48 protein-coding genes (2 of these 48 cut by a window edge) are annotated in these 57,671 nt (G+C 66.0%); 19 read left to right on the forward strand and 29 right to left on the reverse strand.

The genetic code is table 11. The annotated features are described in order from the left end of the window. The 4 genes from eccD to AC5Y5C_RS21205 all read left to right on the forward strand — a co-directional run. On the forward strand, positions 1-1,097 hold the 3' portion of the coding sequence (eccD, locus tag AC5Y5C_RS21190; RefSeq protein ID WP_499976228.1) for a type VII secretion integral membrane protein EccD. It extends 289 nt beyond the left edge of the window; 1,097 of the gene's 1,386 nt are visible here — the last part of the coding sequence; its start codon lies off the left edge, out of view; it ends in the stop codon at positions 1,095-1,097. Further along, the gene (gene mycP / locus AC5Y5C_RS21195; RefSeq protein WP_499976231.1) at positions 1,094-2,452 is read left to right on the forward strand and encodes a type VII secretion-associated serine protease mycosin; all 1,359 of its coding nucleotides are present in this window, start codon (positions 1,094-1,096) and stop codon (positions 2,450-2,452) included. Before eccD ends, mycP begins: the two co-directional genes overlap by 4 nt. Positions 2,453-2,477: 25 nt before the next feature. Next, positions 2,478-3,431: a type VII secretion protein EccE gene (gene eccE, locus AC5Y5C_RS21200; protein ID WP_499976736.1), complete on the forward strand. Its 954-nt coding sequence runs from the start codon at positions 2,478-2,480 to the stop codon at positions 3,429-3,431. 134 nt (positions 3,432-3,565) lie between these two features. After that, a complete protein-coding gene (locus AC5Y5C_RS21205; RefSeq protein WP_499976738.1) occupies positions 3,566-5,422 on the forward strand; it encodes a CocE/NonD family hydrolase in 1,857 nt (618 codons plus the stop codon). Between the two features lie 10 nt (positions 5,423-5,432). Here AC5Y5C_RS21205 and AC5Y5C_RS21210 read toward each other — a convergent pair whose 3' ends face one another. Further along, positions 5,433-5,867 carry a pyridoxamine 5'-phosphate oxidase family protein gene (locus tag AC5Y5C_RS21210; protein ID WP_499976233.1) on the reverse strand — a complete coding sequence of 145 codons (435 nt, stop codon included), beginning with the start codon at positions 5,865-5,867 and terminating at the stop codon, positions 5,433-5,435. A 79-nt stretch (positions 5,868-5,946) separates the two neighbouring features. Between AC5Y5C_RS21210 and AC5Y5C_RS21215 the strand changes: the two genes are divergently transcribed. Further along, complete coding sequence (locus tag AC5Y5C_RS21215) at positions 5,947-6,834, forward strand: SCO6745 family protein (RefSeq protein WP_499976235.1); 888 nt, start codon at positions 5,947-5,949, stop codon at positions 6,832-6,834. Here the strand turns inward: AC5Y5C_RS21215 and AC5Y5C_RS21220 are convergent. The 5 genes from AC5Y5C_RS21220 to AC5Y5C_RS21240 all read right to left on the reverse strand — a co-directional run bounded on the left by AC5Y5C_RS21220 (position 6,831) and on the right by AC5Y5C_RS21240 (position 11,071). Then, a complete protein-coding gene (locus AC5Y5C_RS21220) occupies positions 6,831-7,928 on the reverse strand; it encodes an LLM class flavin-dependent oxidoreductase (protein WP_499976237.1) in 1,098 nt (365 codons plus the stop codon). The two genes, AC5Y5C_RS21215 and AC5Y5C_RS21220, sit on opposite strands and share 4 nt — an antisense overlap. 39 nt (positions 7,929-7,967) lie before the next feature. Then, positions 7,968-8,984: an ABC transporter substrate-binding protein gene (locus tag AC5Y5C_RS21225; protein WP_499976240.1), complete on the reverse strand. Its 1,017-nt coding sequence runs from the start codon at positions 8,982-8,984 to the stop codon at positions 7,968-7,970. A 15-nt stretch (positions 8,985-8,999) separates the two neighbouring features. Next, entirely contained in the window at positions 9,000-9,749 is a 750-nt protein-coding gene (locus tag AC5Y5C_RS21230; RefSeq protein ID WP_499976242.1) for an ABC transporter ATP-binding protein, read from the reverse strand. A 10-nt stretch (positions 9,750-9,759) separates the two neighbouring features. Beyond that, complete coding sequence (locus AC5Y5C_RS21235) at positions 9,760-10,593, reverse strand: ABC transporter permease (protein WP_499976244.1); 834 nt, start codon at positions 10,591-10,593, stop codon at positions 9,760-9,762. A 148-nt stretch (positions 10,594-10,741) separates the two neighbouring features. After that, positions 10,742-11,071 (reverse strand): hypothetical protein, encoded by a 330-nt coding sequence (locus tag AC5Y5C_RS21240; protein ID WP_499976246.1) that lies wholly within the window; start codon positions 11,069-11,071, stop codon positions 10,742-10,744. 275 nt (positions 11,072-11,346) lie between these two features. Here AC5Y5C_RS21240 and AC5Y5C_RS21245 point away from each other — a divergent pair, with 275 nt between their 5' ends. Further along, the gene (locus AC5Y5C_RS21245; protein ID WP_499976249.1) at positions 11,347-11,712 is read left to right on the forward strand and encodes a hypothetical protein; all 366 of its coding nucleotides are present in this window, start codon (positions 11,347-11,349) and stop codon (positions 11,710-11,712) included. Positions 11,713-11,732: 20 nt separating this feature from the next. Here the strand turns inward: AC5Y5C_RS21245 and AC5Y5C_RS21250 are convergent, their stop codons facing one another. Both AC5Y5C_RS21250 and AC5Y5C_RS21255 read right to left on the reverse strand, forming a co-directional pair. After that, complete coding sequence (locus AC5Y5C_RS21250) at positions 11,733-12,452, reverse strand: thioesterase II family protein (protein ID WP_499976739.1); 720 nt, start codon at positions 12,450-12,452, stop codon at positions 11,733-11,735. A gap of 84 nt (positions 12,453-12,536) precedes the next feature. Continuing rightward, positions 12,537-18,932, reverse strand: a complete 6,396-nt coding sequence (locus AC5Y5C_RS21255) for an SDR family NAD(P)-dependent oxidoreductase (RefSeq protein ID WP_499976250.1) — start codon at positions 18,930-18,932, stop codon at positions 12,537-12,539. 226 nt (positions 18,933-19,158) lie between these two features. Between AC5Y5C_RS21255 and AC5Y5C_RS21260 the strand changes: the two genes are divergently transcribed. The 5 genes from AC5Y5C_RS21260 to AC5Y5C_RS21280 all read left to right on the forward strand — a co-directional run bounded on the left by AC5Y5C_RS21260 (position 19,159) and on the right by AC5Y5C_RS21280 (position 24,835). Continuing rightward, positions 19,159-19,557: an MmpS family transport accessory protein gene (locus tag AC5Y5C_RS21260; RefSeq protein ID WP_499976741.1), complete on the forward strand. Its 399-nt coding sequence runs from the start codon at positions 19,159-19,161 to the stop codon at positions 19,555-19,557. Next, on the forward strand, positions 19,554-22,577 hold the full coding sequence (locus AC5Y5C_RS21265) for an MMPL/RND family transporter (protein ID WP_499976251.1): 3,024 nt from the start codon (positions 19,554-19,556) through the stop codon (positions 22,575-22,577). The genes AC5Y5C_RS21260 and AC5Y5C_RS21265 overlap by 4 nt, the downstream gene beginning before the upstream one ends. A 39-nt stretch (positions 22,578-22,616) precedes the next feature. Further along, complete coding sequence (locus AC5Y5C_RS21270) at positions 22,617-23,513, forward strand: class I SAM-dependent methyltransferase (protein ID WP_499976253.1); 897 nt, start codon at positions 22,617-22,619, stop codon at positions 23,511-23,513. A 200-nt stretch (positions 23,514-23,713) separates the two neighbouring features. Further along, positions 23,714-24,049 carry an RNA polymerase-binding protein RbpA gene (locus AC5Y5C_RS21275; protein WP_043079148.1) on the forward strand — a complete coding sequence of 112 codons (336 nt, stop codon included), beginning with the start codon at positions 23,714-23,716 and terminating at the stop codon, positions 24,047-24,049. Between the two features lie 24 nt (positions 24,050-24,073). Continuing rightward, positions 24,074-24,835 (forward strand): SDR family NAD(P)-dependent oxidoreductase, encoded by a 762-nt coding sequence (locus AC5Y5C_RS21280; protein ID WP_499976257.1) that lies wholly within the window; start codon positions 24,074-24,076, stop codon positions 24,833-24,835. Between the two features lie 13 nt (positions 24,836-24,848). Here the strand turns inward: AC5Y5C_RS21280 and AC5Y5C_RS21285 are convergent, their stop codons facing one another. The 7 genes from AC5Y5C_RS21285 to cobN form a co-directional block, all read right to left on the reverse strand. Then, positions 24,849-25,610 carry a polyprenol monophosphomannose synthase gene (locus AC5Y5C_RS21285; protein ID WP_499976259.1) on the reverse strand — a complete coding sequence of 254 codons (762 nt, stop codon included), beginning with the start codon at positions 25,608-25,610 and terminating at the stop codon, positions 24,849-24,851. Positions 25,611-25,615: 5 nt separating this feature from the next. Next, positions 25,616-27,421, reverse strand: a complete 1,806-nt coding sequence (lnt, locus tag AC5Y5C_RS21290; protein ID WP_499976260.1) for an apolipoprotein N-acyltransferase — start codon at positions 27,419-27,421, stop codon at positions 25,616-25,618. Continuing rightward, complete coding sequence (locus tag AC5Y5C_RS21295; protein ID WP_499976742.1) at positions 27,414-28,949, reverse strand: amidohydrolase; 1,536 nt, start codon at positions 28,947-28,949, stop codon at positions 27,414-27,416. The genes lnt and AC5Y5C_RS21295 overlap by 8 nt, the downstream gene beginning before the upstream one ends. A 92-nt stretch (positions 28,950-29,041) precedes the next feature. Then, on the reverse strand, positions 29,042-29,554 hold the full coding sequence (locus AC5Y5C_RS21300) for an FxsA family protein (RefSeq protein ID WP_499976262.1): 513 nt from the start codon (positions 29,552-29,554) through the stop codon (positions 29,042-29,044). Between the two features lie 51 nt (positions 29,555-29,605). Beyond that, entirely contained in the window at positions 29,606-30,007 is a 402-nt protein-coding gene (locus AC5Y5C_RS21305) for a PPOX class F420-dependent oxidoreductase (RefSeq protein WP_499976744.1), read from the reverse strand. A gap of 10 nt (positions 30,008-30,017) precedes the next feature. Beyond that, entirely contained in the window at positions 30,018-30,422 is a 405-nt protein-coding gene (locus AC5Y5C_RS21310) for a PPOX class F420-dependent oxidoreductase (protein WP_499976263.1), read from the reverse strand. Positions 30,423-30,431: 9 nt separating this feature from the next. Next, entirely contained in the window at positions 30,432-34,049 is a 3,618-nt protein-coding gene (gene cobN, locus AC5Y5C_RS21315) for a cobaltochelatase subunit CobN (RefSeq protein ID WP_499976265.1), read from the reverse strand. Between the two features lie 33 nt (positions 34,050-34,082). On the opposite strand from cobN, the gene cobG reads away from it, so the two are divergent. From cobG to AC5Y5C_RS21330, 3 genes are read left to right on the forward strand one after another with little or no spacing between them, the layout of a single operon-like run. Then, on the forward strand, positions 34,083-35,243 hold the full coding sequence (gene cobG, locus AC5Y5C_RS21320; protein WP_499976267.1) for a precorrin-3B synthase: 1,161 nt from the start codon (positions 34,083-34,085) through the stop codon (positions 35,241-35,243). A gap of 9 nt (positions 35,244-35,252) precedes the next feature. Continuing rightward, positions 35,253-35,879, forward strand: coding sequence for a precorrin-8X methylmutase (locus AC5Y5C_RS21325; RefSeq protein ID WP_499976269.1), 627 nt, complete (start codon positions 35,253-35,255; stop codon positions 35,877-35,879). Then, positions 35,876-37,378 (forward strand): precorrin-2 C(20)-methyltransferase, encoded by a 1,503-nt coding sequence (locus AC5Y5C_RS21330; RefSeq protein WP_499976271.1) that lies wholly within the window; start codon positions 35,876-35,878, stop codon positions 37,376-37,378. The genes AC5Y5C_RS21325 and AC5Y5C_RS21330 overlap by 4 nt, the downstream gene beginning before the upstream one ends. Here the strand turns inward: AC5Y5C_RS21330 and AC5Y5C_RS21335 are convergent. From AC5Y5C_RS21335 to dprE2, 4 genes are read right to left on the reverse strand one after another with little or no spacing between them, the layout of a single operon-like run. Then, positions 37,350-38,078, reverse strand: a complete 729-nt coding sequence (locus tag AC5Y5C_RS21335) for a cobalt-precorrin-6A reductase (protein WP_499976273.1) — start codon at positions 38,076-38,078, stop codon at positions 37,350-37,352. The genes AC5Y5C_RS21330 and AC5Y5C_RS21335 overlap by 29 nt on opposite strands. 20 nt (positions 38,079-38,098) lie before the next feature. Further along, the gene (cobM, locus tag AC5Y5C_RS21340) at positions 38,099-38,854 is read right to left on the reverse strand and encodes a precorrin-4 C(11)-methyltransferase (RefSeq protein WP_499976275.1); all 756 of its coding nucleotides are present in this window, start codon (positions 38,852-38,854) and stop codon (positions 38,099-38,101) included. After that, positions 38,851-40,035 (reverse strand): precorrin-6y C5,15-methyltransferase (decarboxylating) subunit CbiE, encoded by a 1,185-nt coding sequence (cbiE, locus tag AC5Y5C_RS21345; RefSeq protein ID WP_499976276.1) that lies wholly within the window; start codon positions 40,033-40,035, stop codon positions 38,851-38,853. Before cbiE ends, cobM begins: the two co-directional genes overlap by 4 nt. Before the next feature lie 34 nt (positions 40,036-40,069). Then, complete coding sequence (dprE2, locus tag AC5Y5C_RS21350) at positions 40,070-40,795, reverse strand: decaprenylphospho-beta-D-erythro-pentofuranosid-2-ulose 2-reductase (protein WP_499976746.1); 726 nt, start codon at positions 40,793-40,795, stop codon at positions 40,070-40,072. Positions 40,796-40,896: 101 nt separating this feature from the next. Here dprE2 and AC5Y5C_RS21355 point away from each other — a divergent pair, with 101 nt between their 5' ends. Then, the gene (locus AC5Y5C_RS21355) at positions 40,897-41,322 is read left to right on the forward strand and encodes a F420-dependent biliverdin reductase (RefSeq protein WP_499976278.1); all 426 of its coding nucleotides are present in this window, start codon (positions 40,897-40,899) and stop codon (positions 41,320-41,322) included. On the opposite strand, the gene AC5Y5C_RS21360 is transcribed toward AC5Y5C_RS21355, so the two are convergent. Next, positions 41,319-42,461 carry a M24 family metallopeptidase gene (locus AC5Y5C_RS21360; protein WP_499976279.1) on the reverse strand — a complete coding sequence of 381 codons (1,143 nt, stop codon included), beginning with the start codon at positions 42,459-42,461 and terminating at the stop codon, positions 41,319-41,321. The two genes, AC5Y5C_RS21355 and AC5Y5C_RS21360, sit on opposite strands and share 4 nt — an antisense overlap. A gap of 93 nt (positions 42,462-42,554) precedes the next feature. Here AC5Y5C_RS21360 and AC5Y5C_RS21365 point away from each other — a divergent pair, with 93 nt between their 5' ends. Beyond that, positions 42,555-43,490 carry a 5'-3' exonuclease gene (locus AC5Y5C_RS21365; protein ID WP_499976747.1) on the forward strand — a complete coding sequence of 312 codons (936 nt, stop codon included), beginning with the start codon at positions 42,555-42,557 and terminating at the stop codon, positions 43,488-43,490. Positions 43,491-43,547: 57 nt separating this feature from the next. Here the strand turns inward: AC5Y5C_RS21365 and AC5Y5C_RS21370 are convergent, their stop codons facing one another. From AC5Y5C_RS21370 to pafA, 7 genes are all read right to left on the reverse strand, one after another. Continuing rightward, positions 43,548-44,255: a DUF4333 domain-containing protein gene (locus AC5Y5C_RS21370; protein WP_499976281.1), complete on the reverse strand. Its 708-nt coding sequence runs from the start codon at positions 44,253-44,255 to the stop codon at positions 43,548-43,550. A 90-nt stretch (positions 44,256-44,345) separates the two neighbouring features. After that, positions 44,346-47,132, reverse strand: coding sequence for a DEAD/DEAH box helicase (locus AC5Y5C_RS21375; protein WP_499976282.1), 2,787 nt, complete (start codon positions 47,130-47,132; stop codon positions 44,346-44,348). After that, entirely contained in the window at positions 47,129-48,001 is an 873-nt protein-coding gene (gene tatC / locus AC5Y5C_RS21380) for a twin-arginine translocase subunit TatC (RefSeq protein WP_499976748.1), read from the reverse strand. The genes AC5Y5C_RS21375 and tatC overlap by 4 nt, the downstream gene beginning before the upstream one ends. Before the next feature lie 112 nt (positions 48,002-48,113). Beyond that, complete coding sequence (gene tatA / locus AC5Y5C_RS21385; protein WP_499976750.1) at positions 48,114-48,380, reverse strand: Sec-independent protein translocase subunit TatA; 267 nt, start codon at positions 48,378-48,380, stop codon at positions 48,114-48,116. 57 nt (positions 48,381-48,437) lie between these two features. Further along, positions 48,438-49,403, reverse strand: a complete 966-nt coding sequence (locus AC5Y5C_RS21390; RefSeq protein WP_499976284.1) for a helix-turn-helix transcriptional regulator — start codon at positions 49,401-49,403, stop codon at positions 48,438-48,440. Further along, positions 49,400-50,434, reverse strand: coding sequence for a helix-turn-helix transcriptional regulator (locus AC5Y5C_RS21395; protein ID WP_499976287.1), 1,035 nt, complete (start codon positions 50,432-50,434; stop codon positions 49,400-49,402). Before AC5Y5C_RS21395 ends, AC5Y5C_RS21390 begins: the two co-directional genes overlap by 4 nt. Before the next feature lie 105 nt (positions 50,435-50,539). After that, complete coding sequence (gene pafA, locus AC5Y5C_RS21400) at positions 50,540-51,898, reverse strand: Pup--protein ligase (protein WP_499976288.1); 1,359 nt, start codon at positions 51,896-51,898, stop codon at positions 50,540-50,542. Between the two features lie 166 nt (positions 51,899-52,064). Between pafA and AC5Y5C_RS21405 the strand changes: the two genes are divergently transcribed. The 3 genes from AC5Y5C_RS21405 (at position 52,065) to AC5Y5C_RS21415 (ending at position 56,182) form a co-directional block, all read left to right on the forward strand. Next, positions 52,065-53,309: a glycosyltransferase gene (locus AC5Y5C_RS21405; RefSeq protein ID WP_499976290.1), complete on the forward strand. Its 1,245-nt coding sequence runs from the start codon at positions 52,065-52,067 to the stop codon at positions 53,307-53,309. A gap of 27 nt (positions 53,310-53,336) precedes the next feature. Further along, on the forward strand, positions 53,337-54,812 hold the full coding sequence (locus AC5Y5C_RS21410; protein ID WP_499976292.1) for an amidase: 1,476 nt from the start codon (positions 53,337-53,339) through the stop codon (positions 54,810-54,812). Positions 54,813-54,955: 143 nt separating this feature from the next. Further along, positions 54,956-56,182, forward strand: a complete 1,227-nt coding sequence (locus AC5Y5C_RS21415; RefSeq protein WP_499976293.1) for an ankyrin repeat domain-containing protein — start codon at positions 54,956-54,958, stop codon at positions 56,180-56,182. On the opposite strand, the gene AC5Y5C_RS21420 is transcribed toward AC5Y5C_RS21415, so the two are convergent. Together AC5Y5C_RS21420 and AC5Y5C_RS21425 are read right to left on the reverse strand one after the other, a co-directional pair. Continuing rightward, positions 56,179-56,988, reverse strand: coding sequence for an ABC transporter ATP-binding protein (locus AC5Y5C_RS21420; RefSeq protein WP_499976295.1), 810 nt, complete (start codon positions 56,986-56,988; stop codon positions 56,179-56,181). The two genes, AC5Y5C_RS21415 and AC5Y5C_RS21420, sit on opposite strands and share 4 nt — an antisense overlap. Beyond that, a protein-coding gene (locus AC5Y5C_RS21425) for a taurine ABC transporter substrate-binding protein (protein ID WP_499976296.1) crosses the window boundary here: on the reverse strand, positions 56,972-57,671 show its 3' portion. 329 nt of this gene lie beyond the right edge of the window; the window shows 700 of its 1,029 coding nt (coding positions 330-1,029); its start codon lies beyond the right edge, outside the window — the gene reads right to left on this strand; the stop codon is at positions 56,972-56,974. Before AC5Y5C_RS21425 ends, AC5Y5C_RS21420 begins: the two co-directional genes overlap by 17 nt.

Below are 57,671 nucleotides of genomic sequence, written 5' to 3' on the forward strand. Positions count from 1 at the left end.
AGGACATCGCGGATGCCGCCGTCATCTTCTCTGAATCGCGTAAGCGCCCGTGGGGTGCCGAGCACATCGCCCGCGTCGCCCGTTTGGGTGTTCTCGGTTTGATCGCGGCGGCAACGATTCTGGCCATCGTGCACAACGTGCGTACCGGATCGGCGTTGAGCCTTGCCGGCCTGGCCGCGGTGGCGGTTGCCGCCTCGATCGGGGCGCTGGTGGCACACCTGCGCTCACCGCGTCTGGGCACGGAGCTGGCGATCACCGCCCTGGCTCCCATTGCCGGTGCACTTGCCCTTGCCATACCGGGAGACGGACTGGCCCCGCGCGCACTCCTGGGCGCCGCCGGAGTCGCCGCGTGGTCACTGATCTACTTGATCGTGGCGCGCCAGCAGACCGCCTTCTTCACCGCGACCACGGTGCTCTCCCTTGGTGTCGCCGGTGCCGCCGGTGCCCAGATCCTGTGGCACCCTTCCCTGCTGGCCGTGGGTTGCGGACTGATCGTGGTGGCGCTGCTGGTCACCGTACGTGCCGCACAGCTGTCGGCCTTCGCCGCTCGATTCCCACTGCCCACCATTCCCGCGCCGGGTGACCCGACCCCCTCGGCTCCGGCGATGTCGGTTCTCAAGGACCTCCCGCGCCGCGTCCAGCTGAGCGACTCACACCAAAGCGGGTTCATCGCGGGCGCTTCACTTCTGGCGATCCTGGGATCGCTGGCGCTGGTGGGCGGCTCGGCACCGGCTAGCCCCTGGGCCTGGTATCTGGTGGTCGCGGTGAGCGCGGGAGCGGCGCTGCGGGCACGTGTGTGGGATTCGGCGGTATGCAAGGCCTGGCTGCTGGCGGTGCCGTTCGTGGTGACGTCCACACTGCTGGTGATCTTTGCCTTCGCGGGACGTTACACCGGCGCGCTGGTGGCACTCGCAGTGCTGGCGTTCTTGGTCTCCGCGCTGGCTGTCGTGGTGTTCAACCCGAAGATCGCTGAGGCAGAAAGCTACTCGCTGCCCAGCCGGCGGCTCCTGGGATTCCTCGCCTCGGGCATCGACGCCTCACTGTTGCCGGTCATCGCATACCTTACGGGGCTGTTCACCTGGATCCTCAACCGATGATCCGATTCATGTCTGTGGGCGCCGTCGCCGCGATGCTGCTGGCGCTGTCTCCTATGACAGCTCCAACCGCATACGCGGTGCCGCCCCCCGAGGCTGATCCCGCTGCGCTGCCACGAGATTCGGCGCCCAGCGCTACCGCCGGCATGCAGTCCGCGGCGTGCAGCACCACCGTGTTGATGCCCGGTACGGGCACAAGCGGAAAGCCATCGCCGGAGTTCGAGGAGGCATGGCGCTTCTCTCGCGGCGAGGGTCAAAGCGTCGTCATCATCGACACCGGTGTGCAGCCAAGCCCACGGCTGCATGTCGAAGGCGGGGGCGACTACGTCCAGTCCACCAATGGACTCACCGACTGCGACGGGCACGGGACCATGGTCGCCGGGATCATCGGTGCCCAGCCCGGCCCTGACGGATTCTCCGGCATCGCACCAGCATCCAAGCTGATCTCGATTCGCCAGGAATCCTCGAAGTTCTCCCCGCGAATCACCGGTGGCGATCCCACCACCAACGGCGCCACCCACTTCGTCAGCACATTGGCCCGGTCCATCGTGCATGCCGCGAACCTCGGGGCGCGCGTGATCAACATTTCGTCGGTCGTCTGCGTTCCGGCGGCCAAGCCCGTCGACCAGGCCGCACTCGGTGCGGCACTGCGGTACGCCGTCGACGAGAAGGACGCTGTCGTCGTCGCGGCTGCCGGTAATAGCAGCGGCGGTGGCGCCAACTGTCAACCGAATCCGCTCAGCGGTTCCGGCGCCGACCCGAGGAACTGGACTGGAGTGGACTCTGTGTCGGTTCCCTCATGGTGGCAGCCGTACGTGCTGTCGGTGGGATCGGTGTCCGCCGACGGTGTTCCCTCGAAGTTCACGATGTCCGGCCCGTGGGTGGGCATCGCGGCAAATGGCGAGAACGTGACGTCGTTGTCCAACGACGAAGAGGGTGGGTTGGCCAACGGAATGGTCGGCCAGGACGGCAAGCCACACCCCCTCTTCGGAACCAGTTATGCGACTGCCTATGTGTCGGGGGTCGCGGCGCTGGTGCGCAGCCGGTTCCCCGATCTGACCGCACGCCAGGTTGTTTCGCGGCTGCAAAGGACGGCGCGTGATGCGGGCCGGTCTCCGTCAAATCTTGTGGGAACCGGAACCGTCGACCCGGTGGCCGCGCTCACCTGGGAGGTACCCGCGGACGGGAACGCGCCCGCCGGGCCCAGCGCCCGCGCCGTCGTCCCGCCGCCCCCTCCCACCCCCGAAAACCCCCTTCCCCGGCGGCTCGCCTTCCTTGGCGCCGGTGTATGTCTGATCGCGGTGATCGTCGTCGCCGGGCTCAGTGCACGTCGCAGACAGGAGAGCACGAGTGAGTAAAAACGTGAAGCTGTATCGCCCCCCGGTGCCGTGCACGCTGCGGCTGACCCTGGTGGCGACGCTGGTCGCCGCGGGCGCGTTCGCGCTCTACCGCCGGGACCCCGCCGACCGCTGGATCGCCATCACCGCGGGCGTGCTCGCACTGGTTCTGCTGGTGTGGTGGCGTGGCACCTTCCTCACCGATATTCTCGGACGATTCACGAAGATGCTGGCCCGCAGGATCTCTCGCCGGTCCCCCGCCGGCCCCGCACAGCTTGTCGCGGCGGGAGTCGACGCGCGCACCACGGTGGCACTGGAGCTCAAGGCGCCTGTACCCGGTGAGGAGGTCCCGGTCGGGCTGCTCGCCGGATACCTAGACCGCTACGGCATGCGCTGCTCATCGATCCGGGTCACCACCGCCGACATCGTCGGTGCCGAGGGCAAGACCTGGGTGAGCCTGACCCTGAGCGCCGCCGACAATCTCGCCGCACTGCAGGCACGCTCTCCGCGAATCCCTTTGCGCGAGAGTGCCGACATCGTGGGACGCCGACTCTCCGATCACCTGCGCGAGCTGGGCTGGCAGGTCAATGCCGTCGACACCCCGGACGCACCGCTGCCGACCGAGGTCAAGGAGGGGTCGCGGGCGGTCTCCGACGATCGCGGCTACCTGGCCGCCTATCGGACCACGGTGAACGGCGATCTGCCGAACATCCTCGGGAACATCTGGAATACCCCACTTCCGGAGCGCTGGACCGCTCTTGAGCTCACCGGCACCATCGAGGCGCCCCGGCTGACCGTGGTGTGCGCATTACGCACGCAGGAGAAGCCGGAGTCTCGCGCTCCCTGGGCCGGGCTGACACCGTGCTGGGGCGAGCACCTGCTCGTCCTGGAGGCGATGAACCCGCTGTCGTCCAACAGCTTCAGCGCAGCCGGCACCCCGGTGACCGAAGAATTCCTCGACAGCCTCACCCAGCAGGACGAGGCCCCGGCACTGGTCTGAGCACGAGGGCTAGCGCACGTGATGCGCTAGCCCGCCGGGTGCGGACACCCGGTCCGTCATTTCCGGAATCTCGAAGATTGAACCTCTCTCGGTACTCTTTCGGGATGACCGCAGGTTCGGCCAGACGTCTGGGAATGTTCGCCGCCACGCTGAGCCTCATACTCGCGGCGTGCGGCCACGAAAGCCCCGGCCTCACCCCGTGGCCGCCGGCCGGCGGCCACGGCCCGTGTGCGGTCGCGAAGAAGACCGATGTGCCGGCGACCATGCGTGACGGCACGATCCTGCGCGCCGATGTCTACCGTCCCAAACTCAAGGACCCGGTGCCGGTCATCCTGATGCGCACCCAGTACGGCAAGAGCAGCGCGCAGGTCCAGCCCTCGCGGTTCCGGACTCCCGGCTGGTTCGCCTCACACTGCTATCTGGTGGTGGTCCAAGACGTTCGGGGTCAAGGCAGCTCAGATGGGATATTCACCGAATTCGGCAATGACGGCAACGACGGTTACGACACCGTGGAATGGGCGGCTGGACTTCCCGGGTCCACCGGCAAGGTCGGCATGTATGGGTCCTCGTATGTCGGTGCGACACAATGGCTCGCTGCCACCACGACTCCTCCGCACCTGACCACCATCGTCCCGTCGAACACTGCCTCCGACTACTACGACGGGTGGACCTACGAGGGCGGCGCATTCCGGCTCGGCTTCGTGCTGCCGTGGGCGATCGAGACGATTGCCACCACCGCGGCGAAGAACCGGGGCGATGACGCGGCCGTCGAACAATTGGAGGCGGCGAACGAGGAACGCGATCGCTGGCTCAATTTCCTTCCTTACCAGGACCTTCCACCGATGCAGCCAGGAAATCCGCACGTCGCGCCGTGGTATTTCGAGTGGATCCGGCATGCAACCCGCGACGACTATTGGAAGCGGTGGAGCATCCGGGATCGGTACGAGAACGTGAAGGTGCCGGTGCTGCATTTCGAGGGTTGGTACGACGCCTTCCTGCGCGGGGGCCTGGAGAACTTCGCCGGCATGTCCACCCGCGGCGGATCACCAGAGGCGCGCCGACACCAGCGCATCGTCATCGGCCCGTGGGACCATCTCGCCTGGGGTCGTGAAACATCAAGTCCGTCAACACTGTTGAAGGGCCTGGGAACCGGCGCCAGCAGTCCCGTCAACGAGCTGCAACTGGCATGGTTCGACCACTTCCTCAAGGGCGCCGACAATGGTGTCGCCGACGGGTCACCCCGCGTCGACTACTACCTGATGGGCGCCAACCGATGGAAGAGCGCCCCTTCCTGGCCCCTACCGCAGACGAATTGGACCGTGTATCACCTGGCCGGTCCGGGCGCGACACACAACGGGAGGCTGAGTAACTCGGCCTCGCCCCATGATCCGCCCGACACCTACCTCTACGACCCCGCCCATCCGGTACCAAGCGCGGGTGGGCACTCCTGCTGTGCCGCGGATTCGGCTCCGGAAGGTCGCTACGACCAGGCCACCGTAGAACAGCGCCCCGATGTGCTGACCTATACCAGCGAGCCGCTCACCACCGACACCGAAGTCACCGGACCGATCAGCGTCGACCTATGGGCTGCATCTTCGGCCCCGGATACCGACTTCACCGCGAAACTCGTTGTCGTGCAAGCCGATGGTGCCGCAGTCAACCTCAACAACGGAATTGTCCGCACCTCACTGACGCAATCGCTGTCCGACCTGCGCCCTATCGCGGCGGCGCAGCCGCACAGGTACCGCATCGACGTATGGCCGGTGAGCTACCGGTTCCGCGCCGGGGAGCGCATCCGGCTGGAGATTTCCAGCAGCGACTTCCCGCAGTACGCGCCCAACCCGAATACGGGCGCACCATTCGGACAGAACTCCGAGTTGCGCACGGCCACGCAGACGATCCTGCACGATGCGGTGCACCCGTCCACGCTCACGCTGCCCGTCATACCCGCAGGCGACCCAGGAGCCGAACAGTTCCCGATGCCTCGGTAATACCGGACCGCTAGCCCCAGTTCTCCGGGCCGCCGAGGTCCGCCGAGAGCCAATGCTCCGGGGAAACATAGACCGCGATCTGCTCGCCATATCCCTCCGAATATTTGAGATACCCCTCGAGCAGCTCCTCCGGGATATAGCGGGCAGCCACCTGCCGATGCTGGTCGTGCTCCAGGGGCACGACCTTGGTCACCGGTCCCTCTACGCTCACGTACCGCACCGTCGGCTGCTCACGGTCGACCATGAGCGTCAGCCGACCCGCGGCCTCGATCAACTGGTGCTTACGCGATCCCTTGCCCGTCGGAACCCAGAGCTCACCACCCGGGGTGTAGAAGTACCAGATCGGTACGGTCAGCGGAGCGCGGTCCGCCCCAGCACTCACCGAGATTGCCGCCACATGGGGCTCGGCCAGAAATGCTTGTCGTTCTTCCAAACTCAATCCCATACGACCACCCTACGAGCCCACACCGACAACCGCACCGGACTCGGCAGTCCACCAGGGCGCCCCATGGTTCACTGGATCGATGGCACGTCCGCACGCCCTCGCCCGGCGCCTCTACGAACGTTTCGAACCGATACACGGCATCACGTACTTCGCCCCGGAAGCACGCGCGGCCGCCGACGAGCTCGGCTACCGCGGATTCTGGCGCGGATACTTCGCTACCCGATCCGCACCCCTGGGCAGGGTAAACCCGAGAGTCGTCCAGGCCGTCTTCTACAACTTCGCCGCATTCCGGGTCGCCAAATCACTCGACGGTGCCTGGGAAACTGTCAGCCCCGAGCAGGCACTGGCCGCGCGGCAGACCGGCGCCGTCGCGGCGTTGCGGCGCTACGGCCTCACCGATGACGAAAATCTGCGCACCGCAGCAGAATTACTCGGCAAGGCGGCCCGCAACGCCTCGCCGGCCGGGCGTCCCTTGTACGCGGCGCTCACCGCCGTTCGGTGGCCCGACGACCCCGTCGCGGCGCTATGGCATGCCGCCACCCTGCTTCGCGAGCAGCGTGGCGACGCCCATGTTGCCGCGCTGGTCGCCGCGGGGATCGACGGCCGTGAATCGAACGTGTTTCACGTTGCGGCAGGTCGGACCACCAAGGACGGCATCATGCGCAGCCGCGACTATGACGAGGGCGAGTGGACGTCCATCGAACAGGATCTGACCCGGCGCGGCCTGCTCGACGACGGCGGTGGACTGACGCCAGAGGGCCGGGCACTGAAGACCGATATCGAGAGCCGAACCGACCGGGTGTCACTGCCGGTACTCGATGCTCTGACCGACGCCGAGGTGGAGAGGCTCTTTCGTGCGCTCACTCCTATCACCCGACAGGTGATCGCGGGCGGTGATCTACCCGCGTCTACACCAATGGGGTTGCAGCGCAATGACCTCGATGACGACAGCGCGGGTCTGGGCTAGGCGGCCAGCGCGCCCCGCTTCTTGAGCAGCGGAAGCACACCCTCGGCAAACCAGTACGCCTCTTCCAGGTGCGGGTATCCGGACAGGATGAACTCGTCGAACCCGAGTTCGTGGTATTCGGAGATCAGATTGGCGACCTCTTCGTGGCTGCCCACCAATGCCGTGCCCGCGCCGCCACGCACCAATCCGACACCCGCCCACAGGTTCGGATAGATCTCCAGCTTGTCGAGCCGACCGCCGTGCAGCGCCGTCATGCGCCGCTGCCCCTCGGATTCGGAGGCCGAATGCAGCGCCGTCGCGGCGGCGATCTGATCGGGGGTCAGCTCGCCCACGAGAGAATTCGCCACGGCCCAGGCCGCCTCGGAGGTGTCGCGGCTGATCGTGTGCAAGCGGATGCCGAATCGGAGGTTGCGCCCGCGCTCCTTGGCCAGGGCACGCACCGTCTCGATCTTCGCGGCCGCGGCCGCGGGCGGCTCACCCCAGGTCAGGTACACGTCGACATGCTCGGCGGCGATGGGCAGTGCCGCCGGAGACGATCCTCCGAAATACAACTGCGGCAACGGTTTTGGAGGCTCTGACACTCGCGCGTCGGTCACCGTGTAGTGCTTTCCCGAGTAGTCGACGGGTGCGCCCTTCCAGATATCCCGGACGATCTGCAAGAACTCCCCGGTGCGCTCGTATCGCTCGTCGTGGGTGAGCCAATCGCCGAAACGGCGCTGCTCGGTATCGTCACCACCGCTGACGACATTCAGCAGCAGGCGCCCATCCGAGAACCGCTGAAATGTGGCCGCCTGCTGCGCGGCCAGTGTCGGCGGCACCAATCCCGGCCGAAAGGCCACCAGAAACTTCAGGCGTTCGGTCTGCTCCAGCAGCGCCGAAGCCGTAAGCCATGCATCCTCACACCAGGTACCGGTGGGAGTCAGCACACCCTCGAAACCCAACCGGTCGGCCGCACGGGCTATCTCACCGAGGTAGCGCAGGCTGGGCTCGCGGTACCCCACCGGGATGGTGTGATGCGATGACGCATGCGAGGCGCCCACGATGGAACGGCTGTCACCGTTGGTGGGCAGAAACCAGAAGAACTTGGCGGCCACGGGAATTGATCTCCTTATGTGGGGATGGGGACGTGAGGGTTATTGGGGTGTGGCGAAGAACTGCTTGAGGACCTCGTTGAAGCGATTGTCGACGAAATCGGAGAATGTGGGCTTACCCTGGATCTGGCCCGACTGCGCGAACAAGTCAGTCAGCTTCTGCTCCGAAGCGCTCACCTCGCCGTTGAGCGGTATGGATAGGCGCAGGCTGCGCGCCTGCGCCAAAGTCGCGGCGGCAGGATCGATTCCGATTGCTGCCGCGTACTTTCCATACCATTCCTGCGGGTGCGCCCGAGCCCAGCTGCTGGCCCGCGAGATGCGCTGCACCAGATCCGACAACGCGGTGTTGCGTTGGGCATCCCGCAGCGCCGCCTGCGAAGCGACGCCGAACCCGTAACCGTTGGAGACGTCACTCGCGGTCGCGAGGGTGCGAACCTTGAGCTGCTTTTCGGCGATCGCGGTGTACGGATCCCAGATCGCCCAGGCATCGGCCTGCCCCTGGCTCAGCGCCGTGAACGCATCGGCGGGCTGTAGGAACACCACCTGGATGTCCTTGACGGTGAGGCCGGCTTTCTGCAGCTGAAGCAGTAGATGGCCGTGCGCCGAGCTGCCCTTGCCGACCAGTACCTTCTTACCCCGCAGGTCCGCCACCGAATGAGTCGCGGAGTCGGCGGGCACCAGGATCTGATCTCCGGAGGCGTCGTTCGTGTACCCGGATACCACCTTGATCTTGGCCTTGGCGGCCGCGCCGAAGATCGGCGGCGTATTGCCGGTAACGGCGAAATCGATCTTGCCCGCGGTCGCCGCCTCGATCTGTGGTGGTCCGGACGTGAAGGTAGAGAAATCGATCTTGTACGGCACGTTGTCGAGCTCGCCCGCCGCGCGCAGAAGTGCCTCGGTGCCACCCTTCTGGTCACCCACGTGCAGGGTGAGGCTCGCCAGCTCCGAGAGCGGGACAAGCTGCGGCGCAGCGGCGTCGCCCTTGTCGTCACGACCGGAGGTGCACGCCGACAGCGCCAGCACGCTCATCGCCGCGATCGCAACGATCCGACCCCTCATCGCCGGCCCCTCTCGTCAAACACCAAGTTGCGCAAGGAGTTCACCTCGGTACTTCTCGGTCTCGTTGTCATGTTTGCCCTGCGGTTTGCGCGGGTTGCCAATGCGCAAGGTGTGCACCAGTCGGCCCTCATCGAGCACCACAATGGTGTCGGCCAGCGATATCGCCTCGTCCACGTCGTGGGTAACCAGCAGCACGCCGAACTCATGCTCTCGCCAGAGGCTCAACAGCAGTCGGTGCATCGAGAGCCTCGTCAGCGCATCGAGCGCGCCGAACGGCTCGTCGAGCAACAGCAACTGCGGCTCCGCGACAAGCGCACGCGCCAGAGACACGCGCTGCGCCTGTCCGCCCGAGAGCGTCAGCGGCCAGGCTTGCGCCTTATCGGCCAGCCCCACCTCATCAAGGGCCCGGTCGACGCGGGAAAGCGCTTCCGCCTTGGACAACTTGGTGCGGGTGAGCCCATACAACACGTTGTCGCGCACCGAGCGCCACGGGAACAGCCGTGGTTCCTGGAAGGCCACCGCGGGAGCGCCCAGCACCTCGCGTTCGCCCTCGTAGTCGCCGGCCAATCCGGACAGCACCCTGAGCACCGTCGACTTGCCTGAGCCACTGCGGCCCACCAGCGCGACGATCTCGCCACGACCGACCCGCAGTGAGACATCGTCGAGAACCCGGTTGCGTCCGTACCATTTGGTGACCGACGTCAACTCGGCCGCCGATACAGCGAATTGCCGCGACAGTTCCGTGACCTCGAAAACCGCTGTCATGATGTGCCTTTCATGATCGGTACCGCAGCGCGCGCCGTTCCAGCACGCGCACAATGGCGTCGGTGGCAATGCCCAACAATGCGTAGACCACGAGTCCGAAGATGATGACGTCGATACGCAGGAAATCGCGCGCATTGTTGATAAGGAAACCCACCCCGGCATCGGCGTTGATCTGCTCTGCGACGATGAGCGTCAGCCAAGACAGCGCCAGGGATTGACGCAGCCCGACAAGCACCTGCGGAGTCGCGCTGGGGACGACGATGACGCGCAACCGCTGCCAAAATGAAAACCCAAGTACCTGTGCGGTTTCGAAGAGTTTGGGGTCCACCTGCCGGATCGCCGAGGTGGTGTTGAGGTACAGCGGGAAGGCCGCACCAAGGGCCACCATCAACACCTTGGGAAGCTCACCGATTCCGAACCATACGATGAACAACGGGATGAGCCCGAGGTGCGGCAGCGCCCGGACCATCTGCATGGTCGGGTCCACCACGGCATCGACGAGCCGCGACAGCCCCACCGCCGCGCCCAGCACCACACCGACCAAGCCACCCAGCAGCAGTCCTTCGGCGGCGCGGATTCCTGACACCCGCAGCGCCTCGGCAAGCTGACCGTTGCCGACCAACTCGATTCCGGCGTGCGCGATCGTCGACGGCGCCGGCAGGATCTCTGGGTCGATCAGACCCCAGCCGCTCCCCGCTTGCCAGACGAGCAGCACTACGAACGGCGAAAGAAATCGTATGATCTCCCAGCGCCTGTTGAGGGTCCACGCCCGCCAGGACAGCGCGGATATCGGGGTATCGGGGTCAGTTGCCGCGGCGGCCACCAACGTATTACGGGTGGTCATGAAAAGCTCGGGGATCCTCACGGGGTTGGCGACTGGCATCGACAAGGTATCGATCGATGTTGACAAACTATGGGCGCGTTCAGATTCCGTGAAGACTTAATATCGCGCTGATTCGACGGGTATCCCGCTCCCGGGCAAACGACAGAAACTAGCGCCAGCCGTCGGCGGCCTTGGCGGCGCGCAGCAGTTCCTCGCACAACTGGCGCAGCTCGTCGTGGGTCGCGCCCTCCTCGACGGCGGTCGCGACGTCCTCAGCCGCGCACCGCGCCTGATACACCCGATCGGCCAGATCGGTGGCTTCGTCGGCGGTCAGCACCACCGCATCTACCGGCACCGAGGTGCCCTTGACCGCCGCACGCTGTTCGTACGCGCGCTGACGGCAGGATTGGCGGCAATATTGGCGCCGGCGACCCAGCTCTGCGTCGTCGACTTCGCGCCCGCACCACTTGCAGGGCTGAGCGTGTTTGCGACGTGCCACGTCTCAGGAGCGTAGCGGTGACTCGGATCGCCCCCGCACGTGGTGAACTCCCAACGGTGTCGGTGAGGGCAGGGTCAGCGAACCGATCGGCCTTCACCATGGGTGAGATATCGGCACCCTCGAGATCGCCAATACGGCTGGCAGGGCGGGTGCGCTATACGCCGATTCGCAGGCCGATGGGCCCACGAGCGCAATTGCCACAATTGCCAGGAAAACGCGTAATTGTGCGCTAATCTTGCGGAATCACAGCGGCATCCAACGTCGGAGGTTGTGCGATGAACAAAGTCATCATGGTCGGGCAGGCCGTGTTAGCAGCAGGCGTCATCGCCGCCCCGATCGCTCTCCTGAGCGCGGGCCCGGCATCGGCGCGGCCGGCCCCCGCCCCCACGGATGTGTGCTTCAACGGACCGTATCCCTCGCCCCCGCCCCCATGGGGGCCGGGAAACGTCGAAGGCTGCGTCAACCCCGACAGCTGGTTCGACGCATGGGGCTGGCGGTACGCAGGCCGAAACTGGCAGGGCGAGGGCGGGCGACTGCCGGCCCCGGCCCCCAACTGGAAGTACGTGGGTCCGGGTTGCGAATACTCGAGCAACCCGAACTGGCAGTACACCGGTCCGGATTGCCAACGCGAAACCCCGTAGGACGACGCCGGCCTCGGCGGCTAGTAGGAGTACGAGCCGCCGAGGGCCAGCTCGGCTTCGTGCGTCAAGATGGTCGCCAAGGCCTGCGGGTTCGACCAGTAGAAGTAGTGGCCCCCCTTCACGAGGATGCTCGTGAACTCCCCCTTCGTGTAGGGAGCCCACCGGCGTGGGGGCGCGAACTTCGGCAGCACCTGGTCGTCCTTCGCGCTCACCTCCGTGATCGGGGTCTTGATTCGGCGGCGCGAGATCGGTTGCAGGCCAAGGCTGAAATCGATCACCGCGTGGAGACGCGCCTGCGCCAGCAGCGACTCATCCGCTATCTTCTGCGGGGGCCAGGCGCCGCGCTGCTCATCGTTGGTCAGCCTCCAGAGCGCGTGTTCCTTGGGGTCGTGGCCCCGGGTCTTGGCGTAGACGGCGTCCATTCGCCATAGGGACGGATGCCCGCTCACCACCGGGACGAAGCGGCCCACTTCGAAGTCATGCGACTCCAGTGCCTGACACACCGTGTATGCCAACAATCCGCCGAAACTCTTCCCGGCGAGAACCGGTCGGCGGCAACCGAGTCCGATGACCGCGGACGCGCAATCCTCCGCGAGGACGCTCAACTTCTCCGGTGGCGACTCCTGTGACCGGGTACTGCGCCCCGGCATCCTCCAGACACCGAAGTTCACCCCGGCCAGGTACGGGACGAGGTGGTTCTCCCCGGCGTGGTTGGCTCCCGCGCCCGGAAAGAACAGCACGGTGGGCAGGGACGGCTGATAGGCCCTAGGCCACCACCAGCAGTCACGCGCAGATGGAGGGGACGAAACAGTCACACGGATCCTCTATATCGCGTCGTGCTCGGGGTCGCCGACCCCTTGAGCAATGAGTAGGGCGACTCGGGCACCGACCGCCTCGAGGGTGAGGTCGGGGGTGAACTGGAACGCGCTGATCTGGATGTTCAACTGCTTGCCGGCGCGAGCGGCGAACTCCACCGCCATGAGGGAGTCGATCCCCAGGTCGGCGATCGGCCCGGTGGCGTCGATGCTGTCCACGTCAACCTTGAGCACGTTGGCGAGCTCCTTGGCCAGCTCCTTGGTGACCATGGGGCCGCGCTCTTCCTCCGGCAGCGCCAACACCGCCGCACGGAAGGCCGCCTGTTCGTTCGACACCGCGGCAGCTTCCGCAGACAGATGCGCGAAACGTGTGCTCTTGGCGGTCGAGGGCAGCGGGGTGCGCAAGACTCCCCAGTCGACGCCCGCAATGGCAACGTGCGGAAGCTGAAAACGGGAGCACTCGTGCATGATCGTCGCCCCGAGATCCATGTTGAGGCGGCGCAACCCGACCGAATCGAGGAACTTCACGATGGCCTCCACCTCGGCCATACCGCCACCGCTCATCGCACCCCAGCTCACGGACAGGGCGGGCAGCCCGGCTGCGTGCCGCGCCTGAGCCAGGCCGTCCAACGTGGTGTTCGCTGCCGCATAGGTCAGCTGCGGAACGATGCCGATCAGGCCACTGATCGAGGAATACAGCACGAAGTGGTCGAGCGGCACATTGTGCTCGCGCGTGGCTTTGTCGAGGTTCAGCGCACCGTCGACCTTCGGCGCGAACACCTTGTACAACGACTCCGCGCTGATGTCCGCGAGCACCTCGTCGTGGGCCACCGCGGCGGCATGGAAGACGCCGCGCAGTGGGTGGCCCGAGGCTTCCACCTTCGCGATCAGATCCGAGACCTGGTCGTAGTCGCTGATGTCGATCCGCTCTTCCCACACGTCGACGTCGGCGGCGCGCAGTGCTTCGATCTGAGCCCGCGCAACCTCCGTCGTGGCGCCACTGCGGCCCGCCAGGATCAGATGGGTCGCCCCGGCCCTGGCCAGCGAGCGCGCGGTGGCCAACCCGAAGCCGCCGAATCCACCGCTGATGAGGTAGGAGTGGCCGGGACGCACCGGAGCCCGATCTGGCTTGCGCGGCAGCAGCTTGGGAGTCTGATCACGCAGATCCAGCACGATCCGGCCCATATGCGCCGCCCGGAACACCGCCTCGAACGCGCCGACGATCTCGCCGATCGGGAACCTCGTGAACGGGAGCGGGGTGAGCTTGCCCGAGGTGAGCATCTCGGTGCACTCGCGCCGCAGCTCACGGAAGGTTTCCGGACGCAGCCGCAGCATCCGGTCCATGTCGATCGCGTGGAACGACAGGTTGCCGCTGAATGGCTTGAGATCCATCACACCGCCGAAGTAGATATCCGCCTTCCCGATTTCGATAATCCGGCAGAACTCTCCGGCGACCGCGAAGTTCTGGGCGATCATCTCGCCGGGCAGCGAGTTGTAAATGACATCTACCCCGCGCCCCTGCGTGATTCGCAGGATGTCGTCGACGAACCCGACCGAGCGCGAGTCGAAGGCCGCGGTAGCACCGAGCTCCAGTGCCGCACGCCGGCGCTCCTCGCTACCAGCGGTCGCATAGACGACCGCACCCATGTTGACCGCGATCTGCACCGCGCCCATGCCCATACCGCCCGCCGCGCCGTGGATGAGGACGCTCTCGCCTGGCTGCAGATCCGCGAGCTTGTAGAAGGCGTACCCCGCTGTGAAGAATGGGACACCCGAACCCACCGCGAGCGGATCGAAGTCCTCACGCTGGAGATGCTCTTCTTCTATCCGCTCCCACGCCGCGCCACCGTCGAGGTCGAACGTCAGGTAGCGGCGCAGGAGACCCCGCTCCGCGACCGCGATGCTCTCGCCGGCCCGGAGCTCGTTGACCGCGGAGCCGACGCGTGTGACGACGCCGAAACCCTCCATACCGGGGTCCAGCTTGAAATATGTCTCGCCGAGCTCGCGCTCTGTCAGGATTCCGAGGACCTTGAGCGGGTCCTTGTAGTTGAGTCCGACGGTCTCGACACGGACCTCCACTTGCCGCGGCCCCGGCTCGACGCGATCGCATGCGCGCAGCGCGATGTCCTTGAGCGTTCGCGTATCCGGAATCTGCACCTCGTAGGCCACCTCGGGGTCGGTGGGCTCGAATGCCTCTTCCCAGGGCGCAACGAGTTCGGACAGCGACCGGCGCATCCGCTGGGTCCACCGCACGCCCGCGCGTACCGCGACTTCTTCGGCCCGATTTATCGCGCTGATCTCTATGGCCACCTCATCTGCGGTAACCGAATCGGACAGATCCACCAGAGACCATTTGGCGGGATGCTGCTCGTTCGCCAACACGCGGCGCGCCCCCACAAGCGTGGCCTGATCGAGGATGAGGCTGCGATCGCCCGGCGCAAGGAAGGCGTGCGTGCTCACGACGACTACCTGCACGTCCGGATTCACGACACCACGTTCGGTCTCGGCCTCCAGAACCGTCCTCAACGCCTGCGCGACCACGACGAGTTGATAGAGGTTCTCTACCGAGGCCTTCCCGGAGCCGACGATCACCACAATGCGCAAGAACGTGTCCGCGTGCAACGCTTCCGCGAACGTCCCGGCGAGATCTGATCCCTGCTGGGTGTCGGTGCGCAGAATGGCGGCACCGGCACCGGCAGTGCGGCGAGCACCCTCAGCGACAGCGGCGGCCACCTCCCCGATCTCGACGATCGCGTTCGCCGCGTGAACAGCGGTAACAGGCGCCGGGGGACGTTGCCCCTCGTGACCTTCCTGCTCCTCGTCGAACGGCTCCCACCGAGGCTCGTAGAAGTACTGGTCGAGCTCCGACAACGCGTCCGAGGCAGCTCCCACGGGCCGCAGTGTCACACCGGTCATGGCCAGGGCGACATCGCCGTCTGGCGAAGCGAGATAGGCATTCGCGCGCAGCGGCTGCGTGCTCGTGATCTCGACGACTGCGATCGGGTCCTCCGGCACGTCGTGGTACAGCCGCACCCGGTCCACCGAAGCCGGGATATGCGCCGTCGGAGGTATGTCCAGTTCCGGACGCGCCGCCAAGAGGACCGCGATGCACTGCAGGGCCGCGTCGGCGAGTGCGGGGTGGACGGCGTGCTTGGGCGTGGTCCCCGGCTCGGGTACCGCTTCCGGGCTCGCGAGCTGCGCGACGCAGCCCGCCGAACCGATGCGCGCATTCCGGATGCGCTGGAAAGCCGGACCGTAGGTCAGCCCGACCGCGGCCAGCCCCTTGTAGACGTCCCCGCCGTCGAAGACCCTGTCGTGCTCGGACTGCGGGACATCGATCCGCAACTCCCCCAGATTCGCCTCGACCAGTCTGCCGCTGGCATGTGCCGTCCACAGCTGGGTGTGCGCGGAACGGCCATTGACGGTGAATCGCTTGGTGGGCTCGTCCACAGTGAGACGAGTGATCGGCGCGTCGTGTTCGGCAACGACCAACGGCACCGCGAAGACCACCGAGTCCACTCCGGCCTGTCCGCGGCCCGAGCGTTGACGCACGGCGGACAGCGCGGCATCGAGATACGCGGTTCCGGGCAGCACGACCGAACCGAGGACCGTGTGGTCGGGCAGCCAGGGCAGGTTGGCGGGAGCCAGGGTCACCTCCCATTGCGGCGTCAGCGCCTCCGCCCTATCGCCGAGAAGCGCGAAACGATCGGCATCCCCGTAGCGCGCGCGCAGCGTCAAGGGGTCTTCTTCCCACAGTTCCTCTTGCGACCACGGGTATTTCGGCAGGTCCATGTGCGGGATCGAGCCGTTCGTGTACAGGTCGGCCTCACCCGGTGCGTCGATTGCACCCACCGCATACAGGTCGGTGACGGTCTGCAGCACGGACTGCTCGTCATCCTGATCGCGATGCAGCGTGGGAACCGCAGCACCCGAGACACTATGGCGCACAAAGCTTTCACGGATGTTTCCGAGGAGTACCGGGTGCGGTCCAAGCTCCAAGAACACCCGGTACCGGTCGCCGATCAGCGTGTCGATAGCTTTCGCGAACAAGACGCTTTCGCGCACGTTCGTGCACCAGTAGTCCGGGTCCGCGAATACCTCGCCGCCGGTCTTTCCGCCGGTGACCGTCGAATACAACGGCACGACCGCCTGACGTGGGGAAAGTCCGGCCAGCGCAGCCGTGAGCTCACCAAGGATGGGGTCCATGAGCTGACTGTGATAGGGAACCTCCACGTGCAGCATCCGGGCGAAGACCCCGTCTTCGGCAAGCGCATCGTGCAGTGTTTGCAGGGCCTTCGAGTCGCCGGACAGCGTGGTCGCCGCGGCGCTGTTGATCGCCGCGACACATACCGCCGCTCCGAAGCGCCCCGCCCGGCGCTGGGCTTCCTCCGCATCGAGGCCGACTGCGAGCATGCCGCCGGACCCCGCCGTCTGTGCCTGCAGGCGGGAGCGATGGAAGGAGACGGTGGCGGCGTCCCGTAGGGACAATGCGCCGCCGACATACGCTGCGGCGACCTCCCCAACACTGTGCCCCACCACCGCCGTGGGCCGAATCCCGAACTGTTGGAGGTGCTTCGCAAGCGCCGCCTGCACAAGGAAGTTCGCCGGCTGGGCGATCTCCGTGCGGCCGACACGCGATTCCCCCTCAGGCCGCAACAGCTCGGCGATCACCGACCAGCCCGAGATTTCCTGGAATACCACATCGATCTCGGCGGCGGCTTCGCGGAAGGCGCCAGGGCTCTGCAACAGACCGCGCGCCATCCCCCACCACTGTGGACCCATGCCGCTGAAGACGAACACGGGATCGGAGATTCCCTCGACCAGGGCACGCGCGGGTGCCGCTTCGTCACTCTCGGCATAGGAATTCAGCTGCGCGAGAAGGTCATCCCTGTCGCGGTAGATGAAGCCCTTACGGAGGTGATGCTGCGCCCTGCGTCCGGTGACGGCCGTCTTCAGGCGTTGTACGTACTCATCGGAGACTGCGCCCGCCGTGCCCTCTTCGGGCTTCAGGAGTTCGGCGTAACGCCCGGCGACCTCGTGGAGCGCCGCGCCGCTGCGGGCGGAGACGGGGAAGATCCGGACGCTGTCCCTGACAGGCACCGCGGCAACAGGCGCGGGCGGCTCCTCTACAAGGACGTGCGCGTTGGTCCCGCCATAGCCGAAGCTGTTCACCGCGGCATATGCCGGGGCGCCCAGATCGGGGTAGGTCTGCACCTCGGTCGGAATCCGAATCCCGAGCTCGTCGAAGGGGATTGCGGGGTTGAGCTTGTCGAGGACGACCTGCGGCAAAACGGTCCGGCGCTGCACGGTGAGCGCCGCTTTGATCAGGCCCGCGACCCCCGCGGCAGCCTCGGTGTGCCCGAAGTTGTTCTTCACCGATCCGATCAGCAGAGGCTGCGCCCTCCCAGCCGCCTGGCCGTACGAATGGCCCAACGCCTCTGCCTCCAGCGGGTCGCCGACACTGGTGCCCGTGCCGTGCGCCTCGATGTATCCGACGAGGGCGGGGTCGACGCCCGCCTCCTCCAGCACCTGTTCCGCAAGCCGCTGCTGTGACAGCGGGTTCGGTACGGGCAGGGCTATCGTTCTGCCGTCCTGATTGACCCCGCTGCCCCGGATCACCGCATAGACGCGGTCGCCGTCGCGCTGCGCCTGTTCGAGGTTTTTGAGGACAACGACACCGACGCCCTCGCCGCGACCGTAGCCGTCGGCGGCCGCGTCGAATGACTTACAGCGGCCGTCCGCAGCGAGGAACCTGCCCTTACACATCGTGATGAAGGTCTCCGGCTGGAACATGGCGTTCACGCCGCCCGCGAGCGCCACATCGCACTCGCCGCCCGCGACCGCCCGCACGGCGAGGTGCGTTGTCACGAGGGATGAGGAGCACGCGGTGTCCACGGTCATGCTCGGCCCCCACAGGTCCAGCGCATGGGCAATGCGGTTGGACAGCAAAGTTTGGGACGCGCTGAAAGCGGCAAAGTTATTGATCTTTTCGAGGTTGCGGGCGAGCGCCCGGCTGACCATGTTGTCGTTCATGAAACCGCCGATGAACGTTCCTACTTTGCCGCCCAACGCTTTTCCAGCGATGCCCGCGTCGTCGAGTGCCTCCCAGGAGGTTTCGAGAAGGAGTCTCTGCTGTGGATCCAGGACCGCGGCCTCGCGGTGCGAGATCCCGAAGAAGTCCGCGTCGAACCGCCGGAATCCTTGGCTGAGGAAGCTGCCGCGCCGGGTGTACATCCGGCCCGGGGTATCGGGGTCGGGGTCGTAATACTTGTCCGCGTCCCACCGATCTTTCGGGATGTCGGCCACGGCATCGCCTTTGCGCAACACGAACTCCCAGAAGGATTCCGCGCCTTCGATACCCCCGGGGAACCTGCATCCAATGCCAATAATGGCCACCGCGACCAATGCTCTGCCCTCTCCTCGTTACTGGACCGTCCGGGAAACAATGGAACTTTTGCCGAAACAGCGGGAAGCTCGTAACTCATCTGCCATCATCGTCATCATCAAAGAAGCTTTGCCTGCCGTGTCATCCTGTGGAATTCGCACTGTACGCGCCTGATTGGCAACACGAAGGGTGTTTCACAATGGATTTGCCGCTTCCTCCAAAGGCCGCTTGATGAGAAGCGCCTGGGTGTATCTTGTTGTGCTGGCGGTGCTTACGGTTGCAGCCGCGTTCATTCTCAAGTTGCGTGCGAGCGAGATCCCCGACGAGGCGGTGGGAATCGTGAGCCGCCTCCCCGTACTCGGCAGCCTCTCCGAACGGACCATCCAGTACGAGGCCATCGGGCCCGCCGGAACGCCGGCGACGGTGTCCTATCTCGATGACAACGGACACAACCAGAATGTCGGCACGGTCCTGCCATGGCAGGAGGCGCTGCGCACCGTCGAACCCTCCCTTGTGACCAGCATGGTCGTGCAATCCAATGCCACCGGAGTCGGATGCAGGATCACCGTCAACGGACAGGTCCGCGACGAACAAATCGCGACCGCCACCGGTGGCATCGCCAGTTGCAAGGTGCAAGTCGCATGACCGGGAACGAGGCCGAAGCAGATACCGGCCCGATACCCGCACCCGGCGCGCCCGCCGGGTTCGCCGCCCGATCACGGGCATTCGGTCGCCGGGTGCGCGGGGAATTCTCTGTGCCGTTCCGTCGCGAGACCTACGCGGGAAGCGCGCAGCACCGACCCCTGTACGCCCGACTGCTGTATGGGCTCTCCATACCCATTGTTGTGCTGTGGGTCCTGCTCGCGTGCGGGCTCAATGCCGCAGGCCCCCAGTTGGAGAAAGTGATTGAGGGACACGCGCTGTCCTTCTTGCCCGACGAGGCCTCGTCGGTGCAGGCGCTGTCCAACATGGGCAAGTACTTTGGCAACGGCGGTACGAACAACTTCGTCGCGGTGCTGGCCGAGGGCGACCACCCGTTCGGCGCGGAGATGCACCGCTACTACGCCGACCTGATGGAGAAGTTCAAGGCGGACAAGAAACACGTCATCACGACCATCGACCTATGGTCCGACCCATCGTTTGCTCCGGCGTTCGAAAGCCAGGATCGAAAGGCATCCTTCAGCTACCTCAACCTGGGTGGCAACATGGGCACCGCGCTGGCCATGGAGTCCACTCAGGCCGTGCGCGACATCGTCAAGGCCTATCCGCCCCCGGCGGGGGTGAAGATCTACGTGACCGGTCCGTCCGCGGTCGTGAACGACGAGCTGCTCGCCATCAACCGATCGATCCTGCCGATCATCTTCGCGTGCGCCATCTGCATCACCATCATCATGTCGTTGACGTACCGCTCGTTGTTCACGGCCGCAATGCCACTGCTCGTGGTGGCCGTCGCTTTGGTCACGGCCCGGCCGATCGTCGCTCTTCTCGGCCAGCAGGAGATCATCGGCATTTCCATTTTCGCGTCAAGCTTGCTGGCCGGAATCGTCCTTGGCGCGGGGACCGACTACGGCATCTTCCTGCTCGGCAGATATCAGGAGGCGCGACGAGCCGGCCAGGACCCGACCACGGCGTACTACACCGCATTGAAGAGTGTGCAGCGCATCATCTTCGCCTCCGGACTGACCGTGGCGGGCGCGACCGCATGCATGACGCTCACCAGACTCGCCGCCTTTTCCACCTCTGGTTTGCCGTGCACCATCGGCATCCTCACCGCCCTTGCCGCGGCGCTGACCCTCGGCCCCGCGCTACTGGCGATCGGATGCAGGCTCGGACTGTACGAACCGCGCGGAGAGCGCGCCGTCCGGCGCTGGCGGCGCATCGCCACCCACGTGGTCCGCTGGCCGGGTCCGGTGCTGGCCGGCAGCCTCGCCCTGCTGGCACTGGCGATTCTTGTGCTGCCGACCTATGTCATCAGTTACAACGAGCGTGCGGCCCAACCAGCCAACACCGAGGCGAACCTGGGGCTCGATGCCGCGGATCGGCATCTGCCGCCCAATCTGCTGAACCCGAATCTCCTCTTCGTCGAGTCCGATCACGACATGCGCAACTCCGCCGACCTGATCGCACTCGCGAAGCTGACGAACGCGGTCTACTCCGTGGACGGCGTCCAGGCGGTACAAGGCATCACCCGTCCACTCATCACTCCGCTTCCCCAGGGCACCCTGACCTATCAGGGCGGATACATCGGCGAACGGATGTCCCAGATCGCCGAGATGGTGAGCACGCAGCTCAACGGCATCGCCAGAATCACCGGTCAGATCGATCAGCTGTCTGTCGGGGTCAAGGTGGTCCTCAAAGACCTTGAGGTGACCCAGCGCGCGGTCGAGCTGCCCGGCGGCACCGGGGTAGCCACCCGGAAACGTCTCATCGAACTGTTGAAGATGGCGAAGGGCATCCATAACGAAATGCAGCCGCTCGTCGCGGACGGCATCGACGCCGCCGGCCAGCTCGTCGACATGGTTCCCGATTGCAAGCAGCTGCTCCCCTGCAACACCGCGCTCACCGGTCTCGCTGTTCTCGACGGGCTCAACCAGACCGGAGGACGCAAGTTCGAGGACCTGGTGGACGCATCGCGCGTCGCCTCGGAATCATTGCCTAACTTGGTGGCCCAGGTCCGGATGCTGGACCGTTTTCTTGCCGACTCACAACGCACCCTCACGCCGATCCGCGGCATGGCGGACTCGCTGCTGGTGCAGATGAATGAGGTCACCCAGTTCCTGAGGGAGATCGCTGACACCTATATGAAGGGAGACCCGAGCGGGTACTTCTTCCTTCCGAGCCAGGCCTTCGAATCCCCGTTGTTCCAGTCCGCGCTCTCCGTCTTCTTCTCTCCGGACGGCAAGATCACCCGGATGCTCGTGATGGGCGATGTGAATTCGTTCAGCCGAGAGAGCATGGACTACAGCGCCAAGATCGTCCCGGCGGCCAAGGCCGCGCTGAAGGGCACGTCACTCGGCGGGAGCACGGTAAGTATCGGAGGAGCCGGGGGCACGCTGCTCAACATCGCCGCCTTCGCCAAGGAGGATTTCATCACCAGTGCGGTCGCGGCGTTCGCCTTCGTGTTCTGCGTTGTACTGCTGCTGTTGCGCAGCTTCGTCGCCGCGGTCGCCGTCGTCGGCACCGTGGGGCTGTCCTTTCTTTCCGCGTGGGGGCTCAGTGTCGCCATTTGGCAGTACGGCATCGGTCTGCCCTTGCATTGGGCGGTTGTACCGTGTTCCTTCATCTTCCTTGTCGCGGTCGGCGCCGATTACAACCTGCTGCTGGTCGCCCGATTCAAAGAAGAGCTCCGTGCCGGAATCAAAACCGGGATTATCCGCGCCATGGTGGGGACCGGCAGCGTCGTCACCACCGCGGGCCTGATCTTCGGCTTCACGATGTTCGCGTTGATCGCGGGCTATTCCAGCACGCTCGCGCAGATCGGCACGACCGTCGGCGTCGGACTCTTGCTCGATACGCTCATCGTCCGCTCGCTTGTCATCCCCTCCATCGCGACCATCCTGGGCCGATGGTTCTGGTGGCCGATGCGCGTGCCGTGCCGCGCGCTGCGGGAGTCGGACCCGGCATTGGTCGGCTCGACCTCCGGCGGACACCGGGCGCAGACCTGAATATGGGAAATGTGTTGGCCACCAGATACGGAGACCGGTGTGGGTAGTCGTCGTCTTGATCGTCGGGCGAGTTTTACGGCGCAATCCTGCGCGGCCCAACGCGCAGCGGAGACATTGCAGCCACCACGGCGGCGTCTCCTCGACGATCCCTACTCGCGGCATTTCATCCGCAGCCCCCTGCTACGGGCCTGTTTGATCCATCCTTTGGTGGCGCGCGGCTTTATCGGAGTGCTGAAATCCGTGTTCGGCGCCGCAGGTCACTTTTTCCTGGTCTTACGGGTGCGCTACACCGACGATGTCCTCGAAACCGCCATCAACGATGGTGTCGATCAGGTTGTGCTGCTGGGTGCCGGATTCGACACCACCACGTTGCGCCGCGCCGCACACCGTTCAGTCAGGATCTTCGAAGTCGACGCGCCTACCACCCAAGCGGACAAACGCGCCGTCATGGAACGGCTCCGATCACCCGAAGACAACGATCAGATCGTTTGGGTGCCCTGCGATTTCGAACACGATGTGTTACGCGAAAGACTTCTCGCCAACGGATTTGATCCCATCCGGCCGAGCCTCTTCATCTGGCTGGGCGTGACCGCCTACCTCACGCAGGACGCGCTCGACGCGACACTTGCCGACCTCGCGACGGTCTGCGCGTCCGGGAGCCTGCTGGTTTTCGACTACCTCGACACCAGTGTCGTCACCGGAGGAGACAGCACGTCTGTACGCGCCCGGCTATGGACCGAGGCGGCCGCACGGTTTGGCGAGCCGTACCTGACGGGCCTCACCGCGGATGACGCCGACGCACTGCTGGCCTCGCACGGGTTCCAGTGCCGCAAGCACCTGACCACACGCGAACTGCTGCAGCAGTACGCACCGGCCTATGCCAGCGGATCGCCCCCCGACGGCCGCGCAGCTATCACCACGGCGCAGCGCTCCTGACTCGGATAATCGCGATACCCCGCCCTGCGTCACAGACGCATAGCGGTGACGGTCACAACGGCGTTCACCAGCTATAATGAGGGCCACAACCTGCACGAACAGGGAACTAACCGCGCAGGTACGGCGTTGACATAGACAGCCACCAGCAATTCGAGCGCGGGATCCGATCCACAGACCCGCAGTGAAGAGGAGAAGTACACATGGCAGATCGTGTTCTACGGGGCAGCCGTCTCGGCGCCGTCAGCTACGAAACCGATCGTGACCACGACCTGGCGCCCCGCCGCATGGCCCGCTACCGCACCGACAATGGCGAGGAATTCGACGTTCCCTTCGCTCACGATGCCGAAATCCCGGCGAACTGGGCATGCCGCAATGGCCTGGAAGGCACCCTCCTCGACGGCGATGTGCCCGAGCCCAAGAAGGTCAAGCCCCCACGTACGCACTGGGACATGCTCCTGGAGCGCCGCAGCGTCGAGGAGCTCGACGAGCTGCTCAAGGAACGTCTGGAACTGATCAAGGGCCGTCGCAGGGGCTAGGGCGCGGCAGCGCAGCGCGCCCTGATGAGTGCCTCCGGCAGGTCCGTCGCGGGTTCGGCAGTCCTGATCACCGGTGCCGCCAGCGGTATGGGGAAGGCGACTGCCCGGGTTTTCGCCGAGGATGGCGCGTTTGTCGCGGTCACCGATCGCCGGCTGGAGGACGCACAGGCAGTCGCCGCTGAGATCGGTGATTCAGCGGCCGCCTGGGCACTGGATGTCACCGACAATGCGCAGATCACCGAGGTGGTCGCGGCCGTCGCCGAACGATTCGGCCGGCTGGACATCGTGGTGAACAATGCCGGTTTCGCGGCGTTCAGATCGCTCGATGACCCCGACTACGGCGACACCTGGGATCGGTCGCTTGCCGTGCATCTGACCGCACCTCAACGGATTGTCCGCGCGGCACTTCCGTTCTTGCGCGACTCCCCTGCCCCGCGTGTGGTGAACATCGCCTCCACCGAGGCTCTCGGCGCCACCCCCTACGACAGCCCATATGTCGCGGCCAAGTCCGGCCTGGCCGGTCTGACCAGGAGCCTGGCAGTCGACCTGGGGCGAGACGGGATCACGGTGAACTGCATCTGCCCCGGGCCCATCGATACCGCGATGACGGCGGCGATCTCCGCCGAGGACAAGGACATCTATGCGCGCCGGCGCACCGCGCTGCGCCGCTACGGCCGTGCCGAGGAAGTGGCGCACATGACCCTGAGCGTGTGTCTGCCGGCAGCGTCCTATCTCACCGGCACCGTCATCCCCGTCGACGGCGGCCTGATGGCCCGCAATGCGTGAGGGCTGAGTACCTTCAGCGATTAATGCCGCGGGCCCGATCCAGGCGGCTTGTGATACCCCATTTGGTCACCTTGACCAGGGCTTCGTTGATGATCGACCCGCTCATCTTCGATTCGCCGATCGCACGTTCGGTGAAGGTGATCGGCACCTCGGCAACGTCGAAGCCATGCGCAATAGTGCGCAGGGTGAGATCGATCTGGAAGCAGTAGCCGTGCGATTCAACGGCCGCCAGATCCAGCTTTTCGAGCACCTCACGCCGGTACGCACGGTATCCCGCGGTGATGTCGTGGGGCTTGACGCCCAGCACTAGCCGGGCATAGACGTTCGCGCCGCGGGACAGCACCAGACGCCGCCACGGCCAGTTCACGACGGTGCCCCCTGGGACGTAGCGAGAGCCGATCGCCAGGTCGGCTCCGGCGTCCACGGCATCCAGCAGGCGGGATAGCTGTTCGGGGGCGTGACTGCCGTCGGCGTCCATCTCCACCAGCACCGAGTACTGACGTGCCAGGCCCCACCCAAAGCCGGCAATGTAGGCCGCGCCCAGGCCACCCTTTTCCTTGCGGTGCATGACGTGTACGCGATCCGGATCGGCAAGCGACGCCTCGTCGGCAAGCTCCCCGGTGCCGTCCGGGCTGCCGTCGTCGACGATCAACACATGGACGTCGGGTTGCGCCTTGTGCAGCCGACCAAGGATCAGCGGGAGATTCTCCCGCTCGTTGTACGTCGGAATGATCACCAGGGTCCGGGCGCTCGGACGTTCGGTCACGGGATCCACTCCGGTCAGGTCTCCTTAATCGGTGAGGGCGGCTCTACCTCACGTTCCGGCCTCTTCAGCCCTCCATTGTGCAGTATCGCCAGGCCAGCCGAGGCCAGGACGGCAAGTCCTGCGATCAAAGCAAGAGCCCATTCGATCCAGGGACCCCATTGTGTGGCGGGTGTCAGGTCGTTGTGCAGCCGCACTTGCATGTCGATATAGGCCGGTTCGAAAAACTTGGTGCGGCCCGCGTCGACGCCGTCGGGAGAGATAAACGCGCTGATCCCCGTGGTGCCGACGACGATAACCTCCCGGTCGTGTTCGACGGCCCGAACCTTGGAGATGGCGAGCTGCTGTTCACTCATCGCGGTGCCGAATAGCGCGTTGTTGCTCGGCACCGCGAGAATTTCGGCACCGTTGAGCGTGGACAGCCGCGCGGCCCTATCGAACAGCACCTCCCAGCACGTCGTCACACCGATCTTCACTCCACCGGCGGTGACGACACCGTTGCCCTCCCCCGGGACGAAATATCCGGCGCGGTCGGCGTACTCCGAGAAATGCGCGAAGAAGCTGCGCCAGGGCAGGTACTCACCGAAGGGTTGCACGATCTGTTTGTCATGGCGCTCGCCCGGGCCGGTGTCCGGATCCCACACGATGATCGAATTAATCGATTTGGGCTGTTCGGGGGTGGAATCGGGGTGGCGCAGCACGCCGCCGACCAGGATGGGTACGCCGATGGCCTGTGCCGCCTCGGTGATGGCCTCGGCCGCGTCGGCGTTGCGGATCGGGTCAATATCGGAGGAATTCTCCGGCCACACGACGAATTGCGGTGCCGGAGCCTTTCCCGCCTTCACGTCCTGGGCCAGCAAGAGAGTCTCCTTGACGTGATAGTCGAGTACGGCCCGCCGCTGGGCGTTGAAGTCGAGCCCCAAACGCGGAACGTTCCCCTGCACCGCGGCGACAGTGACTGTCCGTCCATCCATGGCGCCGTGGCTCGCATGCCGAACCTGCTGCCAACTCACCGCCATGGCGATCAGCACAAGACACACGCAGGTTCCGGGCAGCAGCACCGATGGCACCGGACGGGCACCATCCGGGCCCAGGGACGGGCTGCGCCACCAGCGGTACATCTCGATGCCGAGTGCGGTCACCGCAAAAGCACCCAGGGCCACCGTGAAGGAGACCAACGGCGCTCCCCCGTATCGCGCCAGGCTCAGCATGGGGCCATCGCCTTGCCCAAAAGCAATACGGCCCCACGGGAACCCACCAAACGGAACGCTTGCCTTACCCCATTCGGCAGCGGACCAGGCGGCCGCGAACCACAGCGGCCAACCCGGCAGGCCCCGCACAGCGACCGCCAGCACGCCAAACAGGGCCACCCAGGTCGCGGAGAGCAAGGACAGCGCCAACCAAGGGATCGCGCCCACCAGCTGGCCCGTCCACGGCAGCAGCGGCACGTAAAACGCGAGACCGAAAAGCAGGCCATACCCGAGCCCACCGCGCAGCCGGGTCTTCGGCGACCACAGCACCAATCCCAGGATCGACAGTGCCGGGAAGGCGGCCCACCAGAAACCCCACGGCGGGAAGCTCGCACACAAGGCGAGGCCGCCAATCATCGCCGCGCCTTGGCGGGGCGACGCGCGCAGCCAAGCCCGTCCGAACGCGATAAGGCGCGCGCGCACTGCCTCCGCGAAGACCGCACCGCGTGAGGGGCCGGTCTCGCCGGGAGGCTCCGGCGCCTCATCTACCGGAATGTCGGCCCCGGCATCGCGATCCGCCACGCCCTTACCAACTATCTCGTCAACGGAGTCGTCGACAGTTTCGTCAGCCATGGATCACCTTGCCGCGGTGGACGGTCCGTAGACATGTGGGGAGCGCAGCAGCGGCATCCGATAGATCCGGCAGGGCCGGGACCCGCGAGCGCGGGTCGGTGGACCACCGCTGCACTCCCGGTTGGCTGGTGTTGATGGTCAAGTCCCCCGTCTCCCAGATGGCATAGCTGGCAAGCGCTCCCGGGGTCAACGTTCCGGTCACACCGTCATGAACGCCCTGAGCGCGCCAGCCCCCCCGGGTCGCCGCACCGAACGCCGCGCGGACCGAAACGGAACTGCTTGCGGTGCGGTGATGGGCCGCTGCCCGCACCGTCACCCATGGATCCAAGGGCGCGACAGGGGCATCAGAACCGAACGCGAGAGGCACGCCTTGGGATGCTAACAGCGCCAGCGGGTTTAGCTGAGTACCTCGGTTCGGGCCGAGTCGTTCCGCATACATGCCGTCTGGGCCACCCCAGAGAGCATCAAAGGCCGGTTGCACACTGGCGATCACCCCGAGGCGGCCGAGTTGCTCCGCCTGCGGCGCCGAAACCATTTCGAGGTGCTCAAGGCGATGTCCACACCGAGCCACGGCCGGCACCCCATGTCGGGCGGCAACACGGTCCAGCGCGTCGATCACCTGGGTGACGGCGGCGTCGCCGATCACGTGAAATCCTGCGGCGATACCGGCCTGTGTGCACGAGTCCAGGTGCGTCTCAACTGTTTCGGCGTCCAGATGCATCGTGCCGCAGGTATGCGGCGCATCGTGATACGGCTCCCGCAACCAGGCGGTATGCGATCCCAGCGCACCGTCGACGAAGAGGTCACCGGCCAGGCCGGCAGCTCCCGTCGAGGCGATGAGCTCGCGCGCATGCCCGGGGTCGCGGGCGGGCTCGCCCCAATATCCGGTGACCTGGACTCCATGCTCGGTGGCCAACAGCTCACGGAAATCGTCGAGCCCGCTGATCTCGGGCCCGCCGCATTCGTGCACGGACACCAGGCCGAGCGATGCCGCGCTGTCCAGGGCCGCGCGCCGCGCCCTCGCCCGCCCGTTCACGGAGAGCGCACCGCGCGCGTGTGCCCGCAACAGATGGTGAGCCGCCCCGGCCAGCGGACGCTCCGGATGAAACCCGGCGGCACCGGCAAGCCCCGGCACCTGCCGGCGCAGCGCAGTCGATGCCGCGGCCGAATGCACGTCGATACGGGTGAGGTAGACGGCCCGGCCGGGTGCTGCGGCGTCAAGTTCGGCGGTGCTCAGCGGCTCCCGATCCGGCCATCGAGATTCGTCCCAACCGTGCCCCCAGATCACCTCATCGGCGTGCTCACCGGCGTACCCGGTCAGCCGGGCCAGGCATTGCGCACGAGAAGTCATGTTGGACAAGTCGAGTCCGATGATGGACAGCCCGAGTGCGGTGAGGTGAACATGGGCGTCGACGAAAGCGGGTGCGATGAACGCACCCTCCAGATCGACGATGTCGGCATCAGGGAACTCTGCGCGGCCAAGGTCGTCCTCGCCGATCCAGCTGATGACATCACCAATCACGGCCATGGCCGTCGCCGCCGGATGCGACGGGCTATGCACGCGAGCATTGACGAGCAGTTGAGTCTGCACTCGGTAATTCTGCCGGGTTCGGACGACGTCTACGCAGGCAGGTCGTGGCCGGGACGGTAACGCGAGGACGGTCCGGCTTGCTGGTCACTCACATCGATGACCTCGCCGTCGATGTAGTCGACGGTGCTCGCCCGTGTTTGAGTGGCCTGAAACGCCCCGTATCCGGCGGGAATGACGGTGATGAGCGGCGCGCGCCGACTCAGCTGCCGCGCCGCGACCAGGGTCAGCACCGGCCGCAGGACGGCACGGATCGGCGGCAGCAGCATGAGCAGCCCGATGGCCGAGGACACCAGTCCCGGGATCACCACCGCGACGGTTCCAAGCGCGATGAGCGCACCGTCCGCGACCGCGCCTCCCGGGGAACGCACTCCCCGCCGCAGCTGGCCCAGGGCACGCCGGGCCTGCGAGCCGGCAAGTATCAGACCAACGACAAAGGCCGCGGCAACAGCGACGATGGTCCAGCCGATGCCCACCGCAGAGGTCAACGCCACCAGGGCGGACACCTCGACGATCACATACAGCAAAAACAGGCCTGGCCACATACCCGGACAACGCACCGGCCGGTCGCCGGGTTCCCGGTTCGGTGTTCCGGGTCAGGCGGTGATGGCCAGCCCAATCGTGCCGCTGCTGCCGCGCCGCAGCACGCTGGCCTTGACCAGAACCCACCCCAGCAGGCCGTACTTCCGGGTGATGGCCGCGCGCGCCCGCTCGGTGCCCTCGGCGTCCAGGACTCGCGCGGTGCCCTCTATCTCGCCGCTGCGCACCTTGCCACGTACGTCACAGAGGGCCAGCGTCACGCGCGGGGTGTTGCGGATCCGGCGCACCTTCCAGGACGTGCTCTCCGTCCACACGAGAAGCTCACCGTCCTCCGGTGCCGCCCACACCGCGGCGGGTTTGGCCCGACCGTCCTTGGTGTAGGTGGTCAACAGGACGTATTTGGCGGCACAGACGTCGTCGAACGTCGGCACCGGGAGGTTCGCACCCATGCCGACCAGTCTAGGAACGTCACGGCGTCTCCGGCGCACCGAGCGTCACCGAAATACCGACCCTGGCGCCATTGCGCCGATCCAGCCACGCGGTCACGATCCGGCTGAGTAATCCGTACCGTCTGACGACTGCAGCCCGGATACGCGCCACCGAGACCGGATCCTCCACGATGACCGCGGTGGCCTCGGCAACCGGACTGATCACCCGGCCGTGCTGTGTGCAGACCGCCACCCGCACCTTCCGGTCGCGCCGGATCCGCCGGACCTTCCAGGTGTTCGCACTCGTCGTCAGCAGGAGCTCATCGCCCTCGGCGACGAAGCCCATCGGAGTCGGCTTGGGCACACCGTCTTTGGTGAACGTGGTCAACAGGATGTAGCGCCCTGCCGTCAGCATGCCGATGTCCAAGCCGTTGTTCCGGGCCATGTTCCGATGCTACGACTCCAGCTCGCCCTCGGTCTCCAGGAATACCGACCGCAAATCATCCAAAACTTGCTGATCGGGCTTCTCCCACAGGCCCCGGCTGGCCGCCTCCAGCAATCTCTCGGCGATGCCATGAAGGGCCCACGGATTGGACTGCTGCATGAACTTGCGGTTCTGCTCATCGAGTACATAACTGTCGGTGAGCTGCTCGTACATCCAGTCGGCCATCACGTTCGCCGTGGCGTCGTACCCGAACAGGTAGTCGACGGTGGCAGCCATTTCGAAGGCACCCTTGTAGCCGTGGCGGCGCATCGCCTCCAGCCACCGCGGGTTGACCACGCGAGCACGGAAAACCCTTGTGGTCTCTTCGGATAAGGTGCGGGTACGCACTGCGTCCGGCCGAGTGTTGTCACCGATGTACGCCGCCGGAGCCTTACCGGTGAGCGCCCGCACCGCGGCGACCATGCCGCCGTGGTACTGGAAGTAGTCATCCGAATCGGCAATATCGTGCTCGCGGGTGTCGGTGTTCTTGGCGGCAACCGCGATCCGGCGATACTGGTGACGCATATCCTCACTGGCGGCGGCACCGTCGAGTCCACGGCCATAGGCGAATCCGCCCCACGCGGTGTAGACCTGCTCCAAATCCGAGTCGTTGCGCCAGTTTTGACTGTCGATCAGCTGAAGCAGCCCCGCGCCGTAGGTACCGGGCTTGGAGCCGAAGATGCGCATGGTGGCGCGTCGCCAATCCCCATGCTCGGCGCGATCCGCTTCGGCGTGCGCCCGCAGATAGTTTTGCTCAGCGGATTCGTCGAGACCCGCCACCAGCGCGACCGCGTCATCAAACATGGTCACCACGTGAGGGAAGGCGTCGCGGAAGAAGCCGGAGATGCGCACCGTGACATCGATCCGTGGGCGCCCGAGCTCTGCCAAGGAGATCACCTCCAGGCTCACCACGCGCCGGGAGGCCTCGTCCCATACCGGCCGAACACCCAGGAGCGCAAGGACTTCGGCGATATCGTCACCGGAGGTCCGCATCGCGGAGGTTCCCCAGATAGAAAGACCGACAGACCGCGGCCAATCTCCGTAGTCGGTGCGATATCGCTCCAACAGCGAGTCCGCCATGGCCCGCCCGGTCTCCCAGGCCAGCTTCGACGGAACCGCCTTGGGGTCCACCGAGTAGAAGTTGCGGCCGGTCGGCAGCACATTGACGAGCCCGCGCAGCGGCGAGCCAGAGGGTCCGGCCTCGATGAACCGGCCGTCCAGGGCGCGCAGGACCGCGTCGATCTCACCGTTGGTGCCGTCCAGCCTGGGCACCACCTCGGTCGCCGCGAACCGCAGGATCTGCGCGACCTGAGGGTCATCGCTGAGATCGCCCACCGCATCGGGGTCCCAGCCCGTGCCCTGCAACGCAGTCAGCATCGAATGTGCCTGCTGGTCAATCTCATCCACGCGCACACGGTCATCGGTGCCGTCCTCAGCCAGCCCGAGCGCCTGACGCAATCCGGGTACCGATTGCTCACCAGCCCACATCTGGCGGGCGCGCAGGATCGATAGCACCAGATCAACCTGAGCTCCCCCGACGGGCGCGCTGCCCAGAATGTGCAGGCCATCGCGGATCTGCACATCTTTGATCTCACACAGCCATCCGTCGACATGCAGCAACATGTCGTCGAAGACATCCTCGTCAGGGCGATCCTGAAGCCCCAGATCGTGGTCCATCTTTGCCGCGCGCATCAGCGTCCAGATCTGCTGGCGGATGGCCGGTAGTTTGGCCGGATCCAGCGCCGAGATGTTCGCGTGCTCATCGAGCAGTTGCTCCAAACGCGCTATATCCCCATAGGTTTCGGCACGCGCCATGGGCGGGATGAGGTGGTCGACCAGGGTCGCGTGTGCGCGCCGTTTGGCCTGAGTGCCCTCGCCCGGATCGTTGACCAAGAAGGGATAGATCAGCGGCAGATCACCGATCGCGGCGTCGGTAGCGCAATCTGCTGACAGCCCAACGGTTTTCCCGGGCAACCACTCCAGATTGCCGTGCTTGCCCAGGTGCACCAAAGCATCGGCACCGAACCCGCCCTCCTCGCGCGCGGCCGACAGCCAGCGGTACGCGGCGAGGTAATGGTGACTGGGTGGCAGGTCGGGATCGTGGTAGATAGCTACCGGATTCTCCCCGAATCCACGGGGCGGCTGCACCAGGAGCAGGATATTGCCTGCCTGTAGCGCAGCAATCACGATATCGCCATCGGGGTTGACGCTGGTGTCGACGAACAGTTCGCCCGGCGGCGGGCCCCAGTGCTTGACCACCTGTTCGGCGAGCCCAGGCGCCAATCGGGAGAACCATTCCCGGTACTGTCGCGCCGGTACACGAATGGGATTGCCCGCCAGCTGTTCCGCGGTCAACCAGTCCGGATCTTGGCCACCTCGCTCGATGAGCGCGTGAATCAGTGTGTCCCCGTCGCCGTCCGTGGCGGGACGACCGGTGGCGGGCAGTCCGGGAATGTCACCGTCGGCGCCCACGTCATAGCCCGCCGCACGCATGGCGGTCAGCAGTGCCACCGCACTCGCCGGAGTGTCCAGCCCCACCGCGTTGCCGATCCTGGCGTGCTTGGTGGGATACGCAGAGAACACCAGCGCTATCCGACGCTCACCGGCGGGGATGGACCGAAGTTTTCCATGCCGCAACGCGATACCCGCCACCCGCGCGCAGCGCTCCGGGTCGGGCACGTAGGTGATGAGGCCGTCGCTGTCGATCTCCTTGAACGAGAAGGGCACGGTGATAATGCGACCGTCGAATTCGGGAACCGCGACCTGGGTGGCGACGTCCAACGGACTCATACCGTCGTCGTTGGCGTCCCAATCATCGCGGGGGCTGGTCAGGCACAGCCCCTGCAGGATCGGGATATCCAGGGCCGCAAGGTGGCCGACATTCCACTCGTCGTCGGCTCCTCCGGCTCCCACGGCTGCCGGGGTCGCACCACCGGCGGCCAGGACGGTGACCACCATCGCGTCGGCGGCCGCCAGTGTCTCCAGAAGCTCCGCCGGCGCGGTACGCAGCGACGCGCAGTACACCGGAAGTGCCCGTCCTCCAAGGTCTTCAATGGCGGTGCAGAGAGCCTCGATGTACGCGGTGTTTCCGGCCAGCTGTTGGGCGCGGTAGTACAGCACCGCGATGGTCGGACCGTCGGCATTCCGGGCAGCGCGCTGTAGCACCCCCCAGGCCGGGTTTGTCACCGGTGGTTCGAAGCCGATCCCCGTCATCAGGACGGTGTCGGACAAAAACGCGTGCAGCTGCCGCAGATTCGCCGTCCCGCCCTCGGCCAGGTAGTGGTGGACCTGCAGGGCGACGCCGCCCGGGACGGTCGAGCATTCCATGAGCTCGGCATCGGGGGCCTGTTCACCGGAGACCACGACGGCCGGCACACCGGAGGCGATGACGGCGTCGATGCCCTCCTCCCAACCGCGACGGCCACCGAGAAGCCGAACAACCACCGCACCCATCCCGTCGAGCAGGTCCGGCAGGTCGTCGACGTGGATACGAGAAGGGTTGGCCCATCGATAGTTCGCACCACTGGCACGCGCACTCAGCAGGTCGGTGTCGGATGTCGACAGGATCAGGATCGGGGCATTGCTCACAGGACATTCGTACCGTAGTCCTACGGTGAGTAGGTGACCCGCTCCAGCCCCGACGACGCGTGCCCCGGTGCGCTGCGTCTACACGAGGCCGCCGACGGAGCGCTGGCGCGCATCCGGCTGCCCGGCGGAATGGTCACGTCCGCGCAGTTGGCCGCGTTGGCGCGGGCCGCCGGCGACTACGGCGCGCCGGTGTTGGAACTGACCTCCCGGGGCAACGTTCAGCTTCGATCGATCCGCGACGCGGACGCGGCGGGCACCCTCTTATCGGAGGCCGGGCTGCTGCCGTCGCCGAGCCATGAACGGGTGCGCAACATCGTGGCCTCACCGCTGTCGGGGCGGTCCGGCGGCTTCCCGGATGTGCGTCCGCTGGTTCTCGCGCTGGACCATGGGCTGATCTCTTCTTCCGTTCTCGCCGACCTGCCGGGCCGCTTTTTGTTCAGTCTCGACGACGGGCGCGGCGATATGGCGGCCATGGGTGCCGATATCGGACTGCGGCACGACCCGGCTGGGTGGCGACTGATTCTCGGCGGCCGCGCCACGTCGATGTGCGTTGACGACCCCGATGCCGCCGTGGCACGCGTGCTCGCGGTCGCGCAGACCTTCGTGCACATTCGCGGAAATGCGTGGCGCGTCGCGGAACTGCCGGATGCCGCCGAGACCCTTGCCGAGGCAATCGACGCGACGCTGGTCGAAGGCCCATCCGAATCAGCGGCCGCGGTGCGTGCGCCCGTGGGATGGATCGAGCAGCGTTGCTCGGGTGACTCTTCCAACGCCTTGGTGACGCTGGGCGCCGCGGTTCCGTTGGGTCAGCTTCCGGCGAAGGTTGCCGCACTGTTGGCGGCGGCCGAGAAACCTGTCGTGATCACCCCATGGCGATCTGTGCTGCTGTGCGATCTGCCCCATGAAGACGCTGACGTGGTGCTGCGGGTGCTGGCACCCCTGGGCCTGGTATTCGACGAGCGCTCCCCTTGGCTCAATGCCAGTTCGTGCACCGGACTACCGGGATGCGGGCGTTCGCGGGCCGATGTGCACGCCGATGTACGGCTCGAAGTGGCCGAAGAGATCGCCAGCGGTGTCCATTCCCCGGTGCATCGGCACTGGGTTGGCTGTCCACGGGCCTGCGGCTCTCCCACCAAGGGTCAGGTGCTGGTAGCGACGGAGCTGGGTTATCGACCGCTAGAGCGGCACCCGTAGGGTTATCGCGTGCTGGACTACGTGCGAGACGGAGCCGAAATCTACCGGCAATCGTTCGCGACCATCAGGGCCGAGGCCGATTTGTCGGCATTCCCCGATGACGTCGCGCGCGTGGTGGTCCGGCTCATTCACACCTGCGGTCAGGTCGATCTGCCCGGCGAGATCGCCTTCAGCCCCGATGTGGTGACGCGCACCCGGGCCGCCCTGGACGCAGGTGCCCCCATTCTGTGTGATTCGTCGATGGTCGCGGCCGGGATCACCCGCTTGCGCCTGCCCGCCGACAACGAGGTGGTGTCCCTGGTGGCTGATCCGCGCGCCGCAGATCTGGCCCAGCGCACCGGGACCACAAGGTCAGCTGCCGCCGTTGATCTTTGGGCCGATCGGCTGCCCGGGGCGGTCGCCGCGATAGGGAATGCCCCCACTGCGCTGTTCCGCATCCTCGAACTCATTGACGAAGGGGTTGCTCCCCCGGTGTCGGTCCTCGGCGGCCCGGTTGGTTTCGTCGGCTCGGCACAGTCCAAACGGGAGCTGATCGACCGTCCGCGTGGCATGGACTATCTCTTGGTGCGGGGACGACGGGGCGGCAGCGCGATGGCCGCCGCCGCAGTGAACGCGATCGCGAGCTCCACAGAATGACACAGCATGAGCATGTCCGGGGAACGCTGTGGGGTGTGGGTCTGGGCCCCGGCGATCCCGAGCTGGTGACCGTCAAGGCGGCCCGGGTCATCGGCGACGCCGATGTGGTGGCGTTTCATAGTGCGCGGCATGGTCGCAGCATCGCCCGGTCGATCGCGCAGCCGTATCTACGGCCCGGCCAGATCGAGGAGCATCTCGTCTACCCGGTCACCACCGAGACGACGGAGCACCCGGGCGGATATCGCGGCGCAATCGACGATTTCTACGAAGAGTCCGCGAATCGGATTGCCGCCCACTTGGATTCCGGCCGCAACGTGGCATTGCTCGCCGAGGGCGATCCACTGTTCTACAGCTCGTACATGCACATGCACCGCCGTCTGACCGATAGGTTCGATGCGGTCATCATCCCCGGCGTGACATCGGTCAGCGCCGCTTCCGCGGCCACCGGGACGCCCCTCGTCGAGGGCGACGAGATTCTCACCGTCATCCCCGGCACCTTGCCTGCCGAGGAGATCGCAAGCAGGCTTGCGGATCTCAAATATCGAGGCGCCGCGGTCATCATGAAGCTGGGCCGCTCGTACGGCACCGTCCGGCAGGCATTGGACACCTCCGGCATGCTGGACCGTGCCTACTACGTGGAGCGGGCCAGCACCGCGGCGCAACGGGTGCTTCCCGCTGCCGATGTCGATCCGTCCTCGGTGCCGTACTTCTCGCTGGTCCTGGTTCCCGGGGCGCAACCCATCGTTGACGCCCGACTCGACGGGATGGTGACGGTCGTCGGTCTGGGCCCGGGCCACCACGATTGGACGACTACCGAGGTGCGTCAGGAACTGGCGCGCGCCACCGACCTCATCGGCTACGGCCCGTACCTGGATCGCATCCCCGCCCGAGACGGCCAGGTCCGTCACGCCAGCGACAACCGCGACGAACCCGCACGCGCCGAACTGGCCTTCAAACTCGCGGCGAGCGGCCGTCGGGTCGCGGTCGTGTCCTCCGGAGACCCCGGTGTGTTCGCGATGGCTGCGGCGGTGATGGAAGAGGCCCGCGCGTGGCCCGATGTCACGGTCCGAGTACTTCCGGCGATGACCGCGGCACAGGCGGTCGCGAGCCGGGTGGGAGCACCCCTGGGGCATGACTATGCGGTGATCTCGCTGTCCGATCGTCTCAAACCCTGGGAGATCATCGAATCCCGGCTACGTGCCGCGGCGGCGGCAGATCTCGTGCTCGCCGTGTACAACCCGGCCTCGAAGTCGCGGACATGGCAGGTGGCATCCATGCGCGATGTGCTGCTGGAACACCGCGACCCCGCGACGCCTGTCGTACTGGGACGCGATGTCGGCGGCGCAGGAGAATCCGTGCGAGTGACGACACTGGGCGAGCTGGACCCGTCAACGGTCGACATGCGCACCCTGCTGATCATCGGGTCCTCACAGACTCAGTGGCAGGACACCGATTCCGGGCCTCAGGTCTTCACACCTCGGCGGTATCCCGCTCCGTAACCCATTGCTGCGCCGCGTCCACGGTCGTCACCGTGTAAACGTTATCCGGCAAAGCGGGCCTTTCGATCATCACGACGGGAATGCCCAGCGCCGCAGCGGCTTCCAACTTCGCGGAGGTCATCGTTCCCCCACTGTTCTTGGTGACCAGAACCTCGATCTCATACTGGCGCATGAGCTCGGTCTCCTCGTCGAGCGAGTATGGCCCCCGGGACAACAACACATGGTGCCGCTCGGGTAGCTCATCGGCGGGCACCGGCTCTACCACGCGGATCAGAAACCAGGCGTCCGAAAACAGGAACGCCCCGATGCTTGAGCGCCCCGAGGTGAGGAACACCCGCGAAAAACCCTGCGCCACCACCGCATCCTTGGCCTCGGCCGCGGAGGACACCACGGTCGCATCTCCTGCCGGCCAGGGCGGGCGGCGCAGGACGAGATGTGGGATGGCCAGCCGCCCGCAAGCCGCTGCGGCGTTCTCGGTGATTGTCGCGGCGAACGGGTGGGTGGCATCGACCACCGCATCAATATTGTTGTCCAACAACCATTTCCGTAGCCCCACCTCGCCACCGAAACCTCCGATGCGCAGCCGGCCCGCCGGTACCGCCGGGTTGCGCACCCGCCCCGCGAGCGAGGTGATGACGTCGAACCGGGGGGCGAGCCGTTCGGCCAACTCGCGTGCCTCTGCCGAACCTCCGAGGATCAAGACCCTCCTTAGTGCTTCCATCAGTGCGAAGCCCCTCTATGCCGTCCCGCCGAGTACAGATAACTGTCGGTAAAACCCTCTGCCGCAAGCGCCTTCCCCACGAAGATGACCGCCGTCTTGGCGACGCCCGCTTCCGCCATCTGCCCGGCGATGTCCGCAAGGGTGCCGCGAAGGATGATCTCTGATGGCCAGCTGGCGTACGCGACGACAGCAACCGGCGTCTCCGGCGGATACCCCCCGGCGACGAGATCGGCTACGACGGTATCGATTTGAGCCGCCGCCAGGTGCAATGCCAGCGTCGCCCCCGGCGCGGCAAGAGTGCGCAGATCTTCGCCCGCCGGCATCGCGGTGGACAACGTCGAGACCCGGGTGATCGTCACAGTCTGCGCAACGCCGGGGACGGTGAGCTCGGTGCCCAATGCCGCCGCGGCAGCGGCGAAGGCCGGAACACCCGGCACGATCTCATGGCCGATGCCGAGCGCGTCCAGCCGACGGCACTGTTCGGCGACCGCGCTGTACAGCGAGGGGTCACCCGAGTGCAGTCGAGCGACATCCAATCCCTGTGCGTCGGCGCCGGTTATCTCCTCGATGATGGCGTCCAAGGTGAGGGGCCCGGTGTCGATGATCCGGGCGTCCGGCGGGCACACGTCCAAAAGGTCACGCGGCATGATCGATCCCGCGTACAGGCAGACCGGGCACCGCTGCAGAATGCGCTGCCCGCGTACGGTGATGAGGTCGGCGGCACCCGGCCCGGCACCGATGAAGTAGACCGTCATGGCTTTTCCGCGCTCCATTGAGTGACAGGCAGCCGGGATCTCCAGCTGGTGAAGCCCCCGAGGGGGGCGGCATCCTCGACGCGGTACCGGCGCAGCTCTCCCCCGTGGCCGGAATACCATCGCAATAAAAGCGCTTCCGATTCCGCGGTCACCGCATTGACGACAATCCGGCCTCCACGCGGTAGCCGCTCCCAGCAGTGTTCAAGCAATCCTGGCCCGGTAACGCCGCCACCGACGAAGATCGCATCCGGAGCGGTGGCCTGCTCGAAATCCTTTGGTGCCGAGCCGAAAACCTCGATATCGACGCCGAATTTCGTCGCGTTGGCCGCGATGGCAGCCCGTCGCGACGGCTGGATCTCAAAGGCCGAGGCGCTACAGCCGGTGCCACTACGCGACCATTCGATCGCGATGCTGCCCGATGCCGCGCCCACGTCCCACAGCCGCTGGCCCGGCCGCGGCGCCAGCGACGCCAAAGTGACTGCCCGGATCTCGCGCTTGGTGATCTGTCCATCATGTTCGAACACACTCTCGGGCAGCCCCGCGACCAGCGGCAGGACTGTGACATCCGCTGCCGGAACATATTCGACGGCAATGACATTCAATGCATCACCGGATGAATGACTCCACTCACAGGCAACCCCGGCGAAGGAACGCTCGGCGGCACCGCCCAGTTGTTCCCAGACCGTCAGTTGTGAAGCACCGAGCTCGGAGTCGGTCAGGGTTCGCGCTAGCTCGCCCGGGGTGTTGGCATTGCGGCTCAGCACCACGGCACGCCCACCGTATCTGCGGGCCGAGTCGGCCGGTGCGTTCACCAGGCTGATGACCTCGACATCGTTCACCGCCCAACCCATTCGGGCACAAGCCAACGACACACTGGATACGTGCGGAAACACCCGCACCCGCTCGGCGCCGAACAGCCGGGTCAGGGTGGTGCCGACGCCGTGCAACATGGGATCACCGCTGGCAAGGACGTGGACATCGCCGAGACCGTCGAACATGGTGGGCAACGCGGGCAGCAGCGGAGAAGGCCATACTCGACATTCGGCAGCCAGGGATTCTTCCGCGAGAAGTTCCAGCTGGCGCAGTGAGCCGAAAATGACTGATGCACGCTGCAATTCATGGCGAGAACGCGCCGAAAGCCCGTCGACTCCGTCCGCGCCTATCCCGACCACGGTAATCATCTCTGCTCGACCCTCCTCGTCCGAGGCCGGGAACTCATCGCGGCATCCTGCGCCATACAGACGACGGTACCCACCGCATGATGAATGCCAGCGTTCCCAGTGCTCGCGGAATCCACACGGTGCGCTTCCCGCGCCGCAATGCCCGCACGGTCGCCTCCGCCACCTGGGGCGGTGTACTCGCCAACGGCGCCGGTGACATGCCCGCCGCCATCCGGCCGATCACGAAGCCGGGGCGCGCGATCAACAGATGCACACCGGAACCGTGCAGGGCGTCGGCCAGCCCACTCGCGAAACCGTCCAGGCCCGCCTTGGCGGACCCGTATACGTAATTCGCACGCCGCACTCGCCATCCGGCGATCGACGAGAACACCACCAACGCGCCGCGGCCGGCGCCGCGCATGCGAACGGCCAGCTGAGTCAACAACGCGACCTGTGCCACGTAATCGATGTGCACGATCGCCGCCGCATGGGCGGGATCTGTTTCTGCCCGGGCCTGATCGCCGAGCAGCCCGAACGCGAGGACCGCCACGTCAATGGCCCCATGTCGCTCGATGATCGCGGCCAACACCGACTCGTGGGTATCAAGCCGGTCGGCATCAAACTCGACGCGGTCGACGGCAACGGCACCGGCCGCACGGACGCGCCGTTCCTCGTCGTGCAGGTCATCGGCCCGGCGCGCCCCCAGGACCACGGTGTTTCCGGGCGCGAGGCGAGTGGCAACCTCGAGCCCGATTTCGCTGCGGCCACCGAAAATCACCACCGTCGACGGTCGTCCCGCAAGCGGATATTCCCCAAGCTGGCCGGAGTGTCGCACCGTGTCGGTCACGTCAGCGATTATGTCCTGCGCTAGCGTGAGAGTTGATGCCGAACACCCCTACGACTCGACTTACCGACGATGCGCTGGCTTTCCTCTCCGAGCGCCATCTCGCGATGCTGACCACGCTGCGGCAGGACAACAGCCCGCATGTGGTGGCTGTCGGTTTCACCTTTGACCCCGCCACCCACATCGCGCGGGTCATCACCACGGGCGGGTCGCAGAAGGCTGTCAACGCCGAGCGCGGTGGCCTCGCGGTGCTGAGTCAGGTCGACGGTGCCCGTTGGCTCTCCCTGGAGGGTGCGGCCACCGTCGTCACCGACAAGGAAGCCGTGCGCGATGCCGAGCTGCGTTACGCGCAGCGCTACCGCACCCCACGCGTCAACCCGCAGCGGGTAGTCATCGAGGTCAAAATCGAGCGGGTGCTGGGCTCCTCGGATCTGCTGAACCGCGGCGACACCCCGGCTGATTAGCGGCCGAGCGGTACCACCGTGAGGCCGTGTGGCCGTGAGTTCACCGACTCACAACCGTTTTCGGTGACGATGACGATGTCCTCGATCCGTGCGCCCCACAGTCCCGGAAAGTAGATACCCGGCTCGATACTGAAAGCCATGCCCGGCTCCAGAATCAGGTCGTTGCCCTCGACGATGTACGGCTCTTCGTGTACCGATAACCCGATGCCGTGTCCGGTCCGATGCACAAATGCCTCGCCCATCCCCGCCTCGACGAGAACCTGACGCGCAGCGGCATCCACGGACTGGGCGCTTACGCCGGGGCGGGCAGCCCGAACCGCAGCCTGCTGCGCCTGCTCAAGAATCGAAATCCGTTGAGCCACATCCGGGTCAGGGGCACCAATGCTGTAGGTGCGAGTGCTATCGGAGTTGTAGCCCGGCTCGTAGCTGCCACCGATATCCACCACGACGATGTCCCCGGCCTGCAGCTCACGGTCGGAGGACTCGTGGTGCGGGTCGGCCCCGTGCGGGCCGGAGCCCACGATGATGAACGCAACCTCCGAATGCCCCTCGGCCACAATCGCTTCAGCGATATCGGCGGCCACCTGCGCCTCTGTGCGCCCCGGCACCAGGAGCTCGGGCACCAGCGCGTGCACCCGGTCGATAGCGCTACCGGCCTTGCGCAGCGCGTCGATCTCGGAGGCGTCCTTGACCATGCGCAGTCGGCGCAGCACCCCGGTGGCCAGCACCGGCACCGACCCGATCAGTTCGGTGAGCGGCAGCAGGTGCAGTGCGGGCATCGACTCGGTGACTGCCACGGTTCCTGACAGAGCACTGCCCGTCGAACCCACTGCCGCATGCACCAGCGCGTAGGGATTCTCCCCGTCGACCCAGTCGCTGATCGGGATGTCGAGGTCGCCGATCGCCGAATCCTGCAGGGCCGCAAGTTCCATCCGGGGAGCGACCACGGTGGGCGTTCCCGAGGCGGGCACCACCAGCGCGGTGAGCCGCTCAAAGGTCTGCGCGCGCGACCCTGTCAGGTACCTCAGGTCGTATCCGGGTGTGATAACCAGACCCGCTACCCCCGCGGCGGTGGCCTCCTGTGCGGCTCGCTGCAGGCGAGTGGCGTACACATCGGATTCGAAACGCTGGGCTGCCATACGGTCCAGGCTATCTGGCATAGGTTGGGTGCCGTGTCTGAAGACCCATCTGATGCTCTTGGCGCCAGCGCCTCACCGCATGAGCGACCCGTCCTGCTCCTCGACGGTGCCAGCCTGTGGTTCCGTTCGTACTTCGGAGTCCCCGATTCCATCAAGTCCCCCGACGGCAGACCCGTCAACGCCGTCCGCGGGTTCCTCGACACGGTGTCGCAGCTCGTCACCCTCCACCGGCCCCATCGGCTGGTGGTGTGCCTGGACCTGGACTGGCGTCCGGCCTGGCGGGTGGCGGCCATCCCGTCGTACAAGGCGCATCGCGTCGTGGAGGAGATCGCGACAGACGTTGACGTCGAAGAAGTGCCGGACGAGCTGACACCCCAGGTCGACATGATCGCCGACATGCTGGATGCGTTCGGTATCGCCTCGGCCGGCGCGCCGGGATTCGAGGCCGACGACGTGCTGGGCACCCTCGCGGCGACCGAACGCCGCGACCCCGTGATCGTGGTCAGCGGTGACCGCGACTTGCTACAGGTGGTCAGCGATGCCCCGGTACCGGTGCGCGTCTTCTACATGGGACGCGGATTCGCCAAGGCCACATTGTTCGGCCCGGCCGAGGTGTCCGAGCAGTACGGAGTGCCTGCCGCGCGTGCCGGTGCGGCGTACGCGGAGCTGGCCCTGCTGCGCGGCGACCCGTCCGACGGCCTGCCCGGGGTCGCCGGCGTGGGTGAGAAGACCGCAGCCAAACTTCTCGCTGAATACGGGTCACTGGCCGGGATCCTCGCGGCGACCGCCGATCCAAAATCGGCGCTGCCCAAGGCGGTACGCGCCAAGCTGCTGGCGGCGTCCGCCTACACCGCGGCGGCCGAAGCTGTGGTGCGAGTCGCGGTGGATGCTCCGGTGACGATCGATCGGGACAGCGACGCCCTGCCCCTGACCGCCCACGATCCACGGCGGGTCGCCGAACTGGCCGCCGAATTGGGCATCGGGTCGGCGATCAAGCGCCTGCAGAAAGCGCTCGACGGACTCCCCTAAAACACAAAAACGCCGAGTGGGCGGATCTGCCCACTCGGCGTTTTCGCGGGAACCGATTTACTTGGGGCGGCCTACCTCGTAGGTGCCCTTGTCATTCTGGAAGGTCACGGTGACCTGGCGCTTGGTGCCGTCAATGCTGACATCGCAGTTGAAGGTGGCGCCCTTCTTCACCTCAGGGTTCTGGCCGTCATTGCACTTGACGTCCTTGACGTTCTTGGCGCCGTATCCGTTGGTCTCGTCGGTGAGAACCTTAGTCACGCCCTCCTGGGCCTTGTTGACGTCCAGGGTCGTGGTCATGGCCCAACCGGGAGCCAGGAAGGCAGTAACCAGCACCACGATCAGGATCACCGCGGCCGCGACGATGCCGCCGATGATCGCGATGGTCTTGGTGGAACGCTGCGGCTTACCGGCACCGAACTGCGGGAACGGCTGTCCCTGCTGCTGCCCGTACTGGCCCGGGTAGCCGGGCTGCTGTCCGTACTGCCCCGGCTGACCGTAGGCGCCGGGCTGTCCGAACTGACTCGGCTCGCCGAATCCCTGCTGACCGGGCTGGCCGAACTGACTCGGATCCCCAAATCCACCAGCCGGGAAACCCGGCTGCTGGTACTGCGGATACTGCTGTCCCTGACCGTAGGCCGGCTGCTGCCAGCCCTGCTCGCCCTGTTGCGCCGGATCTGAGGATTGCGGTGTCTGCCAGGGCTCTTGGCCTTGCCCAGGTTGCGGCGCCCACTGCCCGCCGGGTTCCGTTCCCTGTGGACCGCTCATCGTTCCTCCCGTGTCGCGACATTGTTACTTACCGGTGTTGGTTACCGATGTGAAAGCGTGCTGACGCTCCACCTTAGCGTTTGCTCGACCTTATGTGCCATCAACGGCGACGACGCCACGCCGCACGTCGGCGACCGCGGCCCTCGCCACCGAGCGCACCGCGGTGTCCGGTGCAGCCTTGTTGATTTGGTCGAGCAGATCAACCACTTGCCGGCACCACCGCACGAAATCACCTGCCGGCAGCGCGGTCCCCGTATCTCCGGCCGCCTCCAGCGATGCCGCCAGATCTCCGGTGGTCGCCCATCGGTACACCGCCGTGACGAAGCCCTCATCGATCTCGCGTGTGGGCGAGAGCTGGTGCTGCTGTTCGTCGCGGCGCAGCCAGGCCAAAGCCCGGTGGGTCTCGGCGAGTGCCGCCCGCAGCGCGGCCGTTGGCGCCTCGCCCGTCACCGACACCGCGTCACCTCGCGACTCATACAGCACGGCGGATGCCACGGCCGCCAGTTCCGGGGGTTTGAGCCCCGCCCACAGCCCGCGCCGCAGACATTCGGCCACCAGCAGATCGCTTTCGCTGTAGATACGGGCCAGCAGCATGCCGTCCTCGGTGACCTTCATACCGAGCTCGGCGCTGTCCTCGACATATCCGCGTTCGGTCAGCAGCGCCAGGATGCGGTCAAAAGTGCGCGCGAGTGAATTGGTAGCCGCGGACACCTTCTTCTGCAGTTGAGCGTTATCGCGTTCGATGCGCAGATAGCGCTCTGCAGTCCGTGCCAGCTCCTCGCGGTTGGGGACGCGATGCACCGGATGCTGCCGGATTTCATGACGCAACCGTTCGACCTCGGCTCCGAGATCTGAGCCGCCGGCCTCCGTACCGTTCTTACGGCCCTTCACGGTTTGCGGCCTGCGTACCCGGCCGTCGTCCAGCGCTGATCGCAGGGCCGCGGCCACATCACGTCGCACCTTGGGCTGACGATGCTCGACACGCTTGGGCAGCGCGATGGATCCGAGCGGTTCGGCGCCTGCCGAGTAGTCCGCCGACGAAATCCGGCCGGCCCAACGGTGTTCGGTCAAAACCAAAGGACGAGGATCGTCGTCGTCGTTGGCCGGTTCCAGCACGACGGCCACGCCATTGCGGCGGCCATGTGGGATCGCGATGACATCACCCCGCTTGAGCGCGGCCAGGGCATCGTTGGCCGCACCGCGACGTTCGAGCCGTGATGCGCGCGCGGCGGCACGCTCGCGCTCGGTCAGGTTACCGCGCAATCGGACGTACTGCAGGACCGAACCATCGTGTCCGTCAAGCTCATTGGCGATCTCATCCAGCATTTTCTGACCACGTTCGATACCGCGCACCAATCCCACCACCGAGCGGTCCGCCTGGAACTGCGCGAAGGATCTCTCCAGTAGTTCACGCGCCGGATCGGGGCCCATGCGGTGCACCAGATTGATCGTCATGTTGTACGACGGCGCAAAGGAACTGCGTAACGGAAAGGTGCGTGTGGAGGCCAGTCCCGCGATCTCGCTGGGCTCCACCTCGGGCGTCCACAACACGACGGCGTGCCCCTCGACGTCGATTCCGCGCCGGCCGGCACGCCCCGTCAACTGGGTGTACTCCCCGGGAGTCAATGACGCGTGCTGCTCCCCGTTGAACTTCACCAACCGCTCCAGCACCACCGTGCGCGCGGGCATATTGATACCCAATGCCAGTGTCTCGGTGGCGAATACCGCCTTCACGAGCCCCTTGGTAAACAGCTCCTCGACGGTGTGCCGGAACACCGGCAGCATGCCTGCATGGTGAGCGGCAATACCGCGCAGCAGCCCCTCGCGCCACTGCCAGTACCCGAGCACCTCCAAGTCGCCCTCGGGCAGCCCTTCGGTGCGGCGGTCGATGACGGCGACGATCTCCCGCCGTTCTTCCTCGGTGGTCAGACGCAACCGGGACCGCAGGCATTGAGCCACAGCACCATCACATCCGGCGCGCGAAAAGATGAACGTGATCGCCGGAAGCAGCCCGTCCTCGTCGAGCCGGGTGATGACTTCGGGTCGCGACGGCGGGCGGTAGAGGGTGGGAGGTCTCCCCGAACCCTGGTTCGGCCCTCCCTGATGTGGCCGTCGGCGTGGGCGGTCGAAGTCGGCAAAGCGATCGGCCTGGCGCCGCTGGGCTATGTAGCGCGTGAGCTCCGGATCGACCTGAGATGGATTACCGGCCCCACCCGATGCTCTTCGCCCAAGAGGCTCATCGCCCTCGAACAGGTCGAACAGCCGCCGCCCGACTATGACGTGCTGCCACAAGGGAACCGGCCGGGTCTCATCGACCACCACGGTGGTGTCTCCGCGGACCGTCTTAATCCAGCCCCCGAATTCCTCGGCGTTGCTCACCGTGGCCGACAAACTGGCCAAGGCAACATCCTCGGGCAGATGCAGGATCACCTCTTCCCAGACCGCACCGCGGAATCGGTCGGCCAGGAAGTGCACCTCATCCATCACGACGTACGAAAGACCATGCAGTGCAGGAGAATCCGCGTACAGCATGTTTCGCAGCACCTCGGTGGTCATCACCACCACCGGGGCATCGGAGTTGACCGACGAATCTCCGGTCAGTAGGCCGACTCTCTCCGGCCCGTACACCGACACCAGGTCGTTGTACTTCTGATTACTCAGTGCCTTGATAGGGGTGGTGTAGAAGCATTTGCGGCCGGCCGCCAGGGCCAGGTGTACCGCGAATTCTCCGACGATGGTCTTGCCCGCGCCGGTAGGCGCACAGACCAGCACGCCGTGGCCGCTCTCCAGCGCGGTACACGCGCGCACCTGGAACGGATCGAGAGCGAAACTCAGCCCTTGGGAAAACGCACTAAGTTCGGTTCCGATGCTGGTCACTTGCCCATGTTGTCAAACCGCTCGGGAGGACCGATCGGTTCGGGCGCGGTGATGGCCTCGGGCGCGTCCAATGCGGAGGCCTCGTCATCACTGAGCTCCTGTGCGGCCTCCCGCCTGGCTTTGCGTTTGTCGTGCACACGAGCGACCTGGATGGAGAACTCCAGCAGCAGTGTCAAGGCAAGGCCCAGCGCCGTCATCGAGAACGGATCGGCTCCCGGCGTCGCAAAGGCCGCGAAGACGAACAGGCCGAAGATGATGCCGCGCCGCCAATTCTTGAGCTTGGCGTAGGGCAGCATCCCGACGAAATTCAGCATGATGAGCAGCAGCGGGAATTCGAAACTGACACCGAATACCAGCAGCAGATTGATCAGGAAGCTGAAGTACTCGTCACCCTTGAGCCCGGTGACCTGAACATCGCTGCCCACTGTCAGGAGGAAGTGCAGGGCCTTGGCCAGCACCAGATAGGCCAGGAACGCGCCGGTGACGAACAGCACGGCCGCCGCGGTCACGAAGATGACACCGAACTTGCGTTCGTTGCGGTACAGGCCCGGGGTGATGAAACGCCAGATTTGATACAGCCACACCGGGCAGGCCAGCACCACACCGGCCGTCAGCCCAACCTTGAGGCGCAGCATGAACTGCTCAAAGGGCGCGGTGGCCAAGAGGCGGCAGGCGCCGTCGGCACTGAGATTGGCTCGGGCGCTCGGCGGCAGCGAGCAGTACGGTTCGCGCAGCCATTCACCGAGACTTTCCAGACCGAACATCGTGTGCTCGTACCAGATGAAACCGATGATGGTGGTCAGCAGCACGGCCGCCACCGAGATCAGTAGGCGTGTGCGCAGCTCCTGCAGATGCTCGACGAGCGACATCGTGCCGTCGGCATTCTTGGGTTGTCTGGATTGTCGGCGCAGCCCGAGAGCACCCAGGACCTTATTCATGAACGCATGACCTATCCGGCCGGCCTATCGCGGCGGAACGCGGCTAGGCAGTGGGCTTGTGACCGGGAGTCGATTCGATCGGCGGCGCTTCCACCGCGGTAGCAGGAGGCACTTGCTGCTGCTCCACGGCTTGTGGAGCGTCGGACGCCTTCGCAGCATTTCCCTCGTTTTGCAGTTCTTTGACTTCCGACTTGAAGATCCGCAGCGACTTACCCAGCGAACGCGCGAGGTCGGGCAGCTTCTTCGCCCCGAAGAGCAGCGCGAATACGACGATTACGATTACCCAGTGCATGGGTTGTAGACCGCCCAATGTGGTCACCTCCAGACGTCGTGTATGCCCTGAATGCTACCCCAGGGCCGATTGCGGTCAGCTTGCCTGATAGGCCGTCAGCGCCGCCGCCGCATCAGCGCGTACCCGCCGCGCCAACGACTCCGGTGCCAGCACTCGGATCGCTGAACCGAAACCGAGGACCAGTCGCGCCATCCAGTCCTCGGAGGCGTAGGTCATGGCGGCCTCCACCGACCCATCGGCATGCTGGACACCGGAGGGACGCATCGGGAAGTAATCGAAGACCCAGGATGCGCTCGGACCGACCAGCACCGTTGCCGCGGGAAGCGAGGGGTCCGCCTCGAACAAACCGGTGTCGGTGGCCGTCTGGACCGCGGGTGCGGGGGGCGCCGCGCGCTGGTCGAGAACCTCGGCCTGTTCAATCCTGTCGAACCGGAACAACCGCACGCCCTCCGATGCGCGACACCAGGCCTCCAGGTAGCTGTGATCTCCTACCACCGCGATGCGTACGGGGTCGACAATCCGCTCCGACAACGCATCTCGCGATGCCGAGTAGTACTCGATGCGCAATGCCTTGCCCTTGCGCACCGCCGAGCGTACGGCGGACACCGCCGCGGACTCGACCGCGTCGGAGAGCGGGGGGTATGTCCCGCCGGCGGGGGTTTCGTCGACGGCCCCGACAGCGTCCTCGATTTTGGCGATAGCGCTGCGCGCGGCCTCCGGGTCGACAGTGCCGGGCATGTCCAGCAGCGCACGCAGGGCGACCAGCAATGCCGTCGCCTCCGGCGAAGTGAGACGCAGCGGGCGGTCGATACCGGCCGAGAACGTGACCTCGATGCTCTCCTCGGAGAAGGAGAGATCGATCAGATCGCCGGGACCATAACCGGGCAGACCGCACATCCACAGCTGGTTCAGATCGGCCATCAACTGTTTGGTGGTGACACCGAGATCGGCTGCGGCTTCGGCGGCACTGATACCCGGATTGGCCTGGAAGTACGGAACCATGTTCAGTAACCGCGTCAGGCGATTCGACAGTTCGGTCATGCCGTGACTCCATGAGATCCTCTTCGCGCAAGCGGTTCATCCTCCGCATGCTCCTGAAGACGAGCGATGACTTCTTCGCGCACCTGCGCCGGCTCCAACGCGACTGCATCGGCACCGTGGGAAGCAATCGAGCGAACCAGCCGGTCGGGTGAGGCCACCTCGATTTCGACCACATCGCCATCGCGCTCCCCCAGCCGTCGTGGTTCGACGACAGCACCCATCCGGCGCAGCTCCTGGGCGCGTCCTTCGGCGATCCACACCCGCGCGGTGATCCGCACCGGGCCGTCGCCGACGGCCCTAGCCACGATGGCGCGCAGGTCCACCCCTTCGGGGCGCCGTACCGTCCCCGGTTTGTCGAGCATCGTGACGTCCTCCCCGATGCGGGAGAGCCGGAAAGTGCGGGTCGCGTTCCGATCCCGATCATGGCCGACGAGGTACCAGCGGCCGCGGTCGGTGATCACGCCCCATGGCTCGACGGTGCGCGTGACGTAGGGCTCGGCGCGCGACGGCCGGTGCCCGAACTGCACAGACTGACCGGAGTCGATGGCGGAGAGCAAGATTCGCAGTACGGATTCCGATCCGCGGCCGCCTGGCATGGCTAAGTTTGTCGTGGAGCCCACCACCGAGACGTTCTCGGCGGCCGGGTCCACGTCCACCCCCGCGGCGCGCAGCTTCATCAGCGCGCCCTGCGCGGCGGTGACCAGCTCCGGCGACTGCCACAGCTGGGTGGCTACCGCGACAGCCGCGGACTCGTCGGCGGTGAGGGTGATATCAGGTAGCTCGTAGGCGTCGCGGCGGATGCGATATCCCTCGGTGGCGTCGAAGGACGACACCTTCCCCGTCTCCAGCGGGATGCCCAGATCGCGCAGTTCGTTTTTGTCGCGCTCGAACATCCGGCTGAAGGCCTCGTCGCTCGGCGAGTCCGAATAACCGGCCACCGAGGTACGGATGCGTTCTGCGGTGACATAGGTGCGGGTGGACAGCAGACAGATCACCAGGTTCATCAACCGCTCGACTTTGGAGACCGCCACGGCGGCAAGCTTAGAGGACGACGGCGCGTTTCCTGCCAGCACTTTAGGGGGTGTTGCGAAAGTTTGTTCGAAGTGCGACGGGAAGCCCCGAGATCGAAGGGATCGCTACATGCTGGCGATGAGCCGTTCCACCCGCTCGTCGACGGACCGGAACGGGTCCTTACACAACACCGTGCGCTGCGCCTGGTCATTGAGCTTGAGGTGTACCCAGTCCACGGTGAAATCTCGGCCGGCCTCCTGAGCGGCGGTGATGAAATCTCCGCGCAGCTTGGCGCGGGTGGTCTGCGGCGGCTGGTCGACGGCGGCCTTGATCTCCTCGTCGGTGGTGACACGCGCGGCCAATCCCTTGCGCTGCAGCAGGTCGAACACGCCCCGGCCGCGCTTGATGTCGTGATAGGCAAGATCCAGCTGGGCGATCTTCGGGTCGGACAGCTCCATGTTGTAGCGGTCCTGGTAGCGCTGGAACAGTTTGCGCTTGATCACCCAGTCGATCTCGGTGTCAACCTTCGAGAAGTCCTGGCCCTCAACGGCATCCAATGTGCGACCCCACAGTTCCACAACCTGCTCAACCTGTGCGTTTGGTTCGCGGGTGTTCAGATGCTCGACCGCGCGGGCGTGGTACTCGCGTTGGATGTCCAGCGCGCTGGCCTGACGTCCCCCGGCGAGCCGGACGGGGCGACGGCCGGTGAGGTCATGGCTGACCTCACGGATGGCGCGGATCGGGTTATCCAGCGAGAAGTCCCGGAAGGCGACGCCACTTTCGATCATCTCCAGCACCAGTGCCGCGGTACCCACCTTGAGCATGGTGGTCGCCTCGGACATGTTGGAGTCGCCGACGATGACGTGCAGTCGCCGGTACTTCTCGGCGTCCGCATGCGGCTCGTCGCGGGTGTTGATGATGGGACGGCTACGCGTCGTCGCCGAGGACACGCCTTCCCAAATGTGTTCGGCGCGTTGCGACAAGCAGAAGGTCGCCGCCTTGGGCGTTTGCAGTATCTTGCCCGCGCCACAGATCAGCTGGCGGGTCACCAGGAATGGCAGCAACACATCGGAAATCCGGGAGAACTCCCCCGCCCGCACGATGAGGTAGTTCTCGTGGCAGCCGTACGAGTTGCCCGCGGAGTCTGTGTTGTTCTTGAACAGGTAGATGTCGCCGCCGATGCCCTCATCGGACAGGCGCTGCTCGGCGTCGATGAGCAGGTCCTCCAGGACGCGCTCACCGGCACGATCATGGGTGACCAGCTGGACCAGGCTGTCGCATTCGGCGGTGGCGTACTCGGGGTGGCTGCCCACATCGAGGTAGAGCCGTGCGCCATTACGCAGGAAGACGTTGGAACTGCGGCCCCAGGACACCACGCGACGGAACAGATAGCGGGCCACTTCGTCCGGGCTCAGGCGCCGGTGGCCGTGAAATGTGCACGTGACGCCGAACTCGGTCTCGATCCCCATAATTCGACGCTGCACACTATCGAGCCTACTGTGTGAGGCCATCGGGAGCGGGGAGGCTGGCCTTTCTCAGAACCTTCTGTCTGGGTATCTCAGCAGCACGACCGACGATCCGATACGGTTCGGTGCGGGTTGGGCCCGGTTTCCGCACGCCGTATTGGCACACAACGACAAGGTTTCGACGATGCATATTGCGCTGTTCACCGATCTTCATCCCGAGAGCCTGGGTGGGGCGCAGATCTCGGTGGCCCGGCAGCGTCACGGCCTCGAGCGGCTGGGGCACAAGGTGACGGTGTTCACCGCACCACTGGCCCACACCGTCGACCCGGATCCGAACGTCGTCGAGGTCAAGCCCGTGCCTTTCGTGGCGGAGGCGATGCGCAAGCTCGGCAAACACGACGACTTCACCTTCGTATGGCCCGGAGCGGCGAACAAGGAGTTGATCGACAGGGAGCTTCGCGCCCGCGGACCCATCGACATCATCCATAGCCAGGGCGACCTGGGCGTCTGCATCGCCGGCGTGGAAGCCGCCCGCCGCAATGGCATCCCGGTGGTGCAGACCAAGCACACCCGGTACGACGTGTACTTCGAGAAGGCCAGCCCCAATCCCCTGCTGCTGGCGTGGATCTTCAGTCAAATGCAGGAGCGCCACCTGCCCAGGGATTTCCACCTGACGACGGTGCAGGAGTCCGCCGCATCGCGGCGGGCATGGCAGCTGATGATGGCTCAGGCACAGGCCGTGGACCACGAGATCACCCCGACGACGCACTTCGCCCAGGCACTCACCGACCGCGGTCTGCGCCGGCCCATCTCGGTGGTCTCCAACGGCGTCGACGACGAGCTGGTGGACATCGCTCGCGAAGCCGCGGACGACAAGCCGACCGACGAGGAGCCGCTGCGGCTGATCTGGTGCGGACGCCTGTCCCCCGAAAAGCGGGTGCTGGAGGCCGTGAAGGCAGCCACTCAGGTCAAGAACTGTGTCATGGACATCTACGGCGACGGTCACCTCGAACACGCCATCAAGAAGTACGTCGATTCCCACGGAGCCTCCAACCGGATCCGGCTGCGCGGCCGCGTCAGCCAGGACAGCTGCCTGGCGGCGATGGGAGCCAGTAGCGCTCTGTTGTTCACGTCCTATGGTTTCGACACTCAGGGACTGGTTCTGCTGGAAGCTATTTCGATGTCGACCCCGGTTATCTTCTGCGACGAAATCCTTGGCGAGTCGGTGCCCGACGGCGCTGGCCTCGTGACAGAGAACGAGTCCGTCGAGGCAATCGCGGCGGCCATCCGCGCACTGGCCGATGACCGCGGCAAGCTGCGGCAGATGACCGAGATTGTCGCCGCGCACCAGGACGCGCCGCGGCAGTCGCTGCAGACCGAGAAGATCGTCGCCATCTATAACGATGTGCTGAAGAAGGCCAACGCCTGATCGCCTGAAGCCGCATAGGCTGGCCGGGTGGATTTCTCCGAATACTCCCGACACGACGCCACCGGCCTGGCCGAGCTGGTCGCCACCAAGCAGGTCACCCCTGCCGAGCTGCTGGCCGCGGCCCGCGCCCGGTCCGTAGCGGTCAACGATGACATCAGCGCCATCGTCCGGACCATCCCCGAGGCCGATCAGCAGGTCGCCGGGGAACTGACCGGACCGTTCGCCGGAGTGCCTTTTCTCATCAAAGACCTCGGCCAGGACTACAAGGGACACCCGACGTCGGCAGGGTGCCGGGCGTTGTCCACACGCCCCGCGCCGGAACACTCCACCATCGTGCAGCGCTGGCTCGACGCCGGTCTCGTCATCTTCGGCAAGACCAACACCCCCGAGTTCGGCTCGAAGGGCATCACCGAGCCGGAACTCTTTGGGCCAAGCCGTAATCCGTGGGATCTGAACCGCACCCCGGGCGGGTCCTCGGGCGGTTCCGCGGCCGCCGTGGCCGCGGGGATCGTGCCGGTGGCAGGCGCCAGCGACGGGGGCGGGTCGATCCGTATTCCCGCGGGGTGCTGTGGCCTGGTGGGCCTCAAACCCGGTCGCGGTATCACCCCGATGGGGCCGGGGGCCGGCGAGCCCATGCACGGTGCGGCGGTCAGCGGCACCGTGTCACGAACCGTCCGCGATACCGCCGCGATGCTCGACATCATCGCCGGACCCGAGCCCACGTCACCGTATCTGCCCGCGATGCCCGAGGATTCGTATGCCTCGCAGGTGGGCCGGGATCCCGGCAAGCTGCGAATCGGGGTGCGCATCCCCACCGTCATCACCCCGAATCCCGATCCTGCCGCGGTGGCCGCGGTCGAGGCCACCGTGCGCATCCTGACTCACCTGGGCCACGAGGTGGAAGAGGTGAGCGCCCCCTACGACGACGGGCAGCTCGCCCGCGATTTCCTGCTGACCTGGTTCGTGCATGCGGCTTACGAGGTGGACGACACCAAGCGGCTCACGGGAGCAGGCGACGAGGGGTTCGAACGCGACACCTTGCTCATCGCCGCTCTGGGCCGGGCCACCAGCGGTCCCGATTACGTTGCGGCCGTGGAGCGCCGACACAACTATGTGCGGGACCTGGCCACCTTCTTCGGCGACTACGACCTCCTGCTCACGCCCACGCTCGCCAAGGCCCCGCCGCGGATCGGCGAGTTCAATCTCCCGGCGCCGCTGGCGGCGGTATCCGATCTCTTGCTGCGCACCAAGACGGCCCGCCTGCTCAAGTACGCGAACATCGTCGACAGCATGATCAACGACAACCTCGGCTGGGTCCCCTACACCCAGTTGGCGAATCTCACTGGCCGCCCGGCAATTTCCTTGCCGTTGTATCAGACACCGGAGGGCCTGCCGCTCGGCGTGCAGTTCGTCGCGCCACTGGGCGGCGAATCTCTGCTCATCCGGCTGGCCGCTCAGCTCGAAGCGACCGAGCCGTGGGCACACCGGCGCCCCACCCTCTAGCGCGGTAATGTGGACGCCGGGCGTGCAGGAGCGCCCGGTGTCCGCCCGAAGAGGCTCAGCCTCCCTGCCTTCGTTGACGTGGTTTACCCGACCTCTTCTCACACCTGGTCCCGCGGACATCGGGTTCACGAGAGGAGGCCGTCATGGCCAGCGCCCTTCCCACCAATCCGTCACTGGATCACGTCCGCGATGATGCGCGCACACTTCAGCGTGCGGTGCGAGCCGCGGACCCCGCGGCCATCGACACGGTGCGTCAGTACCACCCACGCCCCGATATCGCCTTGGCGGGTGAGCAATTCGCGCTGCACGATGCGCAGCTGACCATGGCCCGCCGCTACGGATTCACCGGCTGGCCCGCACTGGCGCGCTACGTCGAGCTTGCCGCCGGACTCAGCACCGATCCGAGCGCAGTCCATGAACCGGGCCTGGACACCGCCGACCGGTTCTGCGCCCTCGCCTCGTTGCGGTATGACGAGGACGACGAGCCTCCGCGCTGGCAGGCAGCGGCCGATCTGGTGGCCGCCGATCCCGCGCTGGTGGATCGGCATGTGTGGGCCGCCGCCTCCGCCGCCCACCCGGTCGCGCTCGCGCATCATCTGGCGGCGCAACCGGCACTGGCGAGCACGAGCGGTGGTCCGTACGACTGGCCTCCGCTGATGTACCTGTGCTACGGGCGGGCACCGCTGGGCCGCACCGTGGACGACACGGTGGCCGCGGCGCAGCTTCTTCTCGATGGCGGCGCCGACCCCAACTCGGGATATCTATGGCGTGGGCTGTCCACCCCGTTCACCGTGTTGACGGGAGTGTTGGGCGAGGGAGAGCAGGGTCCCGGACGTCAGCCCCGCCACCCCTTCGCCGATGCGCTGGCCACCGTGCTGCTGCAGCGGGGTGCACACCCGGCGGACCAGCAGGCCCTCTACAACAGGATGTTCCGTCCCGACGATTCGCATCTGGAGTTGCTGTTCTCCCATGGGCTGGCCAATGCCGGCCCCAGCCCTTGGGAGCGTCGCCTGGGCGAGGCCATGGAGACCCGCGAGCAGATGTGGCGGCGGCAGGTCGACTGGGCCGCCAAGCACGGGTTCGCCGACCGTCTGGAGCTGCTCGCACGGAACGGAATCGATACCGCGGGAGCCACTCTCGTGCCGGTCTCCTTCCCCACCGACGTCAATGCCCGCGACGAAGAGGGTGCGACGCCGCTGCACCAGGCGGCCTGGGCCGGTGACCTGGTGCTGATCCGCCGCCTTCTGGAGGCAGGGGCCGATCGCACGATGACCGATACCCGCTTCGGGTCGACACCGCTGCAATGGGCAGAGCACACATATCAGACCGAGGCCGCGGCGCTCCTGCGCGAGCACCCACACAAGGGCTAGGCGGCCGCGGCTTTCACGGCCTTGCCCACCTCGGTGCGCAGTTCGGAGTACTCGGGTGACCGGCGCAGATCGTCGGGGTCGATACCGGTTCTGGGCAGGTTCACCGGGATATCCAGTGCCACTTGCCCTGGACGGCGGGTCAGCACCACGATGCGCGATCCGAGGAACGCGGCTTCGTCGGCGCTGTGTGTGACAAACACCGTGGTGCGGCCCGACTCGGCACTGACCTGACGTACATCCTCTTGGAGGCGTTCTCGGGTGAGTGCGTCGAGCGCCGCGAAAGGCTCGTCGAGCAGAAACAGCGGAGTCTCCGCCGCGAGGGCGCGGGCGATCGCCACTCGCTGCTGTTGACCGCCACTGATCTCCCAGATACGCCGCCCCGCAGTGCCTTCCAGACCAACGCGGGCCAGCAGCTGGTCACGGCGCTGCACCCATCGCTCGCGGGGCACCTTCGCATATTTCAGGGCCAACTCGACATTTCCCCCGACCGTGCGCCAGGGAAACAGGCGCGGCTGCTGGAACACGACCCCCGAGGTGATGCCGGGCGTGGGTGCGTCGCCTGCCACCTGTACGGCCCCTTCGCTCGGCAACTCGAATCCAGCCAGGAGCCGCAGCAGGGTGCTCTTACCGCAGCCCGAGGCCCCGACCAGCACGAGAAAAGTCCCGGGATCGACGGTCAGGTCCACCGGTCCCAATGCCGTCGTCCTGGTTGCACCGCTGCCGTACCGGTGCGTGACACCGCTGATCTGTATCGACCCGCTATTCCGTTCCTCGGCAGCGGTTTCCACATTATCGACTAATGACACCGGGCAGACCCTTCGTGTAGACGGCATTCTCGAACGTCGAAAGCGGCGCCGCAGTGGGGATCTGCTTCTGCTCGGCCAGGAACTGCGACGCGCTCTGCAGATCCACGGCGATATGGCCCGGCTTTCCGTCCTCACCAAGCCATTTCGGCGAGGCGATCTCGCCGGGAGCGAGGTAGATGCCCTGCTTGAGCTGGCCGGCCACCTCCTGCGGGCTGAGCCCGTTCTCCGCGGCGATCGCCTTGGCGGCGGTGCTTGGGTCGTCGTGGATGAGTCTCAGCGCCCGCGCCTGCTGCTGGCGCCACACATCGACAATCTCCGGGTGTGCGTCGGCGAAGGCATTGGCCACCGCGGCGAGGTCCAGGGTGGGCTTGCTCCCCTGGGCCAGCTGTCGGCTGGTGATGAGGTCTCTGCCGTTCTTGCGCACCTGGTCCACCGTGGGCAACCAGGTGTAGACGGCATCCACATCGCCACGATCGAAGGCGGCCAGCGCGGCCTGCGGCTGCAGGTCCACCAGCTGGACATCCTTGGCCGACAGTCCATTCTGAGCCAATGCGGCCAACAGGCTGTAATGCGCGGTGGAGGCGAACGGGGTACCCACCCGCTTGCCCTTGAGACCGGCGATCGTCGTGACGCCGCTGCGATTGCTGGCCACCAGGGCCTCGTTGTCCCCCGCGACATCCAGG

Source organism: Mycobacterium sp. NGS15 (assembly GCF_059813245.1).

What these genes read in the sequence shown, in the direction of transcription:
- AC5Y5C_RS21370 (WP_499976281.1), bottom strand. Translation starts at nt 44,255, where the DNA reads ATGAGCGGTCCACAGGGAACGGAACCCGGCGGGCAGTGGGCGCCGCAA.
- AC5Y5C_RS21245 (WP_499976249.1), top strand. Translation starts at nt 11,347, where the DNA reads ATGAACAAAGTCATCATGGTCGGGCAGGCCGTGTTAGCAGCAGGCGTC.
- AC5Y5C_RS21210 (WP_499976233.1), bottom strand. Translation starts at nt 5,867, where the DNA reads ATGGGATTGAGTTTGGAAGAACGACAAGCATTTCTGGCCGAGCCCCAT.
- AC5Y5C_RS21360 (WP_499976279.1), bottom strand. Translation starts at nt 42,461, where the DNA reads ATGGCAGCCCAGCGTTTCGAATCCGATGTGTACGCCACTCGCCTGCAG.
- tatC (WP_499976748.1), bottom strand. Translation starts at nt 48,001, where the DNA reads ATGTCGCTCGTCGAGCATCTGCAGGAGCTGCGCACACGCCTACTGATC.
- cobM (WP_499976275.1), bottom strand. Translation starts at nt 38,854, where the DNA reads ATGACGGTCTACTTCATCGGTGCCGGGCCGGGTGCCGCCGACCTCATC.
- AC5Y5C_RS21235 (WP_499976244.1), bottom strand. Translation starts at nt 10,593, where the DNA reads ATGACCACCCGTAATACGTTGGTGGCCGCCGCGGCAACTGACCCCGAT.
- AC5Y5C_RS21280 (WP_499976257.1), top strand. Translation starts at nt 24,074, where the DNA reads ATGAGTGCCTCCGGCAGGTCCGTCGCGGGTTCGGCAGTCCTGATCACC.
- AC5Y5C_RS21310 (WP_499976263.1), bottom strand. Translation starts at nt 30,422, where the DNA reads ATGGCCCGGAACAACGGCTTGGACATCGGCATGCTGACGGCAGGGCGC.
- AC5Y5C_RS21205 (WP_499976738.1), top strand. Translation starts at nt 3,566, where the DNA reads ATGTTCGCCGCCACGCTGAGCCTCATACTCGCGGCGTGCGGCCACGAA.
- AC5Y5C_RS21275 (WP_043079148.1), top strand. Translation starts at nt 23,714, where the DNA reads ATGGCAGATCGTGTTCTACGGGGCAGCCGTCTCGGCGCCGTCAGCTAC.
- AC5Y5C_RS21225 (WP_499976240.1), bottom strand. Translation starts at nt 8,984, where the DNA reads ATGAGGGGTCGGATCGTTGCGATCGCGGCGATGAGCGTGCTGGCGCTG.
- lnt (WP_499976260.1), bottom strand. Translation starts at nt 27,421, where the DNA reads ATGGCTGACGAAACTGTCGACGACTCCGTTGACGAGATAGTTGGTAAG.
- AC5Y5C_RS21300 (WP_499976262.1), bottom strand. Translation starts at nt 29,554, where the DNA reads ATGTGGCCAGGCCTGTTTTTGCTGTATGTGATCGTCGAGGTGTCCGCC.
- AC5Y5C_RS21405 (WP_499976290.1), top strand. Translation starts at nt 52,065, where the DNA reads ATGCATATTGCGCTGTTCACCGATCTTCATCCCGAGAGCCTGGGTGGG.
- cbiE (WP_499976276.1), bottom strand. Translation starts at nt 40,035, where the DNA reads ATGATTACCGTGGTCGGGATAGGCGCGGACGGAGTCGACGGGCTTTCG.
- AC5Y5C_RS21390 (WP_499976284.1), bottom strand. Translation starts at nt 49,403, where the DNA reads ATGACCGAACTGTCGAATCGCCTGACGCGGTTACTGAACATGGTTCCG.
- mycP (WP_499976231.1), top strand. Translation starts at nt 1,094, where the DNA reads ATGATCCGATTCATGTCTGTGGGCGCCGTCGCCGCGATGCTGCTGGCG.
- AC5Y5C_RS21215 (WP_499976235.1), top strand. Translation starts at nt 5,947, where the DNA reads ATGGCACGTCCGCACGCCCTCGCCCGGCGCCTCTACGAACGTTTCGAA.
- AC5Y5C_RS21295 (WP_499976742.1), bottom strand. Translation starts at nt 28,949, where the DNA reads ATGGCCGTGATTGGTGATGTCATCAGCTGGATCGGCGAGGACGACCTT.
- AC5Y5C_RS21230 (WP_499976242.1), bottom strand. Translation starts at nt 9,749, where the DNA reads ATGACAGCGGTTTTCGAGGTCACGGAACTGTCGCGGCAATTCGCTGTA.
- AC5Y5C_RS21330 (WP_499976271.1), top strand. Translation starts at nt 35,876, where the DNA reads ATGACACAGCATGAGCATGTCCGGGGAACGCTGTGGGGTGTGGGTCTG.
- AC5Y5C_RS21265 (WP_499976251.1), top strand. Translation starts at nt 19,554, where the DNA reads ATGACCGGGAACGAGGCCGAAGCAGATACCGGCCCGATACCCGCACCC.
- AC5Y5C_RS21355 (WP_499976278.1), top strand. Translation starts at nt 40,897, where the DNA reads ATGCCGAACACCCCTACGACTCGACTTACCGACGATGCGCTGGCTTTC.
- AC5Y5C_RS21415 (WP_499976293.1), top strand. Translation starts at nt 54,956, where the DNA reads ATGGCCAGCGCCCTTCCCACCAATCCGTCACTGGATCACGTCCGCGAT.